Consider the following 47,194-nt stretch of genomic DNA (forward strand, 5'->3'; position numbering starts at 1 on the left):
AAGTAACTGTTGACAAATAGAGAATAGATGATATAATATGTATATGAAGTTTTCGTCTGGTGGCGATAGCGAAGAGGACACACCTGTACCCATACCGAACACAGAAGTTAAGCTCTTTAGCGTCGAATGTAGTTGGGCTTACGCCCTGTGAGACTAGAACGTTGCCAGGCAACAGTGAGAGCCTTCCTTTTGGAAGGTTCTTTTTTTATATAATTCTTACATATATTTTGATTTTATTTTTAAAATAGAGTATCATAAAGTAGTAATATTTTTTTGGAGGTTTAGGAAATGTTTTATTTAGAAGATGAGAAAACATTAGTGTTAACTAGTGAAAATAAGAAAGACATTTTAAGTGCGTTAAAATTAATTAATAATATATCTAATAATAAGAATATAAAAGTTGCATATATTAAAATCTTAGGAAAAGTATTAGAATTTAATAAGGCTATAGAAAACTATTATCATTCACAAAAGCCTGGATATAATGAGGTATATCAAGAAAGAATTGATAATTTAGATAATAGTTATGATGAGTTTAAGCGTATAAAAGCATCGTTAAAATTAGATTTTGATGATGATAATTTTAATAATGAATTAGAAAAAGAATTTAACTTAATACTTACTAGAATTGAAAGTAGAATTTCTATAATTTTTGAAGATGAACATCAGTATAATTTTAATAATTACCTAATTACACTGATTGAAAAAGAAAATCTTGATGAGTTTATTTGGCTAAATACTATTTATAATATTTATAAAGAAGGTAAGAGTTTGAATAGTATTGTTCATGATTATTTGAAGTTAAGTGATGTTGAATTTTCTGATCTTTATAAGATCTACCTATTTGTTACTGACTATAATATCAATAAGTTGTTATTAAAAAATGAATCTAATATTATTAATGATGACTATTTAGAGAATCATGATATATTCTTTGATTACATGTATAAGCTTATTGAGGATTTAAGAACTTTTGTAACAAAAAATGATAAGAAGAATATTCTTAGTTTCTCAACTATTATCGATAGTCATACTAATATTAGTACTCCTAATAAAGAAGAATTTCTTGACTGTGTATATAAAGTATTCAATTTTCTAAGAGCACTTTACGAAAATGATAACGCAAAATTACTGTTAGATAATATCTATCCTATTTTAGTAAAATCTTTCTTTGCACCACTTCGAAATGATGATAAAATCAAGTACGACTATAATCAGAATTTTATATATGCATTAGAGTATACTCAAATCATTATTGAAGTAATGGATGATAATCATGAATAATAAGTTTTCAGTTAAGGATTATTATTGTGTCTATAATGATTTTGATACATCTAAACGTTTAAAAGAGTTACATAACTTATATTTACCATTACTTGGTAATGATGCAATTAGTCTATATACATTTTTTGGAAGTAAGATGCTTAGTGATAAAAATCTGTCTAAAAGTTATCTGCATTATGATATACTCGATAATCTAGGTTTATCAGATAATAAGTTCTTAATTGCAAGAAAAAAATTAGAAGCTTTGGGCTTAATTCAGACACTGTATATTGATAATAATGGTATTGGGCAATTTATATATAAAATTAAAGAAGCATTAAGTTTTGAAGAGTTCTTTAATACACCAGTTCTTGCAAAATTATTAGAGAACACATTGGGTGCTAATAATTATTCTGAGTTGGTAAATTATTATTCTTTAGATAAAGTAAGCTTTAAGAGTTTTGAAGATATTTCGGCGAAGTTTTCTGATGTTTTCCGTCTAGAAAACTTAAATGATTTCAGCTTTGACTATATAACAAGTAAAAGTGTTAATGGGCCAAATTTTGATGAATATTTCTTTGATTTTGATAAATTAAATTTTTATTTAGCTAATAGTTACTTAACAGATGTAATATCGAATCCAGAAGTGAAAAACAAAATTTTAGGTTTAGCACATATTTATAAAATGTCTCCAGAAGATATGTCTAGTGCTATAGAAAAATCTATAGAAATTTCTAATGGAGCTAGCGAGATTAATATTAATATTCTTAGTGATTATATTGCACAACTAAATGTTAATGTTAGAAAACAAGAAGTTCCGACTCTTGATCGTATGGTAAACAAAAATCTTGTTGCTAAAAAAGAAGAGCAGCTAACTGAAGATGAAAAATTCGCTAGAGAAGTTGATAACACTAATTTTGTAGAATATTTAAATAAGCAGGTAGGAATAGTACTCTCTAAAATAGATGCTAAAAATATTGAAGAGTTACAAAGTAAGTATAATTTTCCTACAGGTGTACTAAATATATTATTAGAGTATTCGATTAAGCAAAGTGGTAATAATTCAATACCACATATAAACTATATAGATAAAATAGCAAGTACATGGAGTGCTCAAAAATTATTTGGTGCTAAAGATGCTATTGATTTTGTCAGATCTAATAGAAATCAAAAAACTAAAGCTATAAGCACTAATAAGAGTCCGCAAAGAACTTATTCAAATAATCGAAAATCAAATCATGCTCCGTTTCCTGAATATTTACAAAATAGGAAAAATAATTTTAATCAAACTAAGAAGGAAGAAGATAGAGTAGTGACGAAAGAAGATGAGGATACTTTTAAAGATATGATGAAAGTATTATATAATAAGGGGGATGTATAATGAGAAAATTGTCGAACATAGTATCAAGTAATACAGAAACTTCATTTAAGAAGTTTATATCTGAAAAAGTACTTAGTGATGCTGAAATAGTCAAGTTTATTCGAGATAATAATTTTTCTAATAGTGATATAGAAGTAAACCTTGAAAAATTCTATCAATTTTATATCTCAAAAGATAAATTATTAAATATTGAACATAGGCCAAAATTGGTTTGTAGTGATAAAGAGGTTAATATAGTTTATCAAGAGACTGATGAATATAAACAAAGAGTTGAAAATCAAAAAATATCGAATAGAATCAAGACGGAATTTATTCCAAAGAGAGTATTAACATATACTTTTGATAACTTATCAAAAAATACTAAGAAAGCTAAATTAGCAATAGAAATTATCAACACTTGTATGAGTATTCTTAATAAGAAAAGTACAAGAGGTGCTTATATATATGGACCAACAGGAACTGGAAAGACATATTTGATGGGGTGTATTTATAATTACTTCAAACAGAATGGTAAAGAACCAGCAATTTTATACTACCCTGAATTTATTAGAAAAATAAAATCAAAGATTAGTAATAACAGTTATGATTTATATATTGATCTTATAAGAGATGAAGAAATTCTTATCATTGACGATATAGGTGCTGAAAATATTACGGAGTTTATTCGTGATGAGGTGCTTGGCCCAATTATTAATCATAGAGAAGCAGAAAAATTACCAACATTTTTCTCATCTAATTTAAGTATAGATGATTTAGCAGAATTGTTATCTAATGGAAGAACATTAGTGGATAATACAAAGGCTTTAAGAATAGCAGAAAGAATACATTCTTTAAGTGCTTCTCACTTTTTAGATGGTGAGAATGAAAGAGAATATCATAATTAAAAAGACTATGCATTTATAAAGTAAAAACTTTATAAATGCATAGTCTTTTTTTTATGGTAAAAAATTCAAAAAAATTCATTTTTTTTTAGAAATTAGTGGAAAAAAGTGGGGAAATGTGGTAAATTATAAAAGTAAGGTGGTGAGAAGTAGTGTTTATTGGTCAATACAATAATAAAATGGATGCCAAAGGAAGGCTTAGTATTCCAATAAAGTTCAGAGATGAACTAGGTGAAAAATTTATTATCACAAGAGGTCTAGACTCTTGTTTATTTGGCTATTCACTACAAGAGTGGCAAAAGGTGGAAAGTAAGATTAAATCACTACCTATCACTAAGAAAAATGCTCGTACTTTCCAACGTTTCTTCTTTTCTGGAGCCACTGAAGTTGAAATAGATAAACAAGGAAGAATTAATATTCCAAACGCCCTTATAGAGCACGCTTTTTTAGATAAAGAGTGTGTTGTAAATGGTTTATCAAATAGGATAGAAATATGGGATAAGACTCGCTGGGAAGATTTACTTGTTGAAAGTGAAGCTAGCGTAGAAGAAATAGCAGAAGAATTAGAAGATTTTGATTTTTAGGATGGATGAAAATGTTTAAACATTATAGTGTATTATTAAATGAAGCTGTAGAAGGCTTAGATATAAAAGAAGATGGTATATATGTAGACTGTACTCTTGGTGGAGCAGGGCATAGTTTAGAAATTTTAAAGCGATTAAAAAATGGTAAACTATATGCATTTGATCAAGATAATGTTGCATTAGAAAATGCCAAAGAAAAATTAGCTGAATACAGTGATAAAGTTGTCTTTATTAAATCTAATTTTGTTAATTTAAAAGAAAAATTAGCAGAGCATGGTGTAAACGAAGTGGATGGAGTTCTTTATGATTTAGGAGTCTCTTCACCACAATTAGATACACCCGAAAGAGGTTTTAGTTATAACTATGATACAAGATTGGACATGCGTATGGATACTGATGCAAAAATTAGTGCATACGAAGTGGTTAATGAATATAGTTATCATGATTTAGTAAAAATATTTTATCGCTATGGAGAAGAAAATTTCTCTAAACAAATAGCTAGAAATATTGAAAAAAAACGTGAGCAAAAACCTATAGAAACTACTTTTGAATTAGTAGAAATTATAAAAGAATCTATCCCTGCTGCTAAAAGAAGAACTGGTGGGCATCCAGCAAAAAGAGTATTCCAAGCAATTCGTATTGCTGTAAATAATGAATTATCAGTATTCGAAGATTCGCTAGAACAAGCAATAGATATCGTTAGTGTAGGTGGAAGAATATCTGTAATTACCTTCCATTCTCTAGAAGATAGAATTTGTAAACAAATATTTAATTCTTATTCTAAATCTAAAGATATTCCGAAAAATCTTCCTGTTATGCCAGAAGAAAGTTTATCTAAATTAAAAGTAATAACAAGAAAACCTATATATCCTAGTGATATTGAATTAGAAGAAAATAATAGATCAAGAAGTGCAAAATTAAGAGTTGCACAAGTTCAGACGAAATAGAGGGGAGGAAAGAAAATGGCTACACTAAAGGTATATAGTCGTGAATATGGAGTAAGAAAAGTACAAGAGAAAGTAAAGTTTAATTTACTAGAAAAAACTGCGTATGGAGTTTTTGTAGGAGTTATTTTACTTGCTAACGTAGTTATGTTAAACTATAAAGGAGAGATTTATTCACTACGAAGTGCTCAACAAAAAAATGATATTGTAATATCAGAAAAACAAAAAAATAATAATGAACAAAAAGTTATGATAAACAATCTATCATCTTACGAAAGAGTTAAAAAAATTGCTGAGACGGTAGGAATGAAAACTCAAAAAGATAGTATAAAGGTAGTGAGATAATTGATAAAACTTTTTAAGAAAATATTAACTTTAAAGTTTTTAGAAGATAGAAGAAGTTTAGAAAGAAAAGATTATATCTCTCGAGAAAGAACAAAAATTGTATTTTTTCTAATTTTTGTTTTTTTCTTTGTATGGATATTAATATTAAATATAGGTCAAATGATGCTAATTGGAACTGTAAGGGGACATAACCTTTCAGAATTAGCAGATAAAAAATATAAAATTGATAGTAGTTTACAACCTAATCGTGGAAAAATCTACGATAGAAATGGTAATATACTAGCTGATAATATAGAATCCTATAAATTAGTAGCAGTAGTATCAGATAAAGCTACAGAAGATGAAACTAATCCACGACATGTTGTAGATATTGACAAAACTGCAGAGGAGTTATCTAAGTTTATAAAATTAGATAAAAGTAAGATAAAAAATATACTTGGTAAACAAGGAGTCTATCAGGTAGAATTTGGAACTGCAGGTAAAGATATAAGCGTAGAAGATAAGAAAAAAATAGAAGAGCTAAAACTACCAGGAATTGAATTTATAGCGACGACAAAAAGATATTATCCAAATGGAAGTATGCTTGGTAACTTTTTAGGATTTGCACAAAATTCACCTGATAGTGATTTAATAACAGGACGCTTAGGAGTTGAGAAAACCTTTGATTATTATTTAAGAGGAAAAGAAGGACATATTACTTATGCGAAAGATGCATGGGGGAAAGTTGTTTCTAATATACCTAAAGTTGAAATCAATCCAGTTGATGGAGCGGATATATATTTAACAATTGATAAAAATATTCAAGGTTTTATTGATAATACTTTAAAAGATATTCAAGATAAGTATGAACCAGAAAGTGCGTTTGCAATCGCGGTCAGTCCTAAGACAGGAGAAATATTAGGATTAGGACAAACACCAGCATTTAACCCTAACACTCAAGAAAATCTTGCAAGTGCTTGGTCAAATATTTTCTATAACTCAGCTTATGAACCAGGTTCAACTTTAAAAACATTCACAATGTCAATCATGGCAGAAAATAACATATATAAACCAGATAGTTATTATAGATCGGGATCATATCAAGTAGAAGATGCTACAATTTTCGACTGGAATAAAATTGGTTGGGGTACAATTACTCAACGTCATGGTTTCCAACAATCTTCAAATACTTTAATGTTAACTTTATTAAATGAATTAGGAACTGAAAAATTAAAAGCAGGTTTAGAAAACTTTGGATTTGGAAAGAGCACGAATTCATTATATAGTAATGAAGCAACGGGAGATCTAGTATTTAATAATAAAGTTTCAGCTTCAACAACAGTATTTGGTCAAGGTAGTACGGTGACTGCAATGCAAATGGTTCAAGCGGAAACAGCAATTTTAAATGATGGACAGATGTTATCACCATATTTCTTACAAAGAATTCACGATAAAACGATTGACAAAGATGTTAATATTGGGAAAAGAACTGTTGTTGGAAATCCAATTTCAAAACATACAGCTGATATAATGAAAGAAGAATTATATGGTGTTGTAAACGGAACTTGGGCGCAAGGTGGTAAAAGATATGCTGTAGAAAATTATAGTACATCTGGTAAAACTGGTACAGCAGAGGTAGTAGATCCGAAAACAGGAACATATTATAAGAGCCCATATAAAGTACTGCACTCATTTATAGGATATGCACCTAGTGAAGATCCACAAGTTATTCTATATGTTGGTATGAAATTACCTTCGAAAGAATTAGGAGCAAGTAGTGCTAATGCTGCCTCTGAAATATTTAAACCAATAATGGAAAATACTCTTAACTATTTAAATGTTAAGAAATCAAATGATAACAACACAATTCAAAGTTATCAAATGGATAATCTTGTAGGTGAGAATGTTGAAACTACAATTGTTAATTTACAACAAAAAACTAAAAATATAATAACAATTGGAAGTGGAACTAATGTTATTGGCCAATATCCTTCAGCAGGGAATGTAATAAAACAAGGAGAGAGAGTATTTTTATTAGTCTCAGATGAAAATATTATTACACCTAACTTTACAGGATGGTCAAAAGTAGACGTACTTAACTACGCTAAATTATCTGGATTAGATATTGAAACCGAAGGGAATGGATTTGCTAAACAACAATCTATTCCAGCACAAAGATTTGTGAAAAAAGGGGAAAAGATAAAAATAAAATTTGGTTAGGAGAACGAAATGAGTAATTCAAGTATAACGGTGGCTATATCGTTATTAGGGGTAGCATTTTTACTAACTGTACTAATGCTACCTAGATTAATAAAATATTTACATGTACTAAAGTTTGGCCAAGCAATCAGAGAAGAAGGGCCACAAAGTCATATGCATAAAAAAGGAACACCTACTATGGGAGGTATTTCTTTTATAATTGCGATAGTTATTTCACTTATAGTTGCTATGTTTTTAGATAGTCCGAATATACAATACTATATACTGTTCATTTATACTACAATATCTTTCTCAATAATAGGATATATAGATGATATGTTAATCGTAGTGAAAAAGAAAAATGATGGATTAGCACCAAGAAAAAAATTAATGTTACAAATACTATTTTCTGTAATATTTTATATATTAGTAACTTTTATTTACAAAGATGTTAATTATATACATATTCCAGTATTTGATTATAATTTAAATATTTCATATTTCTATATAATTTTCTTAGTATTTTGGCAAACTGGTTTTTCTAATGCAGTAAATTTAACAGATGGATTAGATGGACTAGCTACTAGCGTAACAATTATTACAACTAGTACATTTGCTTTATTAGCATATAAAGAAAATAACTTCCCTGTATTAGTATTTTGTTTAACAATAGTTGGAGCACTTTTTGGATTTCTTTTATTTAATAGAAATCCAGCGAAAATATTTATGGGAGATACTGGATCTTTAGCTCTAGGTGGAATCTTAGCAGCAATTTCAGTAATCTTACATAAAGAAGTAGCATTTTTATTTATTGGTTTAGTATATATATTAGAAACACTATCAGTGATTATTCAAGTAGCGTACTTTAAGAAAACTGGTAAAAGAATTTTTAAAATGTCACCATTACATCACCATTTTGAATTATCAGGTTATGGTGAAGTAAAAACAGTATACATTTTTGTTGTTATAGCCGTTATTTCTTCAGCTATAGGGTATTTTGTAGGAGTAATATAAAATGATAAATTTAGAAGATAAAAGAATATTAGTATTAGGATTTGCTAGAAGCGGTTATTCAACAGCAAAAATCTTAAATAAACTAGGTTACGATGTAATATTAAATGCATTTGATGATTTAAGTAGTGATGAAAAAGCTATTGAATTAAAAAACTTAGGTGTTAAGATTGTTGATGGTGGTCACCCATTAGAACTATTAGATAGTATAGACTTGATTGTTAAAAATCCAGGGATAAAATATGAAATTGAGTTTTTACAAAGAGCAATTGAAAAAAATATTGATATTATAACTGAGATAGAATTAGCTAATACACTATTTAATATTGATATGGTAGCAATTACGGGTACTAATGGAAAAACTACAACTACACAAATGACGTTTGATATACTAAAAGAAGCTAATAAAGATGTTTTTTTAGCCGGAAATATCGGTTATCCATCAATCGAAGTTGCATACAATCATCCTAATGCTCTAATAGTAACTGAAGTATCGTCATTCCAATTACAAGGAACTAAATACTTTAGACCGTCTGTGGCGGCTATAACAAACCTAGGGATTGGGCACTTAGATTATCATGGAAGTGTAGAAAATTATAGAAATGCTAAAAGAAATATTTATAAAAACCAAACAAAAGATGATATACTAGTTTTAAATATAAAAGAAGTTGAAAAGTATGAATTAAATGAAATAAATTCACAAGTAATTCTTTACGATACGAAAGAAAATTCAGAAGCAGATGTGTTTGTAAAAAACAATATGGTAATCTATAAAGACATAGAATTATTCGATATAACAAAAATGTCACTTCCAGGTATGCATAATGTAGAAAATGCAATAAATGCAGCATTAATATCTTACATAAAAGGTGCACCGATTGAGACAATTCGTAAGGTACTTTATAGTTTTAGTGGAGTAAAACATAGATTACAATTTGTTGGAGAACATAATGGAGTGAAGTTTTATAATGACTCAAAAGCTACTAATCCAGTAGCTACTACTACTGCACTTTCTGGATTTGAAAATAATATAATACTAGTGTGTGGTGGAAAAGATAGAGGAATTGACTTCAAAGAATTAGTTCCATTCTTCCCAAGAATTAAAGCAATGGTTGTTGTTGGTGAAAGTAAAGAGATACTATTTGATCTGGCATCTGCTAATGGAGTAGAATGTCATAAGGCGAAAAAAGTAGATGATGCAACAGTTTTCGCAAATAAACTTGCAAAAAGTGGAGATATAGTTTTACTATCGCCAGCATGTGCATCGTGGGATCAATATAGATGTTTCGAAGATCGTGGCGATGAATTTATAGCGACGTTTGAGAAGATTAGTCAAGAGGATTAATAACCATGAACAAGAAGAATCAAAAGTTACTAACAAAAATGAATAATGAGAAGAGACGAAGCTCATTAGAAAAAATTAAAAGAAAAAAAAGAAGAGAATTAATATTCATAGTAACTTTATTTTTAATTGTGATAGCAGTATTTACATTATTATTTAGTAATTATTTAAAACTAAAAACAATAGATGTTGAAGGTAATAATCAAATTACTAAAGAAGAGATACTAGAAGCGGGTAACATAAATAATAATCTAAGAACTTGGTCTATAAAAGATGAAGAAATTCAAAAAAACATTCAATCGAGATTCGAAATATTTAAATCTGTTTCTGTGCAGTCAAAATTACCGTCTACCATTAAGGTAAAAGTTGAGGAATATAATTTTATTGCACAAAATAAAAAAGAAGATGGTAGTATAGAGATAATTATGGAAAATGGTAAGCCATACTCTGGAAAAATAAGAAATAATTATAATTTGCCAATTCTAGAAAATTTTAAAGATGACAGTGATAAGTTAGATGAGATATATAAGAATTTAAATAATTTAAAAGAAGAAGTTAGACTTCAGATATCTGAAATTATAAATGAAGAGGGTGACAATGTCACTATATATATGAAGGATGGTCAAAAAGTAAAAGCGCTAAGAGCAAGCTTTTCTGATAAATTAAATTATTATGATGAAATATCAAAATATATTGAAGATAAAAATAATACAACTTTAAATCTGATAAATGGTGCATATTTAGAAACGCCAAAGACAGAAAAAAGAAGAAATGATAGTATTAAACAATTGCTTGCGCGTCAGGGGCTAAAAGATGATAAATCATCAAAATCTAACAAGGAAGAATCAGAAGAGACAGAAGCAGTAGAAAAAAATAACAAAACTGAAAATTCTACTACAAATTCCAAAACAACAACCACTAAAAATATCAAAAATACCAAACAACAATCAGTAAATAATAACAAAAATGAATAGTAAAAAAAGTATCCAAAATTTTGTATTTTGGATACTTTTTTTATTCAAAAATTATATAAAATTAAAAAAGTTATATTATATATTACAAATTGAAAATATTTTAATAAAATTTAATTTTTTTTGGAGTTTTGCATATTTTTTTTTTAATTTTTATGTTATAATTTAGTATGTGTAAATAAAATATGTGTGTATTTACAATTTTATTATAATAACAAAGTTTTAAAAGGAAGGAGTGTTTGACTTGAGTTCACAATTATATACTTCAATAGATCTGGGATCATCTAGTATAAAAGTGATTATAGCAGATGTAGTATATGAGAAATTGAATATACTCGGAGTCGGAATCGTAAAGACTACATCTATTAAACGTGGTAACATTATTGATGTAGAGTCAGCATCTAGAGATATTCAAAAAGCAATTGATATTGCAAAAAGTGAAGCTAATAAAGACATAAGATCATTATATGTAGCAGTTCCAAGTATACACACTCATATTAAAAAAAGTGTAGCGGAAATTAAATTTGATACAAAGCACGATATTGATGGTAGAGATATCGAAGAAGTAATAGAAGAAGCAAAAATACTACCATTGCCACGTGAAAGAGAAGTGGTTCAAGTAATTCCAGATTACTATCGCCTTGATGATATTGAAAATATTAGAAAACCGAAAGGGATGACTGTTCATAATACATTTGAAGTGACAGGGAATAGAGTTTTAACTTCTAAAACTCATCTTCATACAATTTATAAAAGTATTGAAAATTTACGTTTAGATTGTAATGAGACTTTTTGTACTTCACATGCATTAGGTGAATTATTACTTAATGATGAAGAGAAGGATTACGGTTCGGTAATAATTGATATTGGTGCTGGTCTAACAACAGTGAGTTATTTTGAAGATGGTATTCTTCAATTATCGCAATCAATTGAATTAGCTGGTGAGGATATTACTCGTACTATTTCAGATGTACTAAATGTTCCATTGAAGCGTGCTGAAGAAATAAAAGTAACGCAAGGACATGCATTTTATGATTTAGCATCACCACAAGTAATTATTGAATTAGATAATCTAGAGCCAGATGAAGAACCATATACTCAAAAAGAACTTGCAGATTATATTGAAGAAATAGTAGAAGAAATAATCTTACGTTCATTTGATGTTCTTAGAAAAGCTGGAATAAATAGAGTAAAAGGGAATGTAGTACTTACTGGTGGAACAACACTAATGCCAGGAGTATTAGACTTAGCTAAAGATATGCTAAGAAAAATGAATGTTAGAATTGGATCTCCGAAAATTATTGGAGCTAATTCTCCAGAACTTTCAGTAGTTGTTGGAACATTGACTAGTAGTTATAAAATTGAGTCATTATTCGGATATCAAGTAACTGATGAAGTGCCAACAGTAAAAAATACAAATTCAACATTTGAAAATGTTTCTGCAGTAGAAGAAATTTCAGTAAGCAATTCAAAAGTTGAAACGCCCGTAATTACTGAACCTCATGCAGAAGAGGAAGAAGAAGTATATTACGAAGAAGAGAAAAAAGATAAAGAAAAAGAAGAGAAAAACTTCTTTGATAAAATAACTAAAATGTATAATTCGTTTTTTGAATAACAATCAGGAGGAAATAAAGAATGTTTGAAGAATTTGATCAATCAGCAGTAATTAAAGTAGTAGGTGTTGGTGGCGGTGGTGGTAACGCCGTTGACCGAATGGTAGAAAGTGGAATTCAAAATGTAGAGTTTATCGCAGTAAACACAGATGCTCAAGCATTAAAACGTTCTAAAGCAGACGTAAGAATTCAAATCGGTGAAAAATTAACTAAAGGTCTTGGAGCTGGAGCTAACCCAGAAGTAGGACGTAAAGCAGCTGAAGAAACTAAAGATAAAATTGAAGAAGCACTAGAAGGAGCAGACATGGTATTTGTTACTTCTGGTATGGGTGGAGGAACTGGTACTGGTGCCGCTCCAATCGTAGCAGGTATTGCTAAAGAATTAGGAGCATTAACAGTAGGTGTTGTTACTCGTCCATTCAACTTTGAAGGTAAAAAACGTCAAGTACAATCTACAGCAGGAATTAACTCACTTAAAGGTGCAGTAGATACACTTATCGTTATTCCTAACGATAGATTATTAGATATCGTTGATAAATCTACTCCAATGATGCAAGCATTCGTTGAAGCAGATAACGTATTACGTCAAGGGGTACAAGGTATTTCTGACTTAATTAACGTATCTGGTACAGTTAACCTTGACTTCGCTGATGTTAAAGCTATCATGGCTGACCAAGGTTCAGCATTAATGGGTATCGGTGTAGCTTCAGGTGAAAACAGAGCTATCGAAGCAGCTAAAAAAGCTATTTCATCTCCATTACTAGAAACTTCAATCGTTGGAGCAAAAGGTGTGTTATTAAACATCACTGGTGGACCATCATTAAGTTTATTTGAAGCTCAAGCAGCTGCAAGTATCGTTCAAGAAGCTAGTGACGATGAAGTAAACATGATCTTCGGTACAGTATTTAACGAAGAGCTAGAAAAAACTGATGAAATCATCGTTACAGTAATCGCTACTGGATTCGAAGAAGATGGAGTGAGTGTTGAAAGAGATATCTTAGCACAACGTCCAGCTCAACCAGAAGCTAGCTCATTCACAAGTGGATACGGTAAAAACGAAGTAGAACAAGAAATGTACCCACGTCCAAGAAGAAGAACAAGAAGAGAAATCTAATAAATGAAAAAAAAAAAGAAAAAATCGAGATTGCTCGATTTTTTCTTTTTTTATGCTCTACTTAATGGGAAAGAAGAGCATAAAAAATGGATAAATGAAAACATTAGGGAGTTATACAAAATCAATTTGTCTAAGAGTACGATTTTGTATAACTCCCTGTTTGCTCTAATCAATTAGAATAAATTTTACTTTAAAATTGATTGCATTTTTTAGTGTATTGTAAATAAAGGATTTATTTAGTGATGAATTACAAAACTCTATAAGATTATTTTCATCAATATCTGCATATAAATAATATGTGATTATACAACTATCAATTTTTGGTTCTTCATTATAACCTCTAACATTCAATAGAGTTAAAGGATTTTTTAGTACTAGATGAATTTTCCCTTCAAGTTCTTCAATATCTATATCAGAATGTTTACTTTCTTTAATTATGGTATGGGCTATACCACCAAGTATTGAAGAAGCTAAATAGTTTATACTACTCCTATAATCTGAATTAATATCAAAGTTAATATCACTTGAAACTAAAATAGTCTCATTATTGGTATATAATTTAAAATTATTATTAGATAAAATTCCTCTAAAACTAAGATCATAATTATTTGATTCGTATAAATTAGTCATATAACTGCCTCAATGTGTTTTTAGCCTCATTTAGACGAGCTAATTTTCTATCTATTATCTCCATCGTACTTACGGGTCTATTAGCAAATGTAGCAAAACCACAGTCAGGATTTAACCAAATTCTTTCTTTAGGAATATATTGCATTACTTCTTCTACACGATTTAGGATATCTTCTAATGGTTCTATATCGTCTGTTCTTGGATTCATAACACCTAATCCTAGTATACAATTATCCCTTATTAAAGTACTACTGAATAATGAAGATATTTCTCCAGCACGAGGAGTAGAAAACTCTAATGTAAGTATATTAGGAAGAGTTTCTTCGAATAATGGAAGTAGGGGAGTATAAGGTCCAGTAAGTAGAATACTTTCATCACGACTCCAATTACCACGACATACATGAAGAGAAACTAATATTTCTTTTTCTTTGGCATAATCAATTACAGATTTAATTAATTTAGTAGCAAATTTTAATTCTTCAGTAGGATCTTTTTTCTCAGATAATGCTGCGCACATAAAAGATCTTGTCTTACCTTCAGAAAATACCACTTCGGTTAATACAGGCTCATCAAATTGAATAACATCTATGCCTATTTTTGCTAATGAATCAATTTCTTCTTTTAATACTTTAATTATGTCTTCTCCTAGAGAATCTTTGCTATCGTAATATTGTTTCGATAGAGCAGGTAACCACATGGACCTAGTTATTAAATAAGGACCTGGTAATGTTGCTTTGATTTTCTTATCGGTTAATTTTTTTAGTTCAATCATTTCATCAGCTACCAGAGGTTTATTATATTTTACTTTTCCTGTACAAATTGCATTTTTTATACTAATTGCAGGAACGTCTAATATTTCTAGTATTTGTTCAAAACCTTGTTTGTCCTCAATATAATCAAACATATCAGCCATACTCATCATTGTAACACCGTCCAAACGTTCAGCAATAAATGAAACATAATTATCACGATTTAGCTCACCGCTAGTTATTATATCAATATAATTATTTTCTTGAAGTTCAACTACATATTTTGTTTCTTCATCTAGGATTTCTTGATATGTTTTTAAGTCGATATTTCCTTTATTTAATTTTCGTTTTGCGGTTAATAGTTTTTTACTACGAGGCATACTGCCAAGAAGAGAAACTAAGAAAGATGAATTAGTCATAATTATTCACCATGAAACTCTTTAAAAAAATCTAAATATTCATTGGCTTCAGTAAGTTGTTTAAATCCAGAAGTACGACCAGAAATCCATTCTTTTAACCCTTCCATATCCATCATTTCTTTATGCTCAGGATTATTGTAATCCATTTTGTGTAATACTTCTATAAATTTTTCAAAACGAGCTGCGTCTAATTCTGGATGTCCTGAGAAGATACAGTGGTCAAAGAAATCTGTTTTTGATAAAACTTTCACCTGATTTTCATCTAGAGTTCCATCTGCAATCCATGCATTATAGTTTAAATCTAACATCCAGGTAGCAGCTACTTCATCATTTTTTAAAGCAATTGCTGAATCAAGTTCTCCACCGACATGGTCACCGTGAAGCCCAACACCGATATCAAATCGTTTTTCAATATAATCTTTACCAAATTCTAAACCATGTTTGTGAAGGTGATTAATAGGAATTAATCTGGCTTGTGGTGAATCAATTGCACCGAAACCTATTGTTTTATTTCTTAAGTCTTGAATAGAGTTAATGTTGCTATTAGCTTTTACTACTAAATATGAACTACGATCGCGGTCAGTATCACGCATAGAACCATTTAATGCAGTTCCGTTAGTGCGTAGATGAGTATCTAACCATGCTAAAGGAGAATTCCAAGCTACATCAATTTCTTTAGCTAATAAACCGTCAACTTGACCTTTGTAATCTTTGTAATAAACTGGTTCGATAGGGAAGTTTTCATCTTCAAAAAATTTTGCAATAATTCCCCAAATTACAGTAACTTTAGGATCATAAATAACAGCTCCAACTTTTAATTTTGTCATAATAATATACCTCATTTCATTAATTTATTTATTTGTTTGTTAATAATTGGCCGGTTAAAATATTTAAGAAGTCAAGACCGGGTGCCATAACTTGTCCTGCTAATGAGTCACGTAAGAATCGCTCCATATTTCCGTGACAATTATAAGCCTTACCACCGCCTAAACGCATACCAAGTCTTGCATTCTCAATTACTTTATCGCAAGAGAATGCTCTTGCTGATACAATATTAAGGAATGCATCTTCTTCACCATTAACAAAGCTTTCTGCAGCGTTTTTAGATAATAAGATAGATGCTTTTGTATTTTTAAAGATTTCTGCTAAATGTAATTGAACAGTTTCTATATCGCTTAAAGATTTACCATCAGGATATTTTCTATTTGTTGTGTGATTAACAGCTTCATCTAGAATTGCTTGACTAAGTCCACTGTAAACCGCAGCAAGCCCATTGATAAAGAATGGAACAGGACTTTGAGCCTGTTCATTTCCTTTGCCTTCAGCTCCGATTCTATAATGATAATCTAGTTTAAGATTATTCATATGCATTTCACATGAGACATTTGAACGCATACCTAAACCATTCCAGGTATTTTCAGCAAAAATTAGTCCATTAGAATCAAGAGGGAATAGCCATTGTTCAGTTTCGCCAGTAGTTTTATACGGAACTAAAGTTACATAGTAATCCGCATAATTACCAGATGTGACCATACTTTTCTTACCATTAAATATTGCAAAGTCTTTCTGATAATCAACAGTTATTTCTGTTGTATTCATAAAATTAGTACCAGTTCCACTCTCGCTGTATGCCAATGCTAGCATTTTTTTATTATCTACAATAGCTTCACAAATTTCTTTTTTTAATTTATCACTACCATGATCTAAAATTGTTACTAATCCAACATTATGCATCATATAGCATAAGCCAACCGATGAAGAGTATTCAGAGAATGCTCTACATACTGATTCGTGTTCTACAAGAGTTAGTCCTTTACCACCAAACTCTTTAGGGATTAAAAGACTAAGATAACCAGCATTTTTAATTTTTTCAAATATTACTTTAGGGAATTCTCCATTATTATCTGTTTCTTTAGCATATGGTTCAATATTAGCTATAGCAAATTCTTTAGCATCTTTATAAAAATTATTCATAATGTTCTCCTTAAGAAAAAGGAACTATTTAAAGTTGTAAATACTCAAATAGCAAATAATATTATAAATAGCCCCTTAAATATGATCTGAATTTATATATCAATATAACTATAATATGGATATTACTACATATTATGAAAATACAAACTATTAAAACTTATAGTTAAATTCTATGGTAATTGTTGACCTGTGATGGCTTTACCTAACCAGATAGTAAGCACGTCAACACTAGGTGCCATAATATGACTTGCGAATGCATCTCTTAGATAGCGTTCCATATTTCCAACACGGTTATATGCTTTACCACCACCAACACGCATACCAAGACGAGCTAATTCAATAGCAGCTTCACTAGCAAAAATTCTAGCTGATAAGATTTTAGCTAGCATATCAGCATCTTTATTTAAGAAACTACGGGCTGCTTCGTTTGTTCCAAGAACTGCTGCATTAGTTTGGCTATAGATTTTAGCAAGATGAATTTGTACTGTTTCAATTTCGCTTAGAGATTTTCCATCAGGATATTTTCTATTAGTAGTATGTGCGACAGCTTCTTCTAGTATTGCTTCGCAAAGGCCACTGTAGACAGCAGCGAGTCCTGTGATGAAGTATGTTGCTACAATAGTGAATACTTGGTCAACTCCTGATCCAGCTTGACCAATACGTAGTTCTTTATTTAATTCAACATCGTTAATTGCCATTTGGCAAGAAACATTACCACGCATTCCTAGACCATGCCAAGTAGATGATTTGAATTCTAGACCATCGCTATCTAGAGGGAATACCCAGTTGTCAATTCCACCTTCAACATCTGAAGGAGTAAGAACAAGATAATAAGATGCAAATTCTGCAGAAGTCACCATACTTTTTAGTCCATTAAATACTACTGAATTATCTTTAAATTTAGTTTTTACATCTGAGATGTAGAAATGTGTCCCAGTTCCTAATTCGCTGTATGCAAGTGCCATAAATTTCTCGTTTTCGACTATATCTTTACAAATTTTTGATTTTAGATTATCGTCAGCATAAGAGAGAACACAGTTTAGTGCAACATTATGCATCATATAACATAGACCTACTGTAGCGCTTGATTTAGCAAAAGCACGGCAAGCATCTGCATGTTCTTGCATATCTTTTCCTAATCCACCTAGTTCAGTTGGAATCATAAGTTTGAAATATCCTGCTTTTCCTAATTCTTTAAATACTTCTTCAGGAAATCTTTCTTGTTCGTCTATTTCTTTTGCAATAGGATCTATATATTTTTTTGCAAATTCCCTAGCTTCGTTGTAAAATGTTGTCATAATAATGCCTCCTAACATTAATATATCTAATATATTTTTATACAAAAATTATACCACAAAGAATATTTCTGTAAATGTTTTCTATATAGTTCTTAAAAGGATACCTTAAAAATAAATTTATATAAAATATATAATAAATATCTCATAATTAACTGATGTAAAATAATATATTTATAAGCATTTTAATAAATATATTATATTTTAAAATATAAAAATAAATTTTTGTAGATGATAAGTGATATCATTTTCAAAAATTATAAGATTAAAGGATAAAAATAAAAAATTGAAAAAATTATTGAAAAAAGTCTGAAAATTTATTTACAAATTGTATTAAATCTTGTATAATCTATACTTATATAATTAATTAACGAAAGGATGAAAAATATGACAGATTCAAAGATGGAAAGAAAACTGCAAGCTCGTCATATTAGTATGATAGCTATAGGTGGATGTATAGGTACCGGATTATTTATGGCAAGTGGAGCGGTAGTTAGTAAAGCAGGTTCTTACGGAGCAGTTTTAACTTATGCATTAATTGGAGTTATTATTTACTTTTTAATGGCTTCTATAGGAGAATTGGCGACATTTTATCCAGTTTCAGGTTCATTCGGGGCATATGCAACTAGATTTATAGATCCAGGAGTAGGATTTGGAGTTGGTTGGTTGTTCTGGATACTGTGGATTTTAGTAGCAAGTGTTGATATAATAACATTATCGAAAATATTACATTACTGGGAATTCTTTAGACAATTTTCAACATTTTCGATTTGTATTGTTTTTTTAGTATTTTTATATTTATTAAACTTAGTAAGTGTTAAAGTATTTGGTGAAGTTGAATATTGGATAACAATAATAAAAGTTATGACAGTTGTCGAATTTTTAATAGTAGGAGCTGCAATCATCTTTGGAGCTACTGGAAATAGTGAAGCTGGTATTCATACATTTATTCAAAATGGAGAAAAAACAAGTAGCGCAGGTGTGTTGGGATTATTTGGTGTTCTTTCAACTGCAGCATTCTCGTTTGGAGGAACAGAAGTTGTAGCAGTTACAGCAGGAGAATCTCCAAATCCTAAAGAAACAATGCCTAAAGCAGTTAGACAAGTTTTCTGGAGAATATTAATATTTTACATAGCTACAATGTTAATAATTTCTTCAATAGTGTCAGCAAATGATCCAAGATTATTAGACACAAATAATGTAACAGCCTCTCCATTCACAATTGTATTCCAAAATATTGGTTTAGAAGTGGCGGCAGTTATTATGAATGCTGTAATTTTAACATCAGTTTTATCAGCAGCAAATTCAGGTATGTATGTTTCTAGTAGACAGCTATTTTCATTAAGTTCACATAATTACGGTCCTAAAGCATTTAAAAAATTAAATACAAATTCAGTACCAGTATTTGCGTTAACTTTCTCAGCGGCGTTTATGGTTTTATGTTTCATTTTTGAAAGATTAAATCCAAGTGGTTACTACATGCTACTTTCTATGGTAGGTATTATAGTAATGATAATTTGGATGGTTTCTCTAATATCTCAAATTCGTTTGAGAAGAGCGATTGTGAAACAAGGAAGAAAAGCTGAAGATGTTCTTCCTTACACATCTAAAACAGGTGTTGTAGGATCATACATTGCACTATTTTCTTTTGCAACAATAATATTACTACAATTAGTAGCTGATTACGCAACAGGTGGTTTTGTAAAAATGTCGTATAACTTAGTTTGTCCGGCTGTTGGTGTAGTAATGTATTTAGTATTTAAATTAGTAACGAAGAAAAAATTTGTTAAACTAGAAGAAATGGATATACATCCATATAAAGGGTAAAAAGTTAAAAAAGGTTAATGAGCAATAAGCTTGTTAATCTTTTTCTTTTACAGTTTATTAATATTGAAGTATATATATTATAGAATTGAATAGTTTTTAAACTATGGTAAATGCTTGCAGTTTATGATAAAATTGTATTTAAGTAATTTATTGGAGATGATAATTTGAATATTGGAATTACAGGTAGTATAGCATGTGGAAAAAGTACTGTATCAGACTATTTGATAGCTAAGGGGTATACCATTATTGATGCTGATAAACTTGGACATGTTGCACTTACTAGCAATGATGTAAAGAGAAAACTAGCTGAAAAATTCAGTGATGAGATTTTAGAAAATAATGAAATAAGTCGAGAAAAATTAGGTAAGTTAGTTTTTGGAAATGATGACAATTTAAAAATCTTAAATAGTATTATTCATCCTAAAATTAAAGAATTAATTTTAAAATTACAAGAAGAACATAAAGATGAAAATCTGGTCTTTTTAGATATAGCATTACTATTTGAAGCTAATTTTGTAGACTTGGTAGAAAAAGTTGTGGTTGTCTATGTAGATGAAGATGTACAATTAGAAAGATTAATGACGCGTAACTCTTTATCAAAAGAAGAGGCTCTGAAGCGTATAGAAAGTCAAATGAGTCCACGGGAAAAAGCATCATTAGGTGATTTTGTTATAAATAATAGTTATAGTAAAGAAGACACATTTCAACAAATTGATGAAATTATAGAAAAGTTAAAAAGAGGAGATAATCGTAATGACTAATGTTTTAGAAATTAGTAATCTTGGTGGGGGATATAATCGTAGGAAAATAATCGATAAAATTAATATCCAGATACCAAAGGGTAGTATAACTGCTTTAATAGGTCTTAATGGAGCAGGGAAAAGTACTACAATTAAGCATATATTGGGCTTACTAAGACCTATGGAAGGTGAAATCAAAGTTAATGAAATTACAATAACAAGTGATAATGAAAAATATAGAAAGAGTATTAGTTATATTCCTGAATCACCAGTTCTATATGAAGAACTAACACTAGAAGAGCATATAAATTTAACAGCTATGGCATATGGATTAGATATGAATGACACTTGGGAAGAAGCAGATAGGTTATTAAAATTATTTAAACTTAGTGATAAGAAGAAATTTTTCCCAGTTCATTTCTCAAAAGGAATGAAACAAAAAGTAATGATTATCTGTGCCTTTTTAGTAGAACCGAGTTTATATATAATTGATGAGCCGTTTTTAGGACTTGATCCGATTGCAATTAATGACTTAATTAATTTGATGTGTGAAAGAAGAGATAATGGAGCTAGTTTACTGATGTCTACACACATACTAGCTACAGCAGAAAAATATTGTGACAACTTTGTTATTATTCACGAAGGAAAAATTCTAGCGAATGGTAATCTAGAACAACTAAGGGCCGAATTTAATATGGCAGGTGCGTCTTTAGATGAAATTTATCTATCATTAACAGTGAGAGATAGTAATGAGTAATATTGAGAATATCTTTGCGGATAGACGCAAGAAAGAGCAGGAGTTAAAACTAACCTATAGTAAGTATATTTTTAATTCGCACCTAATTATGTTTCTTATTATAGTGTTAGGAGCAGCGCTTATCAATTACTCGAAATGGATTGCCATTGCTAGTCAGTTTGAATTATATTCAGTACTTATTGCAGCTGCTGTCGCATTCAGTTATTTTTTAGTTAGTACAAAAATAAAAACGTACATTAAAGAAGCAGATGCTGTATTCTTACTTCCATTAGAGAAGTACTATAAAAATGTTGGTAAAAAAACAGTTATTAATATAACATTAGTACATATTGTAGCATTTGTTATCTTTTATTTCGCGGTAAAACCTATTACGAGTATTATCGGAACTGTAGATAAACTAGCTATTTTCATGCTGATTCTGGTTATTTTATTAAATAATTTATTAAAATACTTTCAGGTTATACATTATAAGGAAATTATTTGGGTTAAGATTTTACAGTTTTTTGTAATATTCATTCAAATTATTTCAGTGTTTGTAGTTAATACGTACGTACTTATAATTGATTTAGCAGGGATTGTTGCACTTGCTTTTGCTACATATCTTATTCTTAAAAATTCTCGAAATGTAGGTAGTAAAGAAGACCAAGGAAAATATATAGTGAAGTGGAATGAAGCGGCTGAATATGATAAACATCGTATGGAAAGCTACTTGAAATTTGTGAATATGTTTGTAGATGTTCCGTTAAGTGGTGTAAAAGTTGCAAGAAGAAAATACTTTGATGTGCTTCTACCTAAATTAACTAAAGCCAACTTTAATAAAGAAAATAGTTTTAAGTATTATTATTATAGAGTTTTCCTGAGACAAGAAAACACTGTTTATTTAGCATTGAGGCTTATGTTATTAGCTGGATTAATAATTTTCAGTTTCAAAAATCCTTATGTAAGTGCAGTAGCTATAATATCTTATAGTTATTTAACGATTATTCAACTAGTTCCTTTATATAAACAGATGAGTAACAATATATGGCATAGTATACTACCAGTTGATGATAATATTAAAATAAAAAGTTTTAAGAAATTATTAATGATAGTTATGTTGATAACTACAGTTTTACTTGGAATTATAGCTATATTATTTAGTAACTTTGAAGGAGTGGCGATAGCGATAATCATAGGATCAGTAGTTTTAGCTAATATTATATCTAAAATTTTTATTGAAAAAGTTAAATAGAAGGTATTGCCATGAAAAATATAGCGATAATAGGAGGGGACTTGTCAGGAGTAAGCTGTGCTTATTTTCTTGATAAGTTTTCAGGAGTAAATTCAAAAAAGTTTAATATTGATTTAATTGAGAGAGAGTTTGAGTTTGCAAATGATAGGTTTGGAAAGTTTCAATTCGGTCAAGAAATTTATGATAATGGTTGGCATAATTCAATTAGTGAACAAGGTGTACTATTTTATCTAATGATAGAACTTGGTCTGCATAGATATCTAATAAAAAGTGGTAGTACGAAGAAGGTATTTTTCACAAAAGAAGGTATTAAATATCTACCGGAAAAAATGCTTTATGGTGTACCTTTAGATAAAAGAGAGTTATTAATGTCTGACTTATTTACTTTCAAAGAAAAATTATCTATTTTATATAATATGTATAATACTTTAGAAGATGAAGATATTAATGAATTAACAGTGGAAGAATTTTTTAGAGCGATAATTAATGAAAAAATTTATGATAAGCTAATTGAGCCTTTACTGACAAGCCATTATGCGAGTGATATTTCTAAGCAAAGTATGGTAAGTTTAATGCCGGAACTATCATTTTTAACAATTCAAAAAGAAGATATCAATAAGATATTGGAGGAAATGTTTGATAGAAATGTTATTGATAATATAACAGTTGGTTCTGAGTATAGATTAAAGTTCACCTTAAAATCCTTTATAGAAACTCTTGAGTCTAATTTTTCTGATAAAGTATTTTTAGAGTTAAATCGTAAAGTTGAAAAAATAGAAAAAAAAGGTGATAAGTATTTAGTACATTCAAATGGTAGTATCTATTATTATGACTATGTAATACTTACATTGAATCAAAAGAACTTCTTACCATTATTTAATGGTGATGAAAAAATAAATGAATTTTATTCAAGTATGAAGTATGTATCTAATATTGTTGTAACTCTAGTTTACAAAAGAGATGAGTTGCATATTAATCGTGAAATTGGAGAAATAATTTTTCCAAAAGACGACAGTGAATATGTAACAAAATTAGAATATGTAAGTAATAAGTGGATTGATATTAAAATGAGTGGAATACAAATCGTACGAGCCTATATTGATAGGCAAGAAGCGGTTAGTAAATTGATGGATAAAGACGATAATGAAATCAAAGAAATAATAGAAAGTGAACTTAGAAAAGTTCATGGTTCAGTAGGAAAACTAAGTAGATTTTATGTCAGTAAGATTAAAGACAACTATAGATTCCGTTGTAAGAACTATAATAAAAATATAAACCAGTTTAATGATTATATGAAAAAAGAATATCCAAATGTATTTATTATAGGGAAGTCCAAAAAAGGTACGACTCTTGAAAATACAGTATTGGAAGCTAAGGAAGTAGCTAAACAAATTTTAGAAAATATAAGATAAGAAGGGACGTACAAAGTACGAGGTGAAAATTATGAAATTTTTAACTAATAATCAAGCAGGTGTAAAAGTAACACCAATATTTGAAAATGAAGCATACGAAAGTAAGTTATTAGAATATACGAAAGAAAGAGAATTATTCTCTGGAAAACTTAATGAAGTATATGCTAATCTTCCATTCGATGGAGAGAAGGAAATACTTTTAGGATTTGGGAAAAAAGAAGATCTAGTAGAAGATAAAGTACGAGAAGTATTCTTCAAATTAGCGAAATCTTTAATAAGTAATAAGGAATACGAAGTTTATGTAACTTTACCAAAAGTTGACAGCGTACCAACTGAAAAACTAGTAAATGCTGCAGTTGAAGGTGCATTACATGCAACATATAAATTTGATAAGTATAAATCAGATAGAAAAGAACTTCCAGAGATTACAATAAATATATCGACAGAAGAGAAATTAGATAATTTAGAAGAGGTAATAAATGAAGCTCGTGATATTATGAGTGGAGTATTCTTCTCACGTGATTTGGTAAATGAAAGAGCTGAATATTTATACCCTGAGACTCTTGCTAATATCGCTAGTAAAGAATTATCTGCATTAGGTGTTGAAGTAGAAGTATATGATGAAAAACAATGTGAAGAGCTTGGATTGAAAGGTCTATTAGCGGTAGGACGTGCATCAGATAGAAAACCTAGATTTATCGTAATGAAATATTTAAATAATCCAGAAGACAGTGAAGTAATTGGATTAGTAGGTAAAGGTGTAACTTACGATACAGGAGGTTACTCAATTAAACAAACAGCTAATAGCATGGATATTATGCACTGTGATATGGGAGGTGCTGGAACTGTAATTGGAACAATGAAACTGGTTGCGACTAGAAAACTAAAAACTAATGTAATTGCAATTGTTGGAGCTTGTGAAAATATGATTGCAGGTGGATCATATAAACCGGGTGATATAATTTCAACATTATCAGGCAAAACAGTAGAAGTGCTAAATACAGATGCAGAAGGACGTATAACATTAGCTGACTCAGTGTACTATGCAACTGAAAAATTAAAAGTTAGTAAAGTTATTGACTTAGCTACATTAACAGGGGCATGTTTAGTAGCGTTAGCAGAATTCTATACAGGAGCAGTAACAAATAACCAAGAATTTTATAACGAGCTAAGTAAAGCTGCTAAGGAAGCGGGAGAAAGAGTATGGCAAATGCCAGCTGATGATAGCTTCAGAGAATTAAATAAATCTTCTGTTGCCGATGTGAAAAATACAGGTGGAAGACTTGGTGGAACTATTACTGCTGGATTATTCATCGAAAACTTCGTAGCAAATGATGTTCCATGGGTGCACTTAGATATAGCTGGAACTGCATACCTATCAAAAGCCGAAAAATACCTTCCAAAAGGTGCTACAGGAGTACATGTTAAAACATTGTATAACTTATTAAACAAATAGTTTTAAAGAAAGGACTCAATATTAATTGGGTCTTTTCTTGGAAAAAAATTTAAAAAATATAAATTTTCACTTGACAAGAAAATACTAAAGGTGTAAAATAATTAACAATAAAACAAAACCTTAGAAAAGAATAGTAATTTGGTAAAAAATTTTTAGCGAGCTAACGTTGGTGTGAGGTTAGTAATTTTTCTAGATGAACGCACTTTTTAGGCAATTATTAAATAATTGGTAACTCTGCCTTAAAGAGATTGAGTGGGTATACTAAATACCAAGAAAAGTGGCAACGCGGAATTGATTTCGTCTTTTTATAGTTTCTTAGGAAATTATAAAAAGACTTTTTTATTTATATCGGGCCTCTATATACAGACCATGGACTGTATGTTTCTTAGATTTAGTATATCAAAAAGAGTGGCACCGCGAAAATTCGTCTCTTTGTAGCTAGGATAACTAGTTACAAGGAGTTTTTTTATTTATAATTTGTTCTTTTCTATCGTTATATAATATAATAAAGAAAAAAGGAGACAAGACAATGAAAAAATTATTATTATTCATTACATCAATTATTACAGTAGTTACATTAACAGCATGCTCAAGCAGCAACACAAAAAACAAGTTACAAGAAGTTAAAGAGAAAAATAAAATAGTACTAGGTGTTTCTCCAGACTATCCTCCATATGAGTTTTTAACAACAGAAAATGGTAATAAAAAAGTTGTTGGTGCTGATATATATTTAGCAGAGCAAGTTGCTAAGAAATTAGGTGTTCAAGTTGAAATTCAACAAATGGCATTCGATTCATTAATTGCAGCATTAAATGCCAATAAAGTTGACATGGTAATCTCTGGAGTTAACCCAACAGAGGAAAGAAAAAAAGCAGTTGATTTCTCAGATGTTTATTACACAAGCAAAGGTATTTTCGTAGTAAATAAAGATAGTGAAGAAATCAAATCAGTAGCTGATCTTAAAAATAAAAAAATCGGTGTTCAAAAAGGTTCAACTTATGAAACTTATGCTAAAGAACAACTTAAAATGGATGATAAAAATATCCAAGCTTTAACTGACGTACCAAGCTTATTACAAGATCTTAAAAACAAAAAAATTGATGTAGTATTAATTCCAGACGATGTTGCAAAAATCGCAATGAACAAATATACTGATATTAAAATTAGTGCATTTACTGCAGAAAATGATCCAGAAGCAACAGGTATGGCAATAGCTTTCAAAAAAGGAAAAGATAATAGTAATAAAGAATTATTAGAACAAGTTAACGCAGTAATTAAAGAAATTCAAGATCAAAAAGCATTTGAAAAAGAACTTGATAAATATGCTAAAGTTGCTGCACAGAGCGAATAAAAGAGAGGTATAAAATAGAATGTTTGATTTTCTTCCAAATTATTACACAGCGTATTTAGAAGCTACGGTAACAACTTTAAAAGTTTCACTTATAGCTTTACTAGTAGGATTAATACTTGGAATTGTAGTATGTTTAGCAAAAATTAGTACTTTTAAAGTGCTTAATGTAATAGCAGCAGTATATGTAGAAATAATTAGAAATACACCAATACTAGTACAAATTATGATTATCTACTTTGCACTACCTGAAATTGGTATTTCATTCACACCATTTATGTCAGCGATAATTGCTCTTTCAATTAACTCTGGAGCATATGTTAGTGAAATATTCCGTTCAGGAATTTTAGCAATTGATAAAGGTCAAATGGAAGCAGGCCGTTCTTTAGGACTTAGTTACTTCCAAACTATGAAATTAATCATTTTACCACAAGCTCTAAAAAATAGCTTACCAGCTTTAGGTAATGAGTTTATTTCATTAGTAAAAGAATCTTCAATAGTTTACTTTGTAGGGGTAGCAGATATCATGTTTACAGCAAACACAGTAAAAAATGCTACTTACCAAACATTTGGACCATACTTAGTAGCTGCTGCAATATATTTTATAATTACATCAATATTATCGCTATTGGTAAAACGTTTAGAGAAAAAATTAACGAAGTAGGTGAAGAAATTGTTATTAGAAATAAAAGATTTACATAAGAAATTCGGGAAATTAGAAGTATTAAAAGGTGTAAACATCAGTGTTGAAAAAGGGGAGAAAATCGTAATTCTAGGTTCAAGTGGTAGTGGTAAGAGTACGGCGTTACGTTGTGTGAACTTACTAGAAACACCTACAAGTGGACAAATCTTATACAACGGCGAAGATATTACAAAACAAAATATTAATAAATATAGAAAAAAAGTGGGAATGGTATTCCAAAACTTTAACCTATTCCCGAATATGAGTGTATTAGAAAATATTACACTTGCTCCAAAAACATTTGGAGATGATACTGCTGAAAATATAGAGAAAAAAGCAGTTGAGTTATTAAAGAGAGTTGGACTTGAAGATAAAAAGGATGTTTATCCAAATAGTCTTTCAGGTGGTCAAAAACAACGTGTTGCAATAGCACGTGCCTTAGCTAACTCACCAGAAGTATTGCTATTTGATGAACCAACTAGTGCCCTTGATCCAGAGATGGTAAAAGAAGTACTAGACGTAATCAAAGAGCTCTCAGAAGAGGGATTAACTATGTTAATAGTTACTCACGAAATGAACTTCGCAAAAGAAGTTGCGGATAAAGTAATATTCATGGATGGTGGAGTAGTTTTAGAACAAGGAACACCATCAGAAATATTTGATAATCCTAAAGAAGAAAGAACCAAAGAATTCTTCTCAAAAATATTATAATATAGTAAATATCACTAAGGAATTATGAGAATTTCTTAGTGATATTTTTATAGATTAAATTAGATAAAATCAGTATTTAAAAAGATGATAACGTTTTATCTCATGTTAACTATGTGCTATAATAAGAGTAAATATAGTTGTTCTAAAGTACAAAGGATAATTATTTTAAAGGAGGAGAAATTATGACAGAGTTAGAAAGTTTTGCAAGATTAAGTTTAATTCCTATAGTTATTATTTTTTTAAAAGTTAAAGTATCAGGAGAAAAACATTTTAGGATATCTTCTGTTTCACTATTATTTGTAATATTTCTTAAATTTTTCTTCTTTGATTATAATGATTTTCCTATTACAAAAATGATGTATCTGTTTTTTGTATTATATGCTTTACAGATGCTTTTTGAATGTGGTAAATTATTGAAATTAATGGGAGTTATTCCTGACAGTGAAGAATAAAAATTAAGTTCTTTAGACATAGTAATACTTCTTAAAGTATAGTGTTTAAAGAATTTTTATCTATTTAAATTCGAATTATTAAGAAAACATAAAAGTTTAAAGTTCGGATTTAATCAGTTATCTTTATGTAAACAAATTAAAACAGAGATATTTAAAAGGATAATTCCGTTAGTTAGAAGGATGTAAGTATAGAAAAAACAATAAAATATGAACTTTCTGATAAAAAAACTCTTGACTTTTATTTTTAAAAGATTTATTATTATTTATGTGCTTCGGCATTAATAAAAACTAAGGAGAATTTTCTATTTATGTTAGAACGTCTTTTTAAATTAAAAGAGAATAATACTAATACTAGAACGGAAGTAGTTTCTGGTTTAATTACATTTTTCTCTATGAGTTATATTTTAGTAGTAAATCCAGCTGTATTATCAGCAGCAGGTATCCCGTTAGATAGAGTATTTACAGCGACAATAATCGCGATTTTAGTTGGTACTTTAATTATGGCATTAGCAGCGAACTATCCAATAGTAGTTGCACCTGGTATGGGTATAAACTCATATTTTGCAACACTAGCTGCAACATCAGGTTATAATTATAAAACTTTATTAGCAACTTGTTTTTTAGGAGCAGTTATTTTTGTTATACTATCAGCAACAAAATTCCGTGAGAGTTTAATTGATTCAATTCCTAATAACTTAAGATATGGTATTTCAGCAGCAATTGGTTTATTTATTGCCTTCTTAGGACTAAAAAACTCTGCTCTTATTGTTGCAAACCCACATACAATCCTTTCACTAGGGGATTTAAAAAATCCAGTTGCTTATATGACAATCTTAGGTATCTTTATTATCCTTGTTTTATTAGCTTTAGAAGTAAAAGGAGCTATTTTTATAGGAATGGCAGTAGTTGCTATTATTTCATACTTTACAGGAATGTTAAAAGTTGAAAAAGTGTTTGGTATTCCTCATATGGATTTAAGTTTATTATACAATCCAGTTAGTGAAAGTGTTAATGCCTTACAATTAGGATTATACGGAATAGTATTCACATTCTTAATGGTAACATTATTTGATACGACAGGTACAATGGTTGCCGTAACTACGCAAGCAGGATTAGTTAAAAATGGAAAAATGGAAAGAGCAAAAGAAGCTTTATTAGCTGACTCATTTGCTTCATTAGCAGGATCATTATTTGGAACTACACCAACGTCAGCTTATATTGAATCTTCTGCAGGGGTTGCTAACGGGGGACGTACAGGACTTACAGCTTTAACAACAAGTTTCTTAGTTGTAATCTCAATTTTCTTGTTCCCACTTGCAAGTAGCTTAGCTTCAGTGCCAGCGATTACATCACCAGCATTAATTATAATTGGTTCATTCATGATGGAAAGTATTGCTAAGATCGACTGGTCTGATATAACAGAAGCATTCCCAGCATTTGTAACAATTGTAGGTATTCCACTTACAGGTTCAATTAATGATGGTATCGCATTTGGATTTATCTTCTATGTAGTATTAAAATTATCTAAAAAACAATGGAAAGATATTCATCCATTAATGTATCTATTCGCAATATTATTTGTAATTCAATTACTTTGGTTACATGTTTAAAAAAACGGATTCGAAAAAAGTTTTTCGAATCCGTTTTCGCATTTATTTGTGTTGTTATCTGAAAACGCTATATTATTTTTGAAAAAGTGTTTGCCTTTTTTTAAAAGGTATAGTATTATAATAATACTATTATAAATTAAGAAAGGAAATAATATATATATGAAAAAAGGTTTATTAACCGGATTGTTATTATTTGGTATCTTTTTTGGTGCTGGTAACTTAATCTTTCCACCAGCGCTAGGAGTAAGTGCAGGTGGAAACTTTTGGCCAGCAATTTTAGGATTTGTTGTTTCAGGAGTAGGTATAGCGATCGTTACACTTATAGTAGGAGCACTTAATCCAAATGGTTATGGAGCTGAGATGGATGAAAAGATTTCGCCATTATTCTCAACAGCGTACTTAGTTTTACTTTATTTATCAATTGGACCACTTTTTGCGATTCCAAGAACTGCAGCAACAGCATTTGATATTGGGGTAGCACCAGTTGTAGCTGGAAGCAGTTTACCATGGTTATTAATTTTTACAATTGTTTATTTTACATGTGCATTCTTTTTAGCGATAAATCCAACAAAGATTTTAAATAGCGTAGGTAAAGTTTTAACGCCTATTTTTGCTTTATTAATCGTAATTTTAGTAATCTTAGGAGTTTCTAAATTTAATTCAACAGGAGAAGCTGCTAAAACTTATGCTACTAGTGGTTTAGCATTTGGAACAGGATTTATTGAAGGATACAATACACTTGATGCTCTTGCAGCTGTAGCATTCTGTATCATAGCGATGAGCGCTTTAAAACAATTAGGTTTTAAAGATAAAAAAGAATTTTTATCAAGTGTATGGATCGCTGGTATTGCAACAGGTATTGGATTCAGTATTTTATACGTTGGATTAGGATTATTAGGTAACAAATTTGCGGTACCTGCTGATGTTCTTGCCAATGCAAAAGTTAACAAAGGTGCATATGTACTATCTGAATCAGCTCGTCAATTGTTCGGTAATTTTGGAAGTATGTTCTTAGGAATTATGGTAATTCTTACATGTTTCACTACAACAGTAGGATTAATCGTGGCAACATCAGAATTCTTTAACAAAAAATTCCCACAATTATCATATGAAAAGTATGTAATTTTATTTACAGCTGTTGGATTTGCTATTGCAAACGTTGGGTTACAAAGTGTTATCCAATTCTCAGTACCAATGCTATTGTTCTTATACCCAATCACAATTGCATTAGTATTAATCGTTATTGTTAACAAATACGTTGCGTTATCTAAATTAGGAATGCAATTAACAATGGCAGTAGTTACACTAATCTCTATTCTTTCTGTAGTAGGAAGCACATTTAAAGTAGCAGCTTTAAGTAGTTTAATTGCAAAACTTCCTTTAGCAGCACAAAGTTTAGAATGGTTAGTACCTGCAGTAGTTTGCTTAGTAATTGCAGCTGTATTACCAAATAGACAAAAAGGTAAAGTTTACGATTTTAGTGAACTATAATTCTTAGTATAACAAAAAGCATTAGCTCGTAAGTAAGAGCCAATGCTTTTTTTATATTAATTTTTTTGCTTCATCTAGTAAGAACATCTTCACATTTAAAGATGAAGTGAATTTTTCTATATTAGACAATTTATCTTTATCTACATTATTTGTCATTTTATAAGCTCGGATAAGTTGATTTTTAGGTGTGTTTTCAGCTGAGATAAACTCAACGATATCAGATTTATATCCGAATGCTTCTAAGACTTCACTACGAACAGAATCCGTAAGAAGTGTAGAGAATTTTTCTTTCACAATCCCATGTTTTAACATGAATGGAAGGAAATCGGCATTTAATTGACCATTAACTTCCTTTTGACAACAAGGAACTGCGAAGAATACTTTTGCATTCCAACCAAGAGCTTTTAGAATAGCTATGTCAGTCGCAGTGTTACATGCGTGAAGACTTATAACCATATCTATCTCATCTTTATTTTCATAGTCGATAACATCACCATATATAAAGCTAAGATTAGAGAAATTAAGTTTTTCAGCTATATTGTTACAATGTTCAATGACTTCTTTTTTTAGATCTATTCCAATAATCTTCGCATTCATATTAAGAACTTCAGTTAAATAATAATAAGTAGAAAATGTTAGATAACTTTTACCACTACCAAAGTCTAGAATTGTAATCTGTTTATTAGAATCTAATTGAGTAGTAGCTTGTTTAATAAATTCAAGATATTTATTTATCTGTTTAAATTTATTGTATTTACTTTTAATAACCTTACCGTCTTTATTTTGAATTCCAAGCTCAATTAAAAATTGATATTTCTGTTTTTCATCTAAGAAGTAATCTTTTTTCTTATTATGTTCAAATGAAATAGCTTTAGAAGCTGTTTTCTTTCTATTTACACTTATTTTAAATTTCTTTGAAATTTTAATATTGATATTTTCATCCACAGTAACTACATTTATATCTTTTGCTAATTCGAAAAGGTCTTTAATCGTATTTTCAATATTCGAAGAATCAGTAGTAACTATATTAGTGTGTTTTATTATTCTTTTATATCTGTATTCTAGCTGTAGATTAATGCTTTCTTTAATACTAACTAATTTACCAATAACTTTATCAAGTTCTAATTCTTTATTGCGAATATTAGAAAAAGTTATTTTATTAATATTGTTATTAGCTATATGAGTCAAAATTTCTGAAATAATTTCGTGTTCCATTGTAGCTCCTTTTAGTTTCTTTTTATAATGATTTCTTATATATATTACACTAGTTTTTATTAATTCGCAACACAAGTGAAGTATATAGTTAAATGAAAAATTAAACTTCGGTAAAAATCTTAGAATAATTATTACAAATAATATTATTAATCCAAGTATAGGGAAAATTATTACCGTTGTTGGTTGAGTATTAGTATCATGCGTGGTATAATTTAGTAGTTAGAAAATAAGAAAAAGGTAGATAGTATGAATATATTAGATATTATTGATAATATAAAAGTGAAAACTATTTATGGAAATTTACCAGAAAGTGTAAATAATATATCTCAAGATTCTAGAAAAGTAGGCGAAGGGGATGTATTTGTCGCTATAAAGGGATATACGGTAGATGGACATAATTACATAGAAAAGGTAATTGAACAAGGGGCAGCATTAGTAATTGCGAGCCGTTATGAAAATTATAACGTAGAAAACTGTGCTGTGATTGTTATTAAAGAACATGAAATTGAAAAAATTGCTAGTATGATAGCTAAGAAAATTAATGAAGGTTCTGACGTACATACTGTTGCGGTAACTGGAACAAATGGTAAAACAAGTATCTCAACATTGGTACATAATATGTTGAGAACTTTAGGAGAAAGCAGTGCCTATATCGGAACGAATGGTTTCGGAAAAAATGATGCAGAACCTGTTTATTTCGGGAACACTACTCCTGATGTAGTAACTTTACATAATCAAATAGGAGAATTACGTCGAGAAAATATAAAAAATTTAGCATTTGAAGCATCATCGCATGCGATGGCGTTAGGTCGTATTTATAACGTAGATATCGATGTTGCGATATTTACTAATCTAACACACGAACACTTAGATTTTCATGGAGATATGCAGACTTATGCTTATGATAAGAGTTTATTATTCTCTACATTAGGAAATAATCTATCGGAAGCAAAATATGGAGTTTTGAATAAAGACGACAGTTATTATAAAGTTATTTCAAAATGTTTATACCAACAAGAAATAAACTACTCGATAGTAGATGAAAAAGCAGATTTTTATGCTTATAATATAAAACAATTTAAAGAAGATAAAGTTTATAAAACAAGTTTTACACTAAATTCTCCAGAAGGAACATTTGAATGTACTACTAATTATATTGGAGACTTTATGGTAAGTAATGTCCTTGCTGCTCTTATTGCTGTGTGGATAAAAGGTTATAGTGTTGAGCAACTAGTTAGTATCTTACCTAAACTTGGAGCACTATACGGTCGTATGGAAATCCTAGGAGATGATCTCCCAATTGATATTATAAGTGACTTTGCACACACTCCAGATGGCTATGAAAAATTATTAGAAGCAACTCGTGAGATGAGAAAAGGAAAACGAACTCTTCTTGTAACTGGAATGGGTGGTGGACGTGATATTTCTAAAGGACCATTAATTGGTGAAATTATCTCAGAAGCAGATTATGTTGTTATTACAACTGATAGTCCTCGTGATGAAGATGTGGAAGTTCTTATGGGATCAATTGAAAAAGGAATGACTCATAAAAATTATGAAAAAGTATGGTTTAGAACTGATGCTGTTAAACGAATAATTGAACTTTCTGAACCTGGAGATGTGGTGATATTAGCATCAAAAGGACGTGAAGATTATGAGATTCTTCAAGGCGGTAAAAAAGTTTGGCACTCAGATCCAATCGTTGCAGTAGAAGAAGCGAAAAAGAAATTTAATATTAAATAAGAAATTGAAAGGAAAATAACGTGGTAGAAAAAATTAGAGAACAAGTAGAAAAAAGAAGAACATTTGCGATTATCTCTCACCCCGATGCTGGTAAAACGACATTAACGGAGAAATTACTATTATTCGGTGGAGCTATTCGTGAAGCAGGAACAGTAAAAGGTAAAAAGACAGGAAAATATGCAAAAAGTGACTGGATGGATATTGAGAAACAGCGTGGTATCTCTGTAACTTCATCAGTAATGCAACTTGACTATGATAACAAAATTATCAATATCCTAGATACACCAGGGCACGAAGATTTCTCAGAAGATACATATCGTACACTTATGGCAGTAGATAGTGCCGTAATGGTTATTGACGGAGCTAAAGGGATTGAGGCTCAGACATTAAAACTATTCAAAGTATGTCGTATGCGTGGAATTCCAATCTTTACATTTATCAACAAAGTTGACCGTGAGATTAAAGATCCATTAGAATTACTAGAGGAAATTGAAGAAAAATTAGAAATTGAAACATATCCGATGAACCTTCCTGTAGGTATGGGACAAAACTTCTTCGGTATTATGGATAGAAAAAATCATTTTATCGAACCGTTTAAAGAAGATAGTGATTTCGTAGAATTAGACGAAGAGTATAATATTGTAGATGATAATCCACTTGCTCAAGATACTATGTATCAAAAATGTGTAGAAGATATGATTCTTATTACAGAAGCAGGTGTTGACTACGACTATGACAAACAACTAAAAGGTGAACAAACTCCAGTATTCTTCGGATCAGCATTATCATCATTTGGTGTAGAAAGTTTCTTAAACTATTATGTGGATAATGCACCAACACCAAAAGGTCGTCGTGGAGTAAATGAAGAAGATATTCAACCAACAGGAGAAGACTTCTCAGGATTTATCTTCAAAATCCAAGCAAATATGGACCCTAAACACCGTGATAGAATCGCATTCTTACGTGTATGTTCAGGTGAATTTAATCGTGGTATGGATGTAAACTTAGCAAGAACAGGGAAAAAAATAAAAATTTCACGTTCAACTAACTTCATGGCAGATGATAAAGCTACTGTAGATGTAGCCTATGCAGGAGATATTATAGGGCTTTACGATAGTGGAAACTATCAAATCGGTGACACACTTTATCAAAATAAAAAAGTTGAATTTGAAGCACTTCCTTCATTCACACCAGAAATATTCGTAAAAGTTTCTGCGAAAAACGTACTGAAACAAAAACACTTCCACAAAGGTGTTGAACAACTTGTACAAGAAGGAGCTATTCAATACTATAAAACATTACATACGAATCAAATTATCTTAGGAGCTGTAGGTCAACTGCAATTTGAAGTATTTGAGCACCGTATGAAAAATGAATACAATACTGAAGTAATAATGGAGCGTATTGGACAAAAAACTACTCGTTGGATTGAAAATGAAGAATCAATTAATGAGAATATGTCAAGTTCAAGAAGCATCTTAGTTAAAGACTTATACGATAACTATGTATTCTTATTCGAAAATGATTTCGCGATGAACTGGTTCAGCGATAAATATCCAGATGTGAAACTATTTAGTAAACTTTAAAATAAAAAAGAGTATCTCAATCATTTCTTGAGATGCTCTTTAATTTTTCTAATTATATAGATGTTTTAGTTAAAAAAAAAGGTTACATGGTTATTATAGTTTTACATGTAAAAATTTGAAAAAAACTGCTTATAGGTATATAATTAAGTGTTGGCAAAATTTTAATATAAAGAGGATAGCATGAGAAATTTAATAAAGAAAATGCTGGATCTTTACAAAGAACCTAAATACAAAAGTATAGTTAACTACATATTCTTTGGAGTTTGTACGACGCTAGTAAATGTTGTTACATATTTTATTTTGTATTATTATGGGATGGAAGTTAGACCAGCGAATTTAATATCTATAACATTATCAATTTTATTTGCATATTTTGTTAATGCTAAGTACGTATTTAATTCAAAGGCTGCAGGATTTAAGAAAGTATTTTATGAACTTACTAAATTCTTTACAGCTAGATTATCTACGCTTGTTATAGAGGTATTTGGAGTAGAATTATTTATTTACTTAGGAATGAATGCTTATTTAAGTAAATTTATTATTCAATTCGTAGTACTTGTTGCTAATTATGTTATTAGTAAATTTTTAGTTTTCACAAAGGAGAAAAATAACTAATGAAATGGTTTATTACTGATATGGATGGAACTTTTTTAAATGATAAAAAAGAAGTTGCACCAAATGCGAAAGATGTAATAGTAAAACTGCAAGATAAAGGAAGTAAATTTATAATTGCCACGGGAAGACCTGATATTGCGGTTAAACATTATTATTACAACTTAGGGATGAACGATGTAGTTATTTCTAATAATGGAAGTTTAATTAGAAATCTATTAACAGGTGAAATAGTTTATCAAAAGAGTTTTAAGATAGAAGAAATTGAAAAGATTTATAGCATGTTTAAAGAACTAAATGATAATGAAATAGAATTTCACGTATACACACTAAATTATATTTATTGTGATCGCTTGTCATTTAGTATGGCTCGAATGAAGAAACTTGAAGCGGATATGCCTGAAGAGCTAAAAACGCCAATGTATATTCACGAAGACATCATTGGAGAGCTTAAGAAAAACAATGAAGATTGTCAGAAAATCATGATGATTGCTAAAGATCACGATAAAGTAGTTAATTTCTTTAATGAGGTAAGTAAAGTTCTAGAAGTAGATGGTACATTCTCAGCGACTGATTTCTTCGATATTATGCCGAAAGGATGTAATAAAGGAACAGCAATTGAAAAACTAGCTGAATATTACAATTCTCCAATCGAAGATTGTGTAGTATTTGGGGATAATTTTAATGATAAAGAAATGTTCGATGTAGCAGGCTGGAGTGTTTGTCCAAATAATGCTAAAGAAGAAATTCAAGAAATGTGTAACGAAGTTATTGGAAATAATAATGATTTTTCTGTTATTAAATATGTAGAAGATTATTATAAAAAAATTAAATAAATACTTGATAACTTAGCGAAAATTTGATAAATTAGAAGGTAGCGTATTAATTACCTATATAGCGATTTACATATAAATAATTTTATATTTGATTACTATAAATTGTACAATGAAAAATAAAATAAAGGAGAACTTTCATGAGAGGAAGAAGAAATGAGAAGAAAAAGTTCAGTAGAATACTTGCTTTCTTGTCATTAGTTGTTATTATTCTTACTTCAATAGGATTAACATCTAAAACTAATGCAGAAAAAGTAAATCTTGGACTGGATCTTCAAGGAGGATTTGAGGTACTATACCAAGTAGAACCTCTTAAAGAAGGTCAAACTATAGATGAAGCAGCTGTTAAAGCAACTGCTGACACTATTAGTAGACGTATTAACATACTTGGGGTAAGTGAACCTGTTATCACTGTTGAATCAGGAAACAGAATTCGTGTTGAACTTGCAGGTGTTAAAGATCAGGAATCAGCTCGTAAAGTTTTATCAACGCAAGCGAACTTAACTATTCGTGATATTGAAGATAAAGTACTGTTAGATGGTTCTGATTTAGAAGAAAATGGAGCTTCTCAAGGATTTGATCAAAACAACAAGCCAGATGTTAACTTGAAGTTAAAAGATGCTGATAAATTCGGTAAAATTACTTCTGAGATTAGTAAAAGAGGTCAAGGACAAAACTTAATGGTTATTTGGATGGACTTCAACGAAGGAGATTCATTTAAAGCTGAAGCGGCTAAAGAGAAACCTAAATATGTTTCTGCACCACAAGTTGCGCAAACTATTAACTCTAAAGATGTTCAAATAACTGGTAACTTTACTGTTAAAGAAGCTAAAGAAATGGCAGCTTTATTAAACTCAGGTGCTTTACCAGTTAAATTAACAGAAATCTATTCTAACTCAGTAGGTGCTCAATTCGGTGCTGATGCATTACATCAAACAGTATATGCGGGTGCTATCGCGTTAGCAATTATCTGTTTATTCATGTTAGTTATTTATCGAGTTCCTGGATTCGTAGCGAGCGTAATGATGGTTGCTTACGTGTATATTACTGTCGTATTCTTCAATATGATCTCAGGGGTATTAACACTTCCTGGTATTGCAGCATTAATTCTTGGGGTTGGTATGGCAGTCGATGCTAATATCATCATGTATGAAAGAATTAAAGAAGAAGTACGTGCTGGATATCCATTGAAGAAAGCATACTTAGACGGTGCTAAACAATCATTATGGACAATCTTTGACTCGCAATTCACAACAGTTATCGCTGCAGTAGTATTATTCATCTTTGGTACAAGTAGTGTTAAAGGTTTCGCGACAATGTTATTACTATCAATACTTGTCAGCTTTATTACTGCGGTATTCGGTACTAGATTATTACTTAGTCTATTAGTAAACTCTAATATCTTTAACAATCACCCAGGATACTTCGGTGTTAGCAAGAAGAGTATTCACGAAACTAAGTTTGGTATAAATTCACTTAACTTAAGTACTAAATTTGAATGGTTAAGCTTCACTAAGCACATGAAGAAATTCTTTGCATTAAGTATTGCTATTATGATTGCAGGATCTATTTCTCTAGGAATGAATAAACTAAATCTAGGAATTGACTTCTCTAGTGGTACTCGTATAGACGTAGCTGCTAATACTGAACTATCAGTAGATAAAGTTCAAGAAGATTTAAACAATCTAAAAGTAAAAGATGAAAAAATAGTTTTATCACCAGATAAAAAACAAGCGACAATTCACTCTAAAGAGAGCTTTGGACAAGAAAAATCAATAGAAATAAAAGAATACTTTGCTAAAAAATATGAAAAAGATGCTAACCTAAGTGTTGTATCTCCAGTAATCGGTAAAGAATTAGCTAAAAATGCTTTATTCGCATTAATGTATGCATCTATAGGTATTATTATCTATGTAGCATTCAGATTCGAATGGCGTATGGGACTTACAAGTGTTATCGCATTACTACATGACGTTTGTATTATCATTTTCATCGCGAGCTTATTACGATTAGAAATAGATATTACATTCATCGCAGCTGTATTAACAATTGTAGGTTACTCAATCAACGATACTATCGTTACATTCGACCGTATTCGTGAACATATGCGTCATGAAAAAGTATTAACATCAAAAGAACAAATTTACAAACTTGTGGACGTATCGTTACGACAAACATTAACTCGTTCTATCAATACTGTATTAACAGTTATAATCACAGTAGTAGTTATGTTGTTATTAGGAAGTAGTTCAATCTACTCATTCAACGTAGCATTACTTATTGGATTAGTCTTTGGTTTATATTCATCACTATTTATCGCAGCTCAACTATGGGCAGTATTAAAAGTACGTGAATTAAACAAAAAAGGGAAAATCGAGGCTAGTGTTCGTCAATCTCCAAGAGAGAGAAAAGAAAACGATAAAGTTTTAGTATAGAAATAAATAGACCCAAAATTAAGGAAACTTAGTTTTGGGTCTATTTTTGTATTTATGAGAGAACTATTGATAAATATTCTCAACAATTATAGAAAAAATTAAAATTTTAAGAGGGATAATGATAAACTACTTTATATAATTATATATTGTAATTTATATAAACACATATAATTAATATAAATACATATAATACTTATAAATTAATATGGGTTTATTAATTTATAAGTTTAAAATAGTAGTATTATAATAGCAAATAATGAATTTTAATAATGAATTAGAAAAATATAAAAAATTGTTATATAATCTCATGGGAAATCTATTATTTAAATTATGTTATTTATTGTAAATAAAGTAAAAGTATAGTATAATATAGTCCTATATTCAGTAGTTTACATAAGTTACTTTATATACAAAAATGTATTTTTTATTTTTTTTATATTATTTTAGAAAACACAAAATTATATAGATTCAGTAAATTAAATCTATATATAAACTTTAAATATAAAAGGAGGTTTATAATGTATAGTAAAAACAATAAAAAGATGAATGAACAAAAACAACTTGAAAAAGTTAATCAATACGGGATTAAAAAATTCAATGTTGGAACAGCGTCAGTATTAGTGGCTGCTGGTTTTGCATTCTTAGGAGGAGGTAATGCTTTAGCGAGCAATGATACTGCTGTAAATAATGCTAATGAACCAGCAAGTGAAACAGCAGCTACTACGCCTGCTAAAGAAGAAACACCAGCACCTACAGTAGCAAAAGCAAACAAAGCTAACCTAAGTGCTGCAATCGCACGTGTCCAAAATGCAATCGCAAAAGCAGCTGTAACAGAAAAAACAGCTTCAGCAATTGAAGAAGGAAAAGCAGAATTAGCTAATGCACAAGCTCTAGAAGCTAGTGAAACAGCTACACAAGGTGAAGTTGATAAAGCAACTGTAACCCTAAAAAACAGAGCTTTCGTATTAGAAACTATGCCAAAAGCTAAAGCAGAATCTAAAGAAACTCCAGACGCTAAACCAAAGGCAGAAGTTAAAGAAGAGAAAGTAAACAAAAAACAAGATCCTCGTAATGGTCAAGCTATACCTGGACAAGGTGAAAGTGGATTTAGAGCGAGTTCATATGTAGTTGGTTCTGATAATCAGCCAAATGTACCAACAGCTGCAAACACAGGTAAATCAAAACTTACGTTTGAAGCTCCAACTACAGCACAAATTGAAGCAATTAAAGAAGGATTGAAGAAAAATACAGTTCAACCTAGTAACCTAGATGTTAATAACGTTACTGCTGTAGGTGGTGGTAGTGCTTCAAACGTTATCGTTCAGGGTACAGGAGGAACACCAACAACTCTAGAATTAGAAATTTTATCTAATCAACATGTTGGAGAAGAAAGTAACCCTCCAGGCATCGGTAGTAACATGAGAAAAGGAAGACTGGACTATCCATTATCTCCTGAGGATGTTAAAAAGCTAGAAGCAGAAGCTCCGCTTTGGAATGGTAAATTAAAACCAGATGGAAGTAAAGTTTCAACTAATGCGGGTGAACAATATGGTAACACTGGTGGATATGAATTCTTAGCTACTGAAATCTACAAATTAGGTTACGAACAAGGTGTTGACAGAGTTTATATTCCAAATATTAAACAAAGAATTGCTCTTACAGAAGCTGCAAAAGCTGCAGGATGGGAAGTAACAAATATTACGCCAACAAACTTACCACCAGGTTTAATCTATGATGCAAAAACAGATACTATCCAAGGTAGAGTAGTAGCTCCAGTACAAAATGGTGTATATGACTTCCGTTTAGCAGTAGATGCAGTAAATAAAACAACGAATCAAACTGCAAAAGTTACACTAGCTGACCTACGTGTAGGGTGGATTGGATGGCAAGATACTAAACCACCTAAAATTGAAGTGTCAAAAGATGCTTATGAAACAGAAGTAGGAAAAGATGTAGATATTGACATCAAATACAGTGATGAAGCTGGATCAAACTTCTCAGGAAAAAGAAGAAAAGTTAATTACAAACTTGCTGATGGAAGAACAGTAGAAATCCCTAACCAAAACTTCAGACAAGCTATATCAGGACTTGCAGGAAATCCAACAACTACATCAGATGGTCCAGGTAGAACTTCAATTCCAGGTTTAACTTATGATTTATCTAAAGATGGAACACCTGTCGAAGATGAAAATGGGGATCAAAAAATCTATGGTAAAGGTAAAATTTCTGGTAAACCTACAAAAGCTGGGGTTTATACAGTAGGAGTTTACGCAAAAGATTATAATTCAAAAACTAAAGGTGAAACACCTTGGATTCAATCAGGGCATGAAGTTCAAGAATATATCACAGTAGTTGTTAAACCAACTGTTAGCGTCAAAAATGTACATGCTTATTCTACAAAAATTCCTGTAGAAATTTCTGAAGGTGCTTCTACAGCAGAAGTAACATTACCAAATGGGAAAGTTACTAAATTGGTAGCGAAAAATGGTAAATGGGTTGTTGCAGAAGGAACTACAAATACAAAAGCAGCTGTAGGAACAGAACTAGGGGATTTAGGAGATGAAATCAATATCCCAGTATCACAAGAAGATACAGCGACAGCAGCAACTGATACTATCACAGCTAAAGCTACTACAGAAAATGTAAAAGCTACGTTATTAAGAAATAAAATTGAATTAACTGATGCAGCTGGAGTGAAACATACTGCAACATTAAGTAAGGACACAGGTCACTGGGAACTTGATGCTGCATATAAAGAAGTGAAAACTCCAAAAGCTGATGGTGGTTACACATTAACAAAACGTCAAGTTTATACAGAAGTACAAACAGATGGAAGTGTAAATTATTACATTTATTCTTATACAAGAACTTATAATGCTCAAGACGAAGTAGTAAGTGTAGACGATGTAACAAGAGATAAGACTGTAGTACCAAGACAAAATACTGAGGATACTCAAGGTGCAACAACTGTTGTTGAGTATGATGCTGTTACAAAAGAGTGGAAAGCTTCAGATGGTTCAACAGTAAAAGCAACTAAAGAAGGCGATTTCTGGAAAGTAGAAACAACTTCAGGGTTCACTGGTTTAATTAAAGGAAGTAAATCAGAAAAAACAGATTTAGGTTCTATTCTTAACGATGCGCCAACAGCTACGTCAACTTCTTACACAACAGTAAAAGGTGCAACAGTTGACTTAGTAAAACAAGCTTCAGCTGCGGTAACAATTAAAGATACTGAAGACGATGCTACAACTGATCCTAAGAAAGAAACAACAGTTACAAAAGTGACATTAACTTCTCCTTCAGGAAAAGTAACAGAATATGCTACGGCAGAAGCAGCTTCAGCAGCTAAACTTACTGAAGTAGGTGTGTACACTGTTAAAGTAGAAGTAAAAGATAGTAATGGTAATGTCGTTACTGCAAATGATGATACTGAAACTGGAACAAATAAAGGCGCTGATACTGCAGTAGCATCAACAACTTATACAATTACAATCAAAGATCAACCAACTGATAAAGTTTATGTTGTAGAAGATGAAACTGTAACGAATGACCAATTAAAAGAAAAAGTTGTTCCTACAGAAGTAGATGGATTTACTGCAACTAAAAATGATATTGCAGATATTCCAACAACAGCTAAAAAGGCTGGTCAAACACTAGAAGTACCAGCAACAGTAAATTATACAAAAGAAACTGAAACAATTCCTGTAGAAACTAAAGTAGATGTTGTAGTTTTACCAAAAGTAGAACCAACAGGAGTAAAAGTTCTTAAAGATAGTACTGGTTTAGAGGAAGCTGTTAAAGCCAAAGCAGTAGAGGCAGCTAACGCAGTTCCAACTGGTAAATTACCAGATGGTGTAACTGTAAGAGTTAAAGAAGTTAAAGCAGGAACAGTACCAGCAACATCAACAACTGGAGAACAAACACCAGCAACAGCAGTTGTAGAGTATGTAAAAGATGGTAAAGTAGTTGCTACTAGAGAAGTAACAGTACCAGTAACAGTAGTAGGTTCAACAGCTAAGAAATTAGTAGTATTTGAAGGCGATACAGTTACAAAAGATGATGTGAAAGGTGCTGTAACAGCAGGTACAGACGGAACAAAAGGTGAACCTGTGATTGCTGATGATATTACTGCTAAAGCAGGAAATAAAGAAGCAACAGTTCCAGTAACATACGATGGAATTAAAGATACAGAAACGGTTAAAGTACCAGTAACAGTATTACCAGTTGCTAAAGATGAAGTAACAGTTACAAAAGGAACTGCTGTTGATAAACTTAAAGAAGTTACAAAAGCAAAAGCAGAAGAAGTAGTAAATTCAGCTGATTTCAAAGCACAATTACCGAAAGATGCACAAATTAAAGGTGTAGGAGAAATTACTAAAGAAGTATTAGCAACAATCACTGCAAATAAAGGTGATAATCAGGGAACAGTTAAAGTCCCAGTAACATACGTAGTAGATGGTGTAGAATATACAAAAGATGCTGAAATTACTGTAAATGTTATTGCTGGAGTTCCACAAATCGTGCCTGTAAGTGAATCTAAAGCTCAACCAGATGCGAAAAACAGTGTTGATTCTGATGATTTCCCAGAAGATGCTACATATGAGTACAAAAAACCAGTAGATACAACAACAATTGGTGATAAAGAAGTAACGGTAGTAGTAAAACAAGGTGATAAAGTATTAGCAGAAGTACCAGCAACAGTACGTGTAGTAGATAGTACACCACAATTTGTTGTTGCGGATCCTAAGAAACCACAACCAGACGTTAAACAAAGCATTACTCCAGAAGAATATCCAACAGGAACTACATTTGAGTATAAAGAACCAGTTGATACAACAACATCAGGAGAAAAAGATGTAGTTGTTGTAGCTAAATTAGATGGAAAAGCAATTGTTGAAGTGCCAGCTAAAGTAATGGTAGTAGATCCTAAGACACAATATGTGTTTGAAAATGATCCGAGTAAAGATGTTAATCCAGAGAAGAGTATTGATCCTGAACAATATCCAGAAGGAACTAAATTCTCTTATAAAGAACCAGTTGATACAACAATACCTGGAGACAAAAAAGTAACAGTAGTAGCTAAAGATGGTGAAGACAAACTTGTAGAAGTCCCTGCAGTAGTTAAAGTATTACCATTAGTGAAACCAGAAGGACTAACAGTTCTTAAAGGAAGCGAAAACTTAGAAGATGCAGTTAAAGCTAAAGCTGAAGAAGTAGTAGCTGCATTACCAAAAGATAAACTTCCAGAAGGTGTAACTGTAAAAGTTAAAGAAGTAAAAGCGGGAACTACACCAACAACATCTGAAGTAACTGAAACAGGTAAACCAAAATCTGCAACAGTAGTTGTTGAATATACTGATGATAAAGGAAATGTTGTTGGAACTAAAGAAGTAGAAGTACCAGTAACAGTAGTAGGCTCAACACCTAAACCAGTAGTAGTATTTGAAGGTGAGAAACCAACAAAAGCTAAAGATGCAGTAACACCAGGACAAGGTGGAACAGTTGGAGAACCAACAACATTACCAGAAACAGCTGGGAAAGCAGGAGCTACAGATGTAACAGTAGAAGTACCAGTAACTTACGAAGGAATTAAAGATCCTGAGAAAGTAACAGTACCAGTAACAGTATTACCAGTAGCTAAAGGTGATGTGACAGTAGCTAAAGGAACAACTCCTAAAGAACTAAAAGACTTAGCAAAAGCAAAAGCTGATGAAGCAATTAAAGCAAAAGACTTTACAGATAAATTACCAAAAGATGCAACAGTAACTGTTGGTGATGTAACTGAAGAAGTACTAGCTAAATTAACTGCTGAAAAAGGAACAAATACAGGAACTGTTAACGTACCAGTAACATACAAAATTCCTGGTGATGATACTACTTACACAACTACAATCCCTGTAACAGTAAATGTTGTAGAAGCAGTACCTACTCCAATCGAAACACCAGTAACTAAGACACCATTAACACAAGAAGATTACACTAAAGGAATTACTCTTCCAGAAGGTGGAAAAGTTACAAATGTTGAAAATCTACCAGATTTAACAACACCAGGTAAGAAAGATCCAGTTAAAGTAACAGTCGAGTTACCTAATGGTCAAACTATTACTGTTGATGTACCAGTAAATGTAACACCAGTTAAGGAAATCGTAACACCAGTAACTAAGACGCCATTAACACCAGAAGATTACACTAAAGGAATCACAATTCCAAAAGGTGGAAAAGTAACGAATGTAGAAAATATTCCAGACTTAACAACACCAGGTAAGAAAGACCCAGTTAAAGTAACTGTGGAATTACCAAATGGTAAAATAGTAACAGTGGAAGTACCAGTAACAGTGACACCAGTTAAGGAAATAGAA

The 47,194-nt window shown here is 30.5% G+C and carries 36 protein-coding genes, 1 rRNA gene and 1 other annotated feature; of the genes, 31 read left to right on the forward strand and 6 right to left on the reverse strand.

The features are described from left to right. The first annotated feature begins 55 nt into the window (after nucleotides 1-55). From rrf to ftsZ, 13 genes are all read left to right on the forward strand, one after another. Nucleotides 56-170 (forward strand): 5S ribosomal RNA (gene rrf, locus O3801_RS06735). Nucleotides 171-288: 118 nt separating this feature from the next. After that, on the forward strand, nucleotides 289-1,284 hold the full coding sequence (locus tag O3801_RS06740; protein WP_371454476.1) for a hypothetical protein: 996 nt from the start codon (nucleotides 289-291) through the stop codon (nucleotides 1,282-1,284). Continuing rightward, a complete protein-coding gene (locus O3801_RS06745; protein ID WP_371454477.1) occupies nucleotides 1,277-2,644 on the forward strand; it encodes a replication initiation and membrane attachment family protein in 1,368 nt (455 codons plus the stop codon). Before O3801_RS06740 ends, O3801_RS06745 begins: the two co-directional genes overlap by 8 nt. Further along, nucleotides 2,644-3,528, forward strand: coding sequence for a primosomal protein DnaI (gene dnaI / locus O3801_RS06750; RefSeq protein ID WP_371454478.1), 885 nt, complete (start codon nucleotides 2,644-2,646; stop codon nucleotides 3,526-3,528). Before O3801_RS06745 ends, dnaI begins: the two co-directional genes overlap by 1 nt. Nucleotides 3,529-3,677: 149 nt before the next feature. Then, the gene (gene mraZ, locus O3801_RS06755; protein ID WP_003143916.1) at nucleotides 3,678-4,109 is read left to right on the forward strand and encodes a division/cell wall cluster transcriptional repressor MraZ; all 432 of its coding nucleotides are present in this window, start codon (nucleotides 3,678-3,680) and stop codon (nucleotides 4,107-4,109) included. A gap of 11 nt (nucleotides 4,110-4,120) precedes the next feature. Continuing rightward, complete coding sequence (rsmH, locus tag O3801_RS06760) at nucleotides 4,121-5,056, forward strand: 16S rRNA (cytosine(1402)-N(4))-methyltransferase RsmH (protein WP_371454479.1); 936 nt, start codon at nucleotides 4,121-4,123, stop codon at nucleotides 5,054-5,056. A gap of 15 nt (nucleotides 5,057-5,071) precedes the next feature. Further along, nucleotides 5,072-5,398 (forward strand): hypothetical protein, encoded by a 327-nt coding sequence (locus O3801_RS06765; RefSeq protein ID WP_003143925.1) that lies wholly within the window; start codon nucleotides 5,072-5,074, stop codon nucleotides 5,396-5,398. Beyond that, a complete protein-coding gene (locus O3801_RS06770) occupies nucleotides 5,399-7,597 on the forward strand; it encodes a penicillin-binding transpeptidase domain-containing protein (protein WP_371454480.1) in 2,199 nt (732 codons plus the stop codon). A 9-nt stretch (nucleotides 7,598-7,606) separates the two neighbouring features. Continuing rightward, nucleotides 7,607-8,590, forward strand: a complete 984-nt coding sequence (mraY, locus tag O3801_RS06775) for a phospho-N-acetylmuramoyl-pentapeptide-transferase (RefSeq protein ID WP_371454481.1) — start codon at nucleotides 7,607-7,609, stop codon at nucleotides 8,588-8,590. A gap of 1 nt (nucleotide 8,591) precedes the next feature. Then, entirely contained in the window at nucleotides 8,592-9,932 is a 1,341-nt protein-coding gene (gene murD / locus O3801_RS06780) for a UDP-N-acetylmuramoyl-L-alanine--D-glutamate ligase (RefSeq protein ID WP_371454482.1), read from the forward strand. A 5-nt stretch (nucleotides 9,933-9,937) separates the two neighbouring features. Beyond that, nucleotides 9,938-10,903, forward strand: a complete 966-nt coding sequence (locus tag O3801_RS06785) for a cell division protein FtsQ/DivIB (protein ID WP_371454483.1) — start codon at nucleotides 9,938-9,940, stop codon at nucleotides 10,901-10,903. A 232-nt stretch (nucleotides 10,904-11,135) separates the two neighbouring features. Next, nucleotides 11,136-12,515 carry a cell division protein FtsA gene (gene ftsA / locus O3801_RS06790; RefSeq protein ID WP_371454484.1) on the forward strand — a complete coding sequence of 460 codons (1,380 nt, stop codon included), beginning with the start codon at nucleotides 11,136-11,138 and terminating at the stop codon, nucleotides 12,513-12,515. 20 nt (nucleotides 12,516-12,535) lie between these two features. Beyond that, nucleotides 12,536-13,627 carry a cell division protein FtsZ gene (gene ftsZ, locus O3801_RS06795; RefSeq protein ID WP_003143912.1) on the forward strand — a complete coding sequence of 364 codons (1,092 nt, stop codon included), beginning with the start codon at nucleotides 12,536-12,538 and terminating at the stop codon, nucleotides 13,625-13,627. Nucleotides 13,628-13,792: 165 nt separating this feature from the next. Here ftsZ and O3801_RS06800 read toward each other — a convergent pair whose 3' ends face one another. The 5 genes from O3801_RS06800 to O3801_RS06820 form a co-directional block, all read right to left on the reverse strand. Continuing rightward, nucleotides 13,793-14,257 carry an OsmC family protein gene (locus O3801_RS06800; protein WP_294682382.1) on the reverse strand — a complete coding sequence of 155 codons (465 nt, stop codon included), beginning with the start codon at nucleotides 14,255-14,257 and terminating at the stop codon, nucleotides 13,793-13,795. Then, nucleotides 14,250-15,425 carry a cobalamin-independent methionine synthase II family protein gene (locus O3801_RS06805; protein WP_294682380.1) on the reverse strand — a complete coding sequence of 392 codons (1,176 nt, stop codon included), beginning with the start codon at nucleotides 15,423-15,425 and terminating at the stop codon, nucleotides 14,250-14,252. Before O3801_RS06805 ends, O3801_RS06800 begins: the two co-directional genes overlap by 8 nt. Nucleotides 15,426-15,427: 2 nt before the next feature. Continuing rightward, on the reverse strand, nucleotides 15,428-16,252 hold the full coding sequence (locus tag O3801_RS06810) for a phosphate/phosphite/phosphonate ABC transporter substrate-binding protein (protein WP_294682378.1): 825 nt from the start codon (nucleotides 16,250-16,252) through the stop codon (nucleotides 15,428-15,430). Between the two features lie 28 nt (nucleotides 16,253-16,280). Continuing rightward, entirely contained in the window at nucleotides 16,281-17,399 is a 1,119-nt protein-coding gene (locus tag O3801_RS06815) for an acyl-CoA dehydrogenase family protein (protein WP_294682375.1), read from the reverse strand. Nucleotides 17,400-17,569: 170 nt separating this feature from the next. Then, nucleotides 17,570-18,697, reverse strand: a complete 1,128-nt coding sequence (locus O3801_RS06820; RefSeq protein WP_294682373.1) for an acyl-CoA dehydrogenase family protein — start codon at nucleotides 18,695-18,697, stop codon at nucleotides 17,570-17,572. A gap of 384 nt (nucleotides 18,698-19,081) precedes the next feature. On the opposite strand from O3801_RS06820, the gene O3801_RS06825 reads away from it, so the two are divergent. The 12 genes from O3801_RS06825 (at nucleotide 19,082) to brnQ (ending at nucleotide 32,411) form a co-directional block, all read left to right on the forward strand. Further along, nucleotides 19,082-20,521 (forward strand): amino acid permease, encoded by a 1,440-nt coding sequence (locus O3801_RS06825; RefSeq protein ID WP_371454485.1) that lies wholly within the window; start codon nucleotides 19,082-19,084, stop codon nucleotides 20,519-20,521. A gap of 164 nt (nucleotides 20,522-20,685) precedes the next feature. Next, nucleotides 20,686-21,282 (forward strand): dephospho-CoA kinase, encoded by a 597-nt coding sequence (gene coaE / locus O3801_RS06830; RefSeq protein ID WP_294682369.1) that lies wholly within the window; start codon nucleotides 20,686-20,688, stop codon nucleotides 21,280-21,282. Then, nucleotides 21,275-22,018 (forward strand): ABC transporter ATP-binding protein, encoded by a 744-nt coding sequence (locus tag O3801_RS06835; RefSeq protein ID WP_371454486.1) that lies wholly within the window; start codon nucleotides 21,275-21,277, stop codon nucleotides 22,016-22,018. Before coaE ends, O3801_RS06835 begins: the two co-directional genes overlap by 8 nt. Further along, nucleotides 22,011-23,249, forward strand: coding sequence for an ABC transporter permease (locus O3801_RS06840; protein WP_371454487.1), 1,239 nt, complete (start codon nucleotides 22,011-22,013; stop codon nucleotides 23,247-23,249). Before O3801_RS06835 ends, O3801_RS06840 begins: the two co-directional genes overlap by 8 nt. An 11-nt stretch (nucleotides 23,250-23,260) precedes the next feature. After that, nucleotides 23,261-24,661 carry a protoporphyrinogen/coproporphyrinogen oxidase gene (locus O3801_RS06845; RefSeq protein ID WP_371454488.1) on the forward strand — a complete coding sequence of 467 codons (1,401 nt, stop codon included), beginning with the start codon at nucleotides 23,261-23,263 and terminating at the stop codon, nucleotides 24,659-24,661. Nucleotides 24,662-24,692: 31 nt separating this feature from the next. Then, nucleotides 24,693-26,117 (forward strand): leucyl aminopeptidase, encoded by a 1,425-nt coding sequence (locus O3801_RS06850; protein WP_371454489.1) that lies wholly within the window; start codon nucleotides 24,693-24,695, stop codon nucleotides 26,115-26,117. 112 nt (nucleotides 26,118-26,229) lie between these two features. Continuing rightward, nucleotides 26,230-26,425, forward strand: a binding site (T-box leader). A 221-nt stretch (nucleotides 26,426-26,646) separates the two neighbouring features. Beyond that, on the forward strand, nucleotides 26,647-27,468 hold the full coding sequence (locus O3801_RS06855; protein ID WP_294682359.1) for a transporter substrate-binding domain-containing protein: 822 nt from the start codon (nucleotides 26,647-26,649) through the stop codon (nucleotides 27,466-27,468). Nucleotides 27,469-27,487: 19 nt separating this feature from the next. Then, nucleotides 27,488-28,129: an amino acid ABC transporter permease gene (locus O3801_RS06860; protein ID WP_294682357.1), complete on the forward strand. Its 642-nt coding sequence runs from the start codon at nucleotides 27,488-27,490 to the stop codon at nucleotides 28,127-28,129. 9 nt (nucleotides 28,130-28,138) lie between these two features. Next, nucleotides 28,139-28,858: an amino acid ABC transporter ATP-binding protein gene (locus tag O3801_RS06865; RefSeq protein WP_294682356.1), complete on the forward strand. Its 720-nt coding sequence runs from the start codon at nucleotides 28,139-28,141 to the stop codon at nucleotides 28,856-28,858. A 182-nt stretch (nucleotides 28,859-29,040) separates the two neighbouring features. Continuing rightward, nucleotides 29,041-29,310, forward strand: a complete 270-nt coding sequence (locus O3801_RS06870; protein WP_294682354.1) for a hypothetical protein — start codon at nucleotides 29,041-29,043, stop codon at nucleotides 29,308-29,310. A 308-nt stretch (nucleotides 29,311-29,618) separates the two neighbouring features. Next, nucleotides 29,619-30,920, forward strand: coding sequence for an NCS2 family permease (locus O3801_RS06875; protein WP_371454490.1), 1,302 nt, complete (start codon nucleotides 29,619-29,621; stop codon nucleotides 30,918-30,920). 159 nt (nucleotides 30,921-31,079) lie between these two features. Then, nucleotides 31,080-32,411, forward strand: a complete 1,332-nt coding sequence (gene brnQ / locus O3801_RS06880; protein WP_294682351.1) for a branched-chain amino acid transport system II carrier protein — start codon at nucleotides 31,080-31,082, stop codon at nucleotides 32,409-32,411. Between the two features lie 51 nt (nucleotides 32,412-32,462). Here brnQ and O3801_RS06885 read toward each other — a convergent pair whose 3' ends face one another. Further along, nucleotides 32,463-33,626, reverse strand: coding sequence for a class I SAM-dependent methyltransferase (locus O3801_RS06885; RefSeq protein WP_294682349.1), 1,164 nt, complete (start codon nucleotides 33,624-33,626; stop codon nucleotides 32,463-32,465). A 246-nt stretch (nucleotides 33,627-33,872) separates the two neighbouring features. Between O3801_RS06885 and O3801_RS06890 the strand changes: the two genes are divergently transcribed. From O3801_RS06890 to O3801_RS06915, 6 genes are all read left to right on the forward strand, one after another. Then, nucleotides 33,873-35,369, forward strand: a complete 1,497-nt coding sequence (locus O3801_RS06890) for a UDP-N-acetylmuramoyl-L-alanyl-D-glutamate--2,6-diaminopimelate ligase (protein ID WP_294682347.1) — start codon at nucleotides 33,873-33,875, stop codon at nucleotides 35,367-35,369. A gap of 32 nt (nucleotides 35,370-35,401) precedes the next feature. Beyond that, nucleotides 35,402-36,955, forward strand: coding sequence for a peptide chain release factor 3 (locus tag O3801_RS06895; protein ID WP_371454494.1), 1,554 nt, complete (start codon nucleotides 35,402-35,404; stop codon nucleotides 36,953-36,955). 180 nt (nucleotides 36,956-37,135) lie between these two features. Beyond that, on the forward strand, nucleotides 37,136-37,570 hold the full coding sequence (locus O3801_RS06900) for a GtrA family protein (RefSeq protein WP_294682344.1): 435 nt from the start codon (nucleotides 37,136-37,138) through the stop codon (nucleotides 37,568-37,570). Next, nucleotides 37,570-38,403 carry a Cof-type HAD-IIB family hydrolase gene (locus tag O3801_RS06905; protein WP_371454491.1) on the forward strand — a complete coding sequence of 278 codons (834 nt, stop codon included), beginning with the start codon at nucleotides 37,570-37,572 and terminating at the stop codon, nucleotides 38,401-38,403. The genes O3801_RS06900 and O3801_RS06905 overlap by 1 nt, the downstream gene beginning before the upstream one ends. Nucleotides 38,404-38,540: 137 nt before the next feature. After that, nucleotides 38,541-40,835, forward strand: a complete 2,295-nt coding sequence (gene secD, locus O3801_RS06910; RefSeq protein WP_371454492.1) for a protein translocase subunit SecD — start codon at nucleotides 38,541-38,543, stop codon at nucleotides 40,833-40,835. A gap of 518 nt (nucleotides 40,836-41,353) precedes the next feature. Then, a partial coding sequence (locus tag O3801_RS06915; protein ID WP_371454493.1) for a Rib/alpha-like domain-containing protein occupies nucleotides 41,354-47,194 on the forward strand: 5,841 nt, incomplete at its 3' end.

It is taken from the genome of Gemella sp. 27098_8_149 (assembly GCF_041433745.1).
Classification (GTDB): Bacteria; Bacillota; Bacilli; order Staphylococcales; family Gemellaceae; genus Gemella.

Bases quoted from the DNA above. Each gene is read 5' to 3' on its own strand.
- O3801_RS06740 (WP_371454476.1), top strand. From the start codon at position 289: ATGTTTTATTTAGAAGATGAGAAAACATTAGTGTTAACTAGTGAAAAT.
- O3801_RS06745 (WP_371454477.1), top strand. From the start codon at position 1,277: ATGAATAATAAGTTTTCAGTTAAGGATTATTATTGTGTCTATAATGAT.
- dnaI (WP_371454478.1), top strand. From the start codon at position 2,644: ATGAGAAAATTGTCGAACATAGTATCAAGTAATACAGAAACTTCATTT.
- rsmH (WP_371454479.1), top strand. From the start codon at position 4,121: ATGTTTAAACATTATAGTGTATTATTAAATGAAGCTGTAGAAGGCTTA.
- O3801_RS06765 (WP_003143925.1), top strand. From the start codon at position 5,072: ATGGCTACACTAAAGGTATATAGTCGTGAATATGGAGTAAGAAAAGTA.
- mraY (WP_371454481.1), top strand. From the start codon at position 7,607: ATGAGTAATTCAAGTATAACGGTGGCTATATCGTTATTAGGGGTAGCA.
- murD (WP_371454482.1), top strand. From the start codon at position 8,592: ATGATAAATTTAGAAGATAAAAGAATATTAGTATTAGGATTTGCTAGA.
- O3801_RS06785 (WP_371454483.1), top strand. From the start codon at position 9,938: ATGAACAAGAAGAATCAAAAGTTACTAACAAAAATGAATAATGAGAAG.
- ftsZ (WP_003143912.1), top strand. From the start codon at position 12,536: ATGTTTGAAGAATTTGATCAATCAGCAGTAATTAAAGTAGTAGGTGTT.
- O3801_RS06800 (WP_294682382.1), bottom strand. From the start codon at position 14,257: ATGACTAATTTATACGAATCAAATAATTATGATCTTAGTTTTAGAGGA.
- O3801_RS06805 (WP_294682380.1), bottom strand. From the start codon at position 15,425: ATGACTAATTCATCTTTCTTAGTTTCTCTTCTTGGCAGTATGCCTCGT.
- O3801_RS06810 (WP_294682378.1), bottom strand. From the start codon at position 16,252: ATGACAAAATTAAAAGTTGGAGCTGTTATTTATGATCCTAAAGTTACT.
- O3801_RS06815 (WP_294682375.1), bottom strand. From the start codon at position 17,399: ATGAATAATTTTTATAAAGATGCTAAAGAATTTGCTATAGCTAATATT.
- O3801_RS06820 (WP_294682373.1), bottom strand. From the start codon at position 18,697: ATGACAACATTTTACAACGAAGCTAGGGAATTTGCAAAAAAATATATA.
- O3801_RS06825 (WP_371454485.1), top strand. From the start codon at position 19,082: ATGACAGATTCAAAGATGGAAAGAAAACTGCAAGCTCGTCATATTAGT.
- O3801_RS06835 (WP_371454486.1), top strand. From the start codon at position 21,275: ATGACTAATGTTTTAGAAATTAGTAATCTTGGTGGGGGATATAATCGT.
- O3801_RS06840 (WP_371454487.1), top strand. From the start codon at position 22,011: ATGAGTAATATTGAGAATATCTTTGCGGATAGACGCAAGAAAGAGCAG.
- O3801_RS06845 (WP_371454488.1), top strand. From the start codon at position 23,261: ATGAAAAATATAGCGATAATAGGAGGGGACTTGTCAGGAGTAAGCTGT.
- O3801_RS06850 (WP_371454489.1), top strand. From the start codon at position 24,693: ATGAAATTTTTAACTAATAATCAAGCAGGTGTAAAAGTAACACCAATA.
- O3801_RS06855 (WP_294682359.1), top strand. From the start codon at position 26,647: ATGAAAAAATTATTATTATTCATTACATCAATTATTACAGTAGTTACA.
- O3801_RS06860 (WP_294682357.1), top strand. From the start codon at position 27,488: ATGTTTGATTTTCTTCCAAATTATTACACAGCGTATTTAGAAGCTACG.
- O3801_RS06870 (WP_294682354.1), top strand. From the start codon at position 29,041: ATGACAGAGTTAGAAAGTTTTGCAAGATTAAGTTTAATTCCTATAGTT.
- O3801_RS06875 (WP_371454490.1), top strand. From the start codon at position 29,619: ATGTTAGAACGTCTTTTTAAATTAAAAGAGAATAATACTAATACTAGA.
- brnQ (WP_294682351.1), top strand. From the start codon at position 31,080: ATGAAAAAAGGTTTATTAACCGGATTGTTATTATTTGGTATCTTTTTT.
- O3801_RS06885 (WP_294682349.1), bottom strand. From the start codon at position 33,626: ATGGAACACGAAATTATTTCAGAAATTTTGACTCATATAGCTAATAAC.
- O3801_RS06890 (WP_294682347.1), top strand. From the start codon at position 33,873: ATGAATATATTAGATATTATTGATAATATAAAAGTGAAAACTATTTAT.
- O3801_RS06900 (WP_294682344.1), top strand. From the start codon at position 37,136: ATGAGAAATTTAATAAAGAAAATGCTGGATCTTTACAAAGAACCTAAA.
- O3801_RS06905 (WP_371454491.1), top strand. From the start codon at position 37,570: ATGAAATGGTTTATTACTGATATGGATGGAACTTTTTTAAATGATAAA.
- secD (WP_371454492.1), top strand. From the start codon at position 38,541: ATGAGAGGAAGAAGAAATGAGAAGAAAAAGTTCAGTAGAATACTTGCT.